The sequence below is a fragment of the Roseobacter sp. GAI101 genome, assembly GCF_000156335.1.
Lineage (GTDB): Bacteria > Pseudomonadota > Alphaproteobacteria > Rhodobacterales > Rhodobacteraceae > Sulfitobacter.
Genome location: NZ_DS999213.1, coordinates 1046114 through 1102789 on the forward strand (window position 1 = coordinate 1046114; position 56676 = coordinate 1102789).

The 56676-nt window shown below is 59.7% G+C and carries 53 protein-coding genes, 1 tRNA gene and 3 pseudogenes (1 of these 57 running past the window's edge); 22 read left to right on the forward strand and 35 right to left on the reverse strand.

The features are described from left to right. Positions 1–208, forward strand: a pseudogene (locus tag RGAI101_RS04925) (lytic transglycosylase domain-containing protein); the annotation flags it as partial. A gap of 162 nt (positions 209–370) precedes the next feature. Here RGAI101_RS04925 and tig read toward each other — a convergent pair. Then, the gene (tig, locus tag RGAI101_RS04930; RefSeq protein ID WP_008225758.1) at positions 371–1705 is read right to left on the reverse strand and encodes a trigger factor; all 1335 of its coding nucleotides are present in this window, start codon (positions 1703–1705) and stop codon (positions 371–373) included. Between the two features lie 146 nt (positions 1706–1851). Beyond that, positions 1852–2136 (reverse strand): DUF2312 domain-containing protein, encoded by a 285-nt coding sequence (locus RGAI101_RS04935; RefSeq protein WP_008227100.1) that lies wholly within the window; start codon positions 2134–2136, stop codon positions 1852–1854. Between the two features lie 107 nt (positions 2137–2243). On the opposite strand from RGAI101_RS04935, the gene RGAI101_RS04940 reads away from it, so the two are divergent. From RGAI101_RS04940 to RGAI101_RS04955, 4 genes and pseudogenes are all read left to right on the forward strand, one after another. Beyond that, a complete protein-coding gene (locus RGAI101_RS04940) occupies positions 2244–2483 on the forward strand; it encodes a hypothetical protein (RefSeq protein WP_008227871.1) in 240 nt (79 codons plus the stop codon). A gap of 110 nt (positions 2484–2593) precedes the next feature. Beyond that, a complete protein-coding gene (locus RGAI101_RS04945) occupies positions 2594–3025 on the forward strand; it encodes a YeeE/YedE family protein (protein ID WP_008228476.1) in 432 nt (143 codons plus the stop codon). Position 3026: 1 nt separating this feature from the next. Continuing rightward, entirely contained in the window at positions 3027–3446 is a 420-nt protein-coding gene (locus RGAI101_RS04950; RefSeq protein WP_008228831.1) for a DUF6691 family protein, read from the forward strand. Between the two features lie 22 nt (positions 3447–3468). Then, positions 3469–3890, forward strand: a pseudogene (locus tag RGAI101_RS04955) (TIGR01244 family sulfur transferase). 17 nt (positions 3891–3907) lie between these two features. Here the strand turns inward: RGAI101_RS04955 and RGAI101_RS04960 are convergent. The 5 genes from RGAI101_RS04960 to RGAI101_RS04980 form a co-directional block, all read right to left on the reverse strand. Beyond that, positions 3908–5149, reverse strand: coding sequence for a FliM/FliN family flagellar motor C-terminal domain-containing protein (locus RGAI101_RS04960; protein WP_008225180.1), 1242 nt, complete (start codon positions 5147–5149; stop codon positions 3908–3910). A 66-nt stretch (positions 5150–5215) separates the two neighbouring features. Further along, the gene (locus RGAI101_RS04965; protein ID WP_008228315.1) at positions 5216–7954 is read right to left on the reverse strand and encodes a sensor histidine kinase; all 2739 of its coding nucleotides are present in this window, start codon (positions 7952–7954) and stop codon (positions 5216–5218) included. After that, complete coding sequence (locus tag RGAI101_RS04970; RefSeq protein ID WP_037227441.1) at positions 7954–8226, reverse strand: hypothetical protein; 273 nt, start codon at positions 8224–8226, stop codon at positions 7954–7956. Before RGAI101_RS04970 ends, RGAI101_RS04965 begins: the two co-directional genes overlap by 1 nt. Next, positions 8223–8606, reverse strand: a complete 384-nt coding sequence (locus RGAI101_RS04975; RefSeq protein WP_008228823.1) for a response regulator transcription factor — start codon at positions 8604–8606, stop codon at positions 8223–8225. The genes RGAI101_RS04970 and RGAI101_RS04975 overlap by 4 nt, the downstream gene beginning before the upstream one ends. 110 nt (positions 8607–8716) lie before the next feature. Continuing rightward, on the reverse strand, positions 8717–10012 hold the full coding sequence (locus RGAI101_RS04980) for a helix-turn-helix domain-containing protein (RefSeq protein WP_008228445.1): 1296 nt from the start codon (positions 10010–10012) through the stop codon (positions 8717–8719). 229 nt (positions 10013–10241) lie between these two features. Between RGAI101_RS04980 and RGAI101_RS04985 the strand changes: the two genes are divergently transcribed. The 6 genes and pseudogenes from RGAI101_RS04985 to RGAI101_RS05005 all read left to right on the forward strand — a co-directional run bounded on the left by RGAI101_RS04985 (position 10242) and on the right by RGAI101_RS05005 (position 15545). Then, the gene (locus tag RGAI101_RS04985) at positions 10242–11606 is read left to right on the forward strand and encodes a substrate-binding protein (RefSeq protein WP_008226581.1); all 1365 of its coding nucleotides are present in this window, start codon (positions 10242–10244) and stop codon (positions 11604–11606) included. A gap of 109 nt (positions 11607–11715) precedes the next feature. Beyond that, positions 11716–12747, forward strand: coding sequence for a branched-chain amino acid ABC transporter permease (locus tag RGAI101_RS04990; RefSeq protein ID WP_037227443.1), 1032 nt, complete (start codon positions 11716–11718; stop codon positions 12745–12747). A gap of 3 nt (positions 12748–12750) precedes the next feature. Continuing rightward, positions 12751–13950, forward strand: coding sequence for a branched-chain amino acid ABC transporter permease (locus RGAI101_RS04995; protein WP_008228436.1), 1200 nt, complete (start codon positions 12751–12753; stop codon positions 13948–13950). Between the two features lie 114 nt (positions 13951–14064). Beyond that, positions 14065–14433 (forward strand): annotated as a pseudogene (locus RGAI101_RS22680) (ATP-binding cassette domain-containing protein); the annotation flags it as partial. A gap of 153 nt (positions 14434–14586) precedes the next feature. Then, complete coding sequence (locus tag RGAI101_RS22685) at positions 14587–14727, forward strand: hypothetical protein (protein WP_413820763.1); 141 nt, start codon at positions 14587–14589, stop codon at positions 14725–14727. 62 nt (positions 14728–14789) lie between these two features. Beyond that, complete coding sequence (locus tag RGAI101_RS05005) at positions 14790–15545, forward strand: ABC transporter ATP-binding protein (protein ID WP_008225350.1); 756 nt, start codon at positions 14790–14792, stop codon at positions 15543–15545. A gap of 56 nt (positions 15546–15601) precedes the next feature. Here the strand turns inward: RGAI101_RS05005 and RGAI101_RS05010 are convergent, their stop codons facing one another. Beyond that, entirely contained in the window at positions 15602–17095 is a 1494-nt protein-coding gene (locus tag RGAI101_RS05010) for a class I adenylate-forming enzyme family protein (protein WP_008226906.1), read from the reverse strand. A 145-nt stretch (positions 17096–17240) separates the two neighbouring features. Between RGAI101_RS05010 and accB the strand changes: the two genes are divergently transcribed. The 3 genes from accB to aat are packed head-to-tail and all read left to right on the forward strand — an operon-like array spanning position 17241 to position 19726. Beyond that, the gene (accB, locus tag RGAI101_RS05015; protein WP_008226425.1) at positions 17241–17735 is read left to right on the forward strand and encodes an acetyl-CoA carboxylase biotin carboxyl carrier protein; all 495 of its coding nucleotides are present in this window, start codon (positions 17241–17243) and stop codon (positions 17733–17735) included. 10 nt (positions 17736–17745) lie between these two features. Then, positions 17746–19098, forward strand: coding sequence for an acetyl-CoA carboxylase biotin carboxylase subunit (gene accC / locus RGAI101_RS05020; protein ID WP_008228056.1), 1353 nt, complete (start codon positions 17746–17748; stop codon positions 19096–19098). Beyond that, positions 19091–19726 (forward strand): leucyl/phenylalanyl-tRNA--protein transferase, encoded by a 636-nt coding sequence (aat, locus tag RGAI101_RS05025; protein WP_008225239.1) that lies wholly within the window; start codon positions 19091–19093, stop codon positions 19724–19726. Before accC ends, aat begins: the two co-directional genes overlap by 8 nt. Here aat and RGAI101_RS05030 read toward each other — a convergent pair. The 6 genes from RGAI101_RS05030 to RGAI101_RS05055 all read right to left on the reverse strand — a co-directional run bounded on the left by RGAI101_RS05030 (position 19690) and on the right by RGAI101_RS05055 (position 23697). After that, positions 19690–20043: a DUF2155 domain-containing protein gene (locus tag RGAI101_RS05030; protein WP_008225994.1), complete on the reverse strand. Its 354-nt coding sequence runs from the start codon at positions 20041–20043 to the stop codon at positions 19690–19692. The genes aat and RGAI101_RS05030 overlap by 37 nt on opposite strands. Continuing rightward, positions 20043–20492, reverse strand: coding sequence for an outer membrane lipid asymmetry maintenance protein MlaD (gene mlaD, locus RGAI101_RS05035; protein ID WP_008227026.1), 450 nt, complete (start codon positions 20490–20492; stop codon positions 20043–20045). The genes RGAI101_RS05030 and mlaD overlap by 1 nt, the downstream gene beginning before the upstream one ends. A 3-nt stretch (positions 20493–20495) precedes the next feature. After that, a complete protein-coding gene (locus tag RGAI101_RS05040; RefSeq protein WP_008229295.1) occupies positions 20496–20879 on the reverse strand; it encodes an NADH:ubiquinone oxidoreductase subunit NDUFA12 in 384 nt (127 codons plus the stop codon). Between the two features lie 260 nt (positions 20880–21139). Continuing rightward, positions 21140–21502, reverse strand: a complete 363-nt coding sequence (locus RGAI101_RS05045; protein ID WP_008227496.1) for a RidA family protein — start codon at positions 21500–21502, stop codon at positions 21140–21142. 151 nt (positions 21503–21653) lie between these two features. Continuing rightward, positions 21654–22919, reverse strand: a complete 1266-nt coding sequence (gene clpX / locus RGAI101_RS05050) for an ATP-dependent Clp protease ATP-binding subunit ClpX (RefSeq protein ID WP_008228584.1) — start codon at positions 22917–22919, stop codon at positions 21654–21656. 130 nt (positions 22920–23049) lie between these two features. After that, on the reverse strand, positions 23050–23697 hold the full coding sequence (locus RGAI101_RS05055) for an ATP-dependent Clp protease proteolytic subunit (RefSeq protein WP_008225307.1): 648 nt from the start codon (positions 23695–23697) through the stop codon (positions 23050–23052). Positions 23698–23835: 138 nt separating this feature from the next. Between RGAI101_RS05055 and RGAI101_RS05060 the strand changes: the two genes are divergently transcribed. Together RGAI101_RS05060 and RGAI101_RS05065 are read left to right on the forward strand one after the other, a co-directional pair. Beyond that, the gene (locus tag RGAI101_RS05060) at positions 23836–25047 is read left to right on the forward strand and encodes an FAD-binding domain-containing protein (protein WP_008226029.1); all 1212 of its coding nucleotides are present in this window, start codon (positions 23836–23838) and stop codon (positions 25045–25047) included. Between the two features lie 97 nt (positions 25048–25144). Beyond that, the gene (locus RGAI101_RS05065; protein WP_008226884.1) at positions 25145–27175 is read left to right on the forward strand and encodes a PhoX family protein; all 2031 of its coding nucleotides are present in this window, start codon (positions 25145–25147) and stop codon (positions 27173–27175) included. A 141-nt stretch (positions 27176–27316) separates the two neighbouring features. On the opposite strand, the gene RGAI101_RS05070 is transcribed toward RGAI101_RS05065, so the two are convergent. Then, a complete protein-coding gene (locus RGAI101_RS05070) occupies positions 27317–28294 on the reverse strand; it encodes a zinc ABC transporter substrate-binding protein (protein ID WP_008224996.1) in 978 nt (325 codons plus the stop codon). Between the two features lie 86 nt (positions 28295–28380). Between RGAI101_RS05070 and RGAI101_RS05075 the strand changes: the two genes are divergently transcribed. Genes RGAI101_RS05075 through RGAI101_RS05085 form a run of 3 tightly spaced genes read left to right on the forward strand, consistent with a single transcriptional unit; the run spans position 28381 to position 30385 of the window. Then, positions 28381–28863 (forward strand): transcriptional repressor, encoded by a 483-nt coding sequence (locus RGAI101_RS05075; protein ID WP_008228092.1) that lies wholly within the window; start codon positions 28381–28383, stop codon positions 28861–28863. After that, a complete protein-coding gene (locus RGAI101_RS05080) occupies positions 28860–29594 on the forward strand; it encodes a metal ABC transporter ATP-binding protein (protein WP_008225151.1) in 735 nt (244 codons plus the stop codon). The genes RGAI101_RS05075 and RGAI101_RS05080 overlap by 4 nt, the downstream gene beginning before the upstream one ends. After that, positions 29594–30385 carry an iron chelate uptake ABC transporter family permease subunit gene (locus tag RGAI101_RS05085; protein ID WP_008227699.1) on the forward strand — a complete coding sequence of 264 codons (792 nt, stop codon included), beginning with the start codon at positions 29594–29596 and terminating at the stop codon, positions 30383–30385. The genes RGAI101_RS05080 and RGAI101_RS05085 overlap by 1 nt, the downstream gene beginning before the upstream one ends. Here the strand turns inward: RGAI101_RS05085 and RGAI101_RS05090 are convergent. From RGAI101_RS05090 to RGAI101_RS05160, 15 genes are all read right to left on the reverse strand, one after another. Then, complete coding sequence (locus RGAI101_RS05090) at positions 30382–30783, reverse strand: RidA family protein (RefSeq protein ID WP_008225541.1); 402 nt, start codon at positions 30781–30783, stop codon at positions 30382–30384. The genes RGAI101_RS05085 and RGAI101_RS05090 overlap by 4 nt on opposite strands. A gap of 25 nt (positions 30784–30808) precedes the next feature. After that, complete coding sequence (locus RGAI101_RS05095) at positions 30809–31498, reverse strand: ABC transporter ATP-binding protein (RefSeq protein WP_008227792.1); 690 nt, start codon at positions 31496–31498, stop codon at positions 30809–30811. Beyond that, positions 31495–32250, reverse strand: coding sequence for an ABC transporter ATP-binding protein (locus tag RGAI101_RS05100; RefSeq protein WP_008228186.1), 756 nt, complete (start codon positions 32248–32250; stop codon positions 31495–31497). Before RGAI101_RS05100 ends, RGAI101_RS05095 begins: the two co-directional genes overlap by 4 nt. Further along, positions 32243–33226: a branched-chain amino acid ABC transporter permease gene (locus tag RGAI101_RS05105; RefSeq protein ID WP_008226748.1), complete on the reverse strand. Its 984-nt coding sequence runs from the start codon at positions 33224–33226 to the stop codon at positions 32243–32245. The genes RGAI101_RS05100 and RGAI101_RS05105 overlap by 8 nt, the downstream gene beginning before the upstream one ends. A 1-nt stretch (position 33227) precedes the next feature. After that, positions 33228–34145 carry a branched-chain amino acid ABC transporter permease gene (locus RGAI101_RS05110; RefSeq protein WP_008226488.1) on the reverse strand — a complete coding sequence of 306 codons (918 nt, stop codon included), beginning with the start codon at positions 34143–34145 and terminating at the stop codon, positions 33228–33230. Between the two features lie 79 nt (positions 34146–34224). After that, positions 34225–35370: an ABC transporter substrate-binding protein gene (locus RGAI101_RS05115; protein ID WP_008226857.1), complete on the reverse strand. Its 1146-nt coding sequence runs from the start codon at positions 35368–35370 to the stop codon at positions 34225–34227. Positions 35371–35463: 93 nt separating this feature from the next. Beyond that, a complete protein-coding gene (gene kynU / locus RGAI101_RS05120; RefSeq protein ID WP_008225137.1) occupies positions 35464–36654 on the reverse strand; it encodes a kynureninase in 1191 nt (396 codons plus the stop codon). Beyond that, complete coding sequence (locus RGAI101_RS05125) at positions 36655–37482, reverse strand: tryptophan 2,3-dioxygenase (protein WP_037227449.1); 828 nt, start codon at positions 37480–37482, stop codon at positions 36655–36657. Further along, a complete protein-coding gene (locus tag RGAI101_RS05130; protein ID WP_037227452.1) occupies positions 37479–39095 on the reverse strand; it encodes an AMP-binding protein in 1617 nt (538 codons plus the stop codon). Before RGAI101_RS05130 ends, RGAI101_RS05125 begins: the two co-directional genes overlap by 4 nt. A gap of 12 nt (positions 39096–39107) precedes the next feature. After that, positions 39108–40256, reverse strand: a complete 1149-nt coding sequence (locus tag RGAI101_RS05135; protein WP_037229049.1) for an acyl-CoA dehydrogenase family protein — start codon at positions 40254–40256, stop codon at positions 39108–39110. A gap of 76 nt (positions 40257–40332) precedes the next feature. Beyond that, positions 40333–41133, reverse strand: a complete 801-nt coding sequence (locus RGAI101_RS05140) for an enoyl-CoA hydratase family protein (RefSeq protein ID WP_037229052.1) — start codon at positions 41131–41133, stop codon at positions 40333–40335. Next, complete coding sequence (locus RGAI101_RS05145) at positions 41126–41596, reverse strand: MarR family winged helix-turn-helix transcriptional regulator (RefSeq protein WP_008226006.1); 471 nt, start codon at positions 41594–41596, stop codon at positions 41126–41128. The genes RGAI101_RS05140 and RGAI101_RS05145 overlap by 8 nt, the downstream gene beginning before the upstream one ends. Then, positions 41593–42324, reverse strand: a complete 732-nt coding sequence (locus tag RGAI101_RS05150) for an SDR family NAD(P)-dependent oxidoreductase (RefSeq protein ID WP_008227343.1) — start codon at positions 42322–42324, stop codon at positions 41593–41595. The genes RGAI101_RS05145 and RGAI101_RS05150 overlap by 4 nt, the downstream gene beginning before the upstream one ends. Next, entirely contained in the window at positions 42324–44618 is a 2295-nt protein-coding gene (locus tag RGAI101_RS05155) for a bifunctional salicylyl-CoA 5-hydroxylase/oxidoreductase (RefSeq protein WP_008228060.1), read from the reverse strand. Before RGAI101_RS05155 ends, RGAI101_RS05150 begins: the two co-directional genes overlap by 1 nt. A 465-nt stretch (positions 44619–45083) precedes the next feature. After that, positions 45084–45159, reverse strand: a tRNA-Thr gene (locus RGAI101_RS05160). 129 nt (positions 45160–45288) lie between these two features. Between RGAI101_RS05160 and RGAI101_RS05165 the strand changes: the two genes are divergently transcribed. The 3 genes from RGAI101_RS05165 to RGAI101_RS05175 all read left to right on the forward strand — a co-directional run bounded on the left by RGAI101_RS05165 (position 45289) and on the right by RGAI101_RS05175 (position 50577). Then, the gene (locus RGAI101_RS05165; RefSeq protein WP_008227515.1) at positions 45289–46164 is read left to right on the forward strand and encodes a hypothetical protein; all 876 of its coding nucleotides are present in this window, start codon (positions 45289–45291) and stop codon (positions 46162–46164) included. A gap of 93 nt (positions 46165–46257) precedes the next feature. Next, a complete protein-coding gene (locus RGAI101_RS05170; RefSeq protein WP_198133672.1) occupies positions 46258–49236 on the forward strand; it encodes a cyclic nucleotide-binding domain-containing protein in 2979 nt (992 codons plus the stop codon). A 129-nt stretch (positions 49237–49365) separates the two neighbouring features. Then, the gene (locus RGAI101_RS05175; RefSeq protein WP_008228941.1) at positions 49366–50577 is read left to right on the forward strand and encodes a DUF4331 family protein; all 1212 of its coding nucleotides are present in this window, start codon (positions 49366–49368) and stop codon (positions 50575–50577) included. On the opposite strand, the gene RGAI101_RS05180 is transcribed toward RGAI101_RS05175, so the two are convergent. The 5 genes in view from RGAI101_RS05180 to RGAI101_RS05200 are tightly spaced (at most 34 nt apart) and all read right to left on the reverse strand, a layout consistent with a single transcriptional unit that may run on beyond the window. Then, entirely contained in the window at positions 50578–51429 is an 852-nt protein-coding gene (locus RGAI101_RS05180; protein WP_083792006.1) for an adenylate/guanylate cyclase domain-containing protein, read from the reverse strand. A 12-nt stretch (positions 51430–51441) separates the two neighbouring features. Further along, positions 51442–52449 (reverse strand): FIST signal transduction protein, encoded by a 1008-nt coding sequence (locus tag RGAI101_RS05185; RefSeq protein ID WP_368072195.1) that lies wholly within the window; start codon positions 52447–52449, stop codon positions 51442–51444. After that, a complete protein-coding gene (locus tag RGAI101_RS05190) occupies positions 52344–52595 on the reverse strand; it encodes a hypothetical protein (RefSeq protein WP_037227455.1) in 252 nt (83 codons plus the stop codon). Before RGAI101_RS05190 ends, RGAI101_RS05185 begins: the two co-directional genes overlap by 106 nt. A gap of 34 nt (positions 52596–52629) precedes the next feature. Next, complete coding sequence (locus RGAI101_RS05195) at positions 52630–54678, reverse strand: S9 family peptidase (RefSeq protein ID WP_037229057.1); 2049 nt, start codon at positions 54676–54678, stop codon at positions 52630–52632. Between the two features lie 5 nt (positions 54679–54683). After that, on the reverse strand, positions 54684–56676 hold the 3' portion of the coding sequence (locus RGAI101_RS05200; protein WP_008227124.1) for a pyridoxal phosphate-dependent decarboxylase family protein. Its footprint extends 260 nt past the window's final position; only the last 1993 of its 2253 coding nucleotides appear in the window; the start codon falls outside the window, past its right edge; it ends in the stop codon at positions 54684–54686.

The window sequence follows — 56676 nt, forward strand, 5'->3', positions numbered from 1 at the left end:
GACGGCACGCGGCATGGGGTTCAGGGGCACCGCAGGCGATCTGCTGGATCCCGATATAAACCTGCAATACGGGGTCAAATATCTGCGCGGTGCATGGCTGCTGTCCGACGGAGACCACGCCACCGCGATCAACTGGTACGCACGTGGCTATTACTACGAAGCCAAGCGCCGCGGCATGCTGATCGAGACCGGATTGCGCGACGGCTAGTCGGAAAATTCAAATTTTCCGGATCGAAATTTCCAATTTTCCAGCGCGTAACGCGGGCGCACCCGATACCACCGCTTCGCTTGCCATCAACTTTGTTTCCCCAAAACGCAAAAGGGCCACCCAACCGGATGGCCCTTTCAAAATAGCGAAACTTAGAGGTCTTTACTCTTCGTCTTCCAGCGCCTCGACAGCCTTCTGCAAGTCTTCCTTGGACACTTCTTTTTCATTCAGTGTCGCCTGTTCAAACACATAGTCAACGACCTTGTCTTCGAACAAAGGAGCCCGCATTTGCTGCTGCATCTGCTGGTTTTGCTGAACGAATTCAAAGAACTGGCGTTCCTGACCGGGGTACTGGCGCGCCTGGTTCATGATCGCTTGGGTCATCTCGGCATCGGATACGGAAACCTCGGCCTTCTGGCCAAGCTCTGCCAACAGCAGACCAAGACGCACACGGCGCTCTGCCAGTGCCTTGTGCTCGTCCGTGGTTTCGATCTCGGGGTGATCGTGGCCCTGAACGTCAGGGTTTTCTTCGTGCCACAGCTGGTGTGCGATCTGGCCGGCTTCGGCTTCGACCAGCGACGGGGGCAGATCAAAGCTGACCAGCTTGTCCAGCGCGTCAAGCAGACCGCGCTTCATGACAGCGCGCGATGCGCCCGCATATTCGGCTTCAAGACGCTCAGCGATCTGCTTTTTCAGCGCTTCAAGGTCTTCGGCACCGAATTTCTTGGCCAGCTCGTCGTCGATCTTGGCGGCAACGGGCTTTTTAACCTCTTTGATCTTGCATTCAAAGACAGCTTCCTTGCCCGCCAGATGGGGGGCCTGGTAATCCTCAGGGAAAGACACGGTCACGTCTTTTTCTTCGTCGGCAACAACGCCTACCAGCTGGTCTTCGAAACCCGGGATGAAGGAGTTCGAACCAAGCACCAGCGGATAGTCTTCTGCTGCGCCGCCTTCGAACGCCTCGCCATCAACTTTGCCAAGGAAATCAAATACGATCTGGTCGCCGTCTTTGGATTTCACGCCGGCCTTGCGCGCTTTGAAATCCTGAGCCGTCTCGGCCAAGTTCGCCAAAGCTTCGTCAACGGCTGCATCATCCGCCTTGACGACCATCTTTTCCAGCGTGATCGAGGAAAGATCGACCTCGGGAATCTCAGGCAGCGCTTCGTAGGTCATGGTGACCTCGACATCATCGCCCTCTTTCCAGTCTTCGTTGGACATCTTCACGTCAGGCTGCATCGCAGGGCGATCGCCGGATTTCTCGAAATGCTCCTGCATGGCACCATCGATGCTTTCCTGCATCGCTTCGCCCATGATCTTGGGGCCGAACTGCTTTTTCAGCATCGCCATCGGCACTTTGCCTTTGCGGAAGCCCTTCATTTCGACTTCGGGCTGCGCTTCGGCCAGCTTTTCGTTGACCTTGGCCTCCAGCTCAGCTGCTGTCACAGTGATGGCATAGCCGCGTTTCAGACCTTCGTTCAGCGTCTCGTTGACCTGCATGTTAGCTCCATAGGGTAAGGCCGCGCAATTCAGGTGCGCGGGCGGAAAAATTTCCGCTCTTCTATTGGGGCCTGCGCCGGGGCGCAAGCGGATTTGGGGTGTCATGCCCGGGCGGGCCGTAAATTAACAGCGCGCACAACGGAAAATCACATACCCAAGGCTTCTTTGTACATCTCAAGGACGGCTTCTTCTTCGGCGATATCGTCCTTGTCGCGTTTGCGCAGCGCAATCACCTTGCGGATCACCTTGGTGTCGTAGCCGCGCGATTTCGCTTCGGCCATGACTTCCTTCTGCTGCTCGGCAAGATCTTTCTTTTCGGAATCAAGCCGCTCGATCCGTTCAATGAACTGGCGCAATTCATTGGCAGTGACGCGGTATGTCGCATCGCCAACGACGTCCGGAGATTCTGGGTTTGTAGCGCTATCGCTCATGGGGGGCATCCTGTGTCTGGAAAGGGTCAGCGCACTGACTAACGCCGCGCCTGCCCCCCCGCAAGCCACACTTGCCCCGTCGGCGCAATTCAGGTAGCCCGCGCATCATGGAAAATACATCGACATCACTGTTTGAAATTTTGATCTGGGCCGGTGCCGCCATTTCACTGATCGGTCTTGTCGGGCTGGTCTGGTGCATCGTCCGTGTGACCCGCGCCAAACGTGCAAAGCTGGGCGAAGACGAAATGCGCGCCGTGCTGCAACAAGTGCTGCCGCTGAACCTTGGCGCGCTGTTTCTGTCTGTGATCGGATTGATGATGGTCGTGGTCGGCATATTGCTCGGCTAGGCCCGCTTGCTGTGGCCGCAGTTTGTGATTGCTACACATTCAAAAAAGTATATATATCCTTTTGAATGATACGGGCTTTGCCCCCCGTATCCTAAAAGGAGTAGGTGCACATGATTGAAATGGACTGGATCTGGGGCCTGATCGGCGGCCTTACCATTGGCTGCGGCGGTGCCGTTTATCTTTTGGGGAACGGCCGCATCATGGGGGCCAGCGGAATCATCGGCGGCCTCGTAGATGGATCGGGACGCCATGAATGGGCCGATCGCATGGCCTTTCTGGCAGCACTGATCATCGCACCTGCGCTTGTCGTCTATTTTTCGGGTAGCATTGCCCAGACAAATCTGACGGGGAATATCGTCATGGTCGTGCTGGCGGGCCTTTTGGTCGGGCTTGGCACGCGGATCGGTAACGGGTGCACGTCGGGCCACGGGGTCTGCGGCATCTCGCGGCTTAGCCCGCGCGGCATCGTTGCAACTTTGGTCTATATCGCTGCAGGCGCGCTGATCGTCGTCGCCTTGCGCGCCATGTTCGGAGGGCTTTGAGATGCGGCACCTTTTATCAATCCTGTCCGGCGGCCTGTTCGGCATCGGTCTTTACCTCTCTGGCATGACGAACACTGACAAGGTTCAGGGTTTTCTGGATTTCTTCGGCAGCTGGGACCCGACGCTGGCCTTTGTCATGGGCGGCGCAATTCTGCCGATGGCCGGGGCCTGGGCCCTGACACGCGGCCGCAAACCTCTGATCGGCGGAGACTTTCCTGAGCGTCCCGAGGCCAAGTTCGACCGCAAGCTGATTGTCGGCGCGATCTTGTTCGGGATGGGCTGGGGCCTTGTCGGCCTGTGCCCCGGCCCTGCCCTTGCCTCGCTTGGCTTTGGCGGTGTCGGCGGGCTGGTTTTTCTGGCGGCGATGCTGCTTGGCATGTTGGCGGCCCCCAAGGCGCGGCTAATGCTGGACAGAGCCTAAGGGCCTAGGGTAGATCAAATCCATGGATATGCGTCACATCACCCCCCGCTTCTTTGCTGCCCCCCAGATCGACCCGGCCGACATGCCGGAGATCGCAAAGGCGGGCATCACCCTGATCTTGTGCAACCGCCCGGACGAGGAAGTGCCCCCCAGCCATCAGCACACAGCCATCCAAGCGGCGGCCGAGGCGGCAGGCATTAAATTTGCGTTCAGCCGCTGACGCATCAGACGATGACACCGGACATCATCGCCCGTAACCGCGAGATCGGCGTAGGACAGGATGAAACCGTCCTGGCCTATTGCGCATCAGGGACCCGGTCGACCATCGCCTGGGCCTTGGGCCAGGCAGGCACACAGCCTGCCGATGATCTTATCGCTGCGGCGCGGGCTGGCGGCTATGACATCAGCCACATGCGTGGAATCCTCAGCGCCAGCTACGCCTGACCAAAAACGACTAGGCCCTAGCCGATCTTGAACTGGCCGGGGCCGTCATCTTCTTCCTCAGACGCCATCCCGAATCCGTCTTCAAACCCCGGCAGATCAGACATGTCAGGCATCTCTGCCATTTCAGGGGTTTCCGACATGCCTTCCATCGCCGAAAAATCGGCCATCTGGGACATTTCGGGCAGGTCGGATATATCAGGCATCTGTGGCGCGTCGCTTTGCCAGTCGGACGCGTCTATGCCACCGCCATCATGTTCCAGAGCCGGCAGGTTTTCCGGGTCATAGATTGCTTCGAACGACGCGTCATAGGCCCCTTGTGCTGCCAATTCACCCACATCAGCCGCGCGGCGCTTCGGTGCATCACGGGTTTTCACGCGATGTTTCAGGCGCATGGCCCGCATGCCGTCAGATTGCCCCAGTGATCCGACACCCAAGATACGGCCATCTTTGGTCCTGACTTGCGCCGCGTCAAAGGAAACAGAGCCCAACGGCAATACCTGCCCCACATGCAATCCGCCTGCGTCGCGGATCGACATGGTGACCTGTGCAAGCGAGACCATTAATTCGGCCTTCAACTGCAGGACAGAGGCGCTGAGGGTTCTGGGCGCGACCGGATCGGCCGCTGCACTACCAGCGTCGGGGCTGGTGGGGGCCGCGACAGCATGACGAGGCGGCACAGGCAGACATAAAACAAGCTCCCCCTGCCGGGCCCCTTGCGCCATATCGACCGTCATCCGGATGATATGAAATTCGGGCGCGTCCAGCGACAGCATCAACAACCGCACATTATGTGACTTTGCGCCAAACCTGTATCCTGTCAGCACGGCGCGATCTTCGTCCGTTTCAACCAGTTTCGCGGCGCGTTCAAGCAATGCGTCAATCAGCGGGGCGGCCAATGCTGCATCAGTGCCGGTCATTGGCCGGACAAACCCAGCCGGCGCATCAAGCACCTTTCCCATTGTTTGTTGCTGTATCAGGCCGCCGACAAGGGCCGGATCGATCATCACGGCCCCGCACAGCCCACGGGGGCCATCCATCAGGATAAGCAGGTTTTCATCCTTGAGGATATCCCGGCACTCTTCATTGTCGACGGTGTGCTGCGTCACACCCATTGTGGCCAAGGGGAGCGAAAACAGATCATTGCCGACTTTGGACAGGGTCAACCGCAGCGCTTTGGGCACCGAAACAGTGCGGGACTGGTGCAATGCCTGTCCTGCCTGCGTCTTTCGCCGCATCGCTGATTGAAGTTGATCCGTCACCTGATACTCCGCCCGGGACCTGCCCCACTTGCCTTTGTTCTAAAGGCTTAATGGTTACCATGGTCTTTATGCAGATGCAGCGAAGCGGTTTAATTCCTGTAACTTGCCCGGTTGAGGGGTCGGCAGCGTCACCCGGAACCCGGTGCCGGGGCTGTCTGGCAGATATGAAATTTCGCCGCGCAGCCGGGTGATGATCTCGCGGCAGATGGCAAGGCCAAGCCCTGCCCCCTCGCCGCCCTGACCGGCCACACGGGTGAATTTCTCGAATATCAGATCACGGGCATCGGCGTCGATCCCCGCACCGTTATCGATAAAATCCACGGCAACCGTGCTGCCCGATGCGTGCACACGCACCGCCAGACAGGGCGCGTCGGACACGCAGTATTTCTGCGCATTGGTAATCAAATTGATAAAGACCTGCGAAAGCCGGTCCAAATCGGTCTCGAGCGCGACGTCTTCGCTGTCACGGTCCCGATCAATCTTGATTTCGCGGATGTTGGCGGCCTGACCCGTCGTAACGGCAAGGTCCAGCACATCGCGCAGCGATCCGCGCTGCTGGTTCAGCGTCACTTCGCCGTTCTCGAGCACCGAGAGGTCCAAAAGGTCGTCCAGCAGCCGCGTCAGGCGAATCGTCTCTGAATGGATGATCGACGCATAGCGGGTCTTTTCCTGCGGGCTCAGCGCCTCGGCGTCGCGCAAAATCTCGGAAAAGGACCGGATCGAGGTCATCGGCGTGCGCAATTCATGGCTGACCTGGCTGAGGAAACTGTCCTTTTGATGGGACAGTTGCGTGAGCTTGTCATTGGCGCGGCGCAGCTTTTCGGCGGTATCGGACAATTCACGTGATTTCACCTCGAGCTGGCTGGAATATTCCAGCATCTGCGCCGATTCGTCCGCAACAGCCAGCAGGTCCTGCACCGACACGGACGCCCCACCGACAAGTTGCGACACCATCGCATGGGCGGTCGCCGCTCCTACAGATGCCGCCAGTTCCCGCTCCAATGCCTGAACAAAGGCAGGGGTCGGTTCGGGCAGGCCTTCGGATTTTTCCTGAAGCTGCGCTTGCGCCCGAAAGAACGCCTGCGCCTCGGCGGCCCCCAATATGCGCTGCGCCATGATCATCAGGTCTTCGCTGGCAGCAACAGAGGCGGTCCAGCCCCGCGCAGGGCTTGAGTGGTCAAAAATATTGACGAACTGCGCCCCCTGTAGCCGTTCGACCGGGGACGGGAAGCTGAACAGCGATACAAGGATAAAGGCCAATGTGTTCAAAGACAGGCTCCAGACAACGGCGTGGACCGTGGGGTCCAGCCCGCCTACGCCGAACAGCGCCTGCGGTCGCAGCCAACCTATCCCGAAAAGCCCCTGCTCAAGCGTGGCGGCGGACAGCACGGCGTCGGGGCCAAAGCTGGGCAGGAGCATGGTAAAGACCCACAAACCAAAACCGATGCCCAACCCCCACAATGCGCCCATGCGCGTGGCACCGCGCCAGAATATGCCGCCCAGCAACACCGGCAGAAACTGCGCGACCCCCCCAAAGGAGATCGTCCCGATGGCCGCCAGCGCCCCGCTGCCACCGGAGGCGCGGTAATAGAAATAGCCCAGCGAAATGATGAACAGGATCGACACCCGCCGCGACAGGATGACGACATGGCGGACATCGCCCGACTGCTGGACGCTGGTCTGCCCCAACGCCAGCCAGATCGGCATCACGATGTGGTTGCTGACCATCGTCGACAATGCCAGCGTCGCCACGATCACCATTGACGTAGCAGAGGAGAACCCGCCCAGAAAGGCGAACATCGCAAGTGTGTTGTGTCCCTGGCTCAGCGGAAGGCTCAGCACGAACAGATCGGGGTTCGACCCTGCGGGCAGCAGATCAAGGCCCACAACAGCGATCGGCACAACGAAAAGGCTCATCATCATCAGGTATAGCGGAAAGGCCCAACTGGCGGTTTGCAGATGCCGTTCCTCGTCGTTTTCTACAACCATCACCTGAAACATGCGCGGCAGGCAGACAAAGGCCGCCGCCGCCAGAAAGGTCAGCGCGGCCCAACGGCCGCCGTCGACCTGCCACGTGCCAATGGCGGATTGGTCGATGCGGGTCATCGCCTCGGTCACGCCACCGGCAAGGCCCCAGACCACAAACACCCCGACTGCGATCAGCGCCAGCAGCTTCACGACGGCCTCGACCGCGATGGCGATGACGACCCCGTGGTGGCGTTCATTAACGTTCAGGTTGCGGGTGCCGAACAGGACGGTAAACAGCGCCAGCCCGATGGCGATCCAGAACGCCGCTTGGGCCGTATTGATCGGCTCTGCCCGACCGTCCAGCACACCGTTGGCCACGCCCGCGGGGGCGGCAAAAATCGACAGCGACAGGGTAACCGATTGCAATTGCAGCGCGATATAGGGCGTGACGCCGATCACGGCCATCACGGTAACGAGGATCGCCAGCAGGTTCGATTTACCGTAGCGCGACGAAATCAGGTCAGCGACCGATGTGACCCGATGCGACCGCCCGATCCGCACGAGGCGGCGCAGCAGCCACCACCACCCGATCATGACAAGGCTCGGCCCCAGATAGATCGTGACATATTCCAGTCCCGACCGCGCGGCGTATCCGACAGCTCCGTAAAACGTCCAGCCAGTGCAGTAGATCGACAGCGACAGGGTATAGACCAAAGGCGAGCGCAGCAGCCAATCGCCCCGCCCCCGGATCGCGGCGCGTTCGGCGGCAAAGGCAACAATGAACAGGCCGACCACATACAGCAAGCACACTGCGATCAGCTGGTTCAGGGACACCATCAGCTTTTGGCTTCCTGAACAATCTGGCGGGCCGTCCGCCGCCACAAAAAGAACGCCAGTGCAATCGCCCCCAGCCAGACGCCAAAGATATAGCGCACGGCGTGGGACATCGACACAGCGGCGACATCACCAGCATCTTGCACCGGCCACAGCAACGGCACCATCCAGAAGGCCAGGACCAACAGTGGCAACAGCCGGACCGCGTCCATCATCCGGCGAAACCGGTAGCTGCGCCGTTCCAGAAACAACGGGGATGCCTTGCGGCCGGTCATGCGGTCAGCGACCCCGGAGCGGTCAGTTCACGCACGGCATCCAGCATCTCAGCATTTGAAAACGGCTTGGTCATGAAACGGCTGACCCCGGCAAGTTCGGCCATTTCACGGTCGCGGGCATGGCCGCGCGCGGTCAGCATCAAGATGGGCATATCCGCAAACCCGGCATCGGCGCGCAGTTCCTTGAGAATTTCAAACCCGCTTTTGCCCGGCAGCATCACATCAAGCATCACCAGATCCGGTCTGGCCTTTCGGATCACCTCGACTGCGGCATTGCCATTGGCAAGCGTTTCGACCCGCCAGCCTTCGCGGCCCAGCAAGAACCTGATCGCCTCAGCGATGTTTGTCTCATCCTCGACGAGCACCACGTGCTTTGTCATCGGTCTCTCCCCTCCGCATTTGGCCACGGCCCCTTGTCCCGGGGTCTCGACTGGCCGAAAAACACGATGCACCGGATTTACGCCCCTGTCAAAAGCCTGATGCCGCCGGATCAAACGCCGTCATACAGGATCGATGGTTCGCGGCGGGCCGGACAGCCGTCGCGCGGGCAGACACGGCAGGTTGCACCAACGTCCAGTCTGGCGCTGGCGATTTCTCGTGCAGGCAGGATCAGCATCACCGCCTGCACCAGTGGCGGGGTGTTATAGCTGGACGGGCCCAGGGTTTCGCAGGTGGCGATACAGTCGAACTCCGACGATGCGCGGCCAAGCTGATGCAACCTTTCGCGCGCCACGACACCGGTTTGACCCAGAACCGAAAACAAGGGCCACAGCGGGCAACACGCCCCAAAGCGTGGCACCACGAACCCGTCGATGGACTTGCGGAAAATCACGGTACCGGAACGGTCGCACACCAGCAGCCCCGCCCCCAGTTCCGGCAGTGCCGCCATGCGGCGCAGAATGCGGGCAACGGGTTGATCCAATTGCATGGCAAGGGCGACAGGATCGGGACCCAAGGTATCAAGTGCGCCCCTGAGCGCCGAAATCGACAGCGCATTCGCGTCGCGCGCCACCTGTTGCAGAACATTTGCGGCGATGTGACGCCCTGCGACGCTTTGCAATTCGGGGGCGGCCTGGGTCAGCTTTTCAATCGCACCGGCATCAAGGCCCGCGACCTCGAGCGTGGCAAAGCTGAAACGGTGAGCTGCCAGAAACGCCTCGACCTCTTCCTGGGGGGAATTGGCGACCGATGATGCTTCGGGGTCGGCCTCAAGATACCCTACCAGGGCCTGGGCACTGTCTGCCAGACGGCGGCTGTCCTGGTCGATGTTGACATGGAAGCGGTCGCGCCATTCCGGTTCAAGCGTCTTTGTATCGGCAAGGATCGACGCGGTTGACCGGATCGCGGCGGCAGTCGTCAGCAATTCATGCATGGAGGCCGCAAGATGCGGATCATGGGCCAAGCGGTCGGTCAGGGTTTCCACCGTGCGTTCCAGCGTTGCGATACGGCGCTGCGCGCTGGCCAGCACATCGGCCCAGCCGGGAAACCGCCCCGCGAATTCATCGGCGCGACCGGCCTCGGGGCCGCTCAGGCCCGCGTCATCGGCAGCCTCGCGCAGGGACGCGATCAGCGCCGCCTCGGCCCCTTCGGTCAGCGCCGTCGGTTCGACCCCAAGCGCGTTTGCGATGTTCAGCAGCAGCTTGCCGCCGATTCTGCGCCGGTTGTGTTCGATCAGATTGAGATAGCTCGCGGATATCCCGATCTCTTTCGCGAGATCGGCCTGTTTCTGGCCAGCCATCACGCGCCGCTCGCGAATGCGGCTGCCGGTCAGCGCCTCACGCGACACGGGAACAACTTGTAGGTTTATGCCGCATTTTCAAAGACTTTCTGCGCTGCAATATCATGTAATTTACAGTAAAGTAAAAGTTATTGCGAATATATTTACAGAATAAGTGTTTTTATCAAGGGGCTTATTGCTTGGTTTTCACTTTTGCCATCTTATCCTGTTTGCACCTCTGTGCATCGCGTACCTGGAATATAACCATGACGCGGTTTCAACAATTGGGAGGAAATACATGTCATTTTCGAATTTGACACGTCGTGGTCTGATCAAGACCGGTGCCGTTGCAGGCGCAGGCCTAGCATTGCCGACGTATCTGAGCGCTGCGGCGCATTCCGGCTTTACCAACGCGCCGCAGGGCGACACGGTGACACTGGGTTTTAACGTTCCACAATCCGGCCCCTACGCGGACGAAGGCGCAGACGAACTGCGCGCCTTCGAACTGGCTGTCGAACACCTGAACGGCATGGGCGACGGCGGTATGCTGCAGACCTTCAGCTCGAAGGCGCTGGACGGTACGGGCATCATGGGCAAGAAGGTCCAGTTCGTCACCGGCGACACCCAGACAAAATCCGACGCTGCGCGCGCGTCTGCCAAGTCGATGATTGAAAAAGACGGTGCCGTGATGATTTCCGGCGGGTCGTCCTCCGGTGTGGCCGTGGCCGTGCAGGCGCTGTGCCAAGAGGCTGGCGTGATCTTCATGGCGGGTCTGACCCACTCCAACGACACGACGGGCAAGGACAAGCGGGCCAACGGGTTCCGTCACTTCTTCAACTCGTACATGTCCGGTGCGGCCCTCGCGCCTGTTCTGGCAAAAGCCTACGGCGCTGACCGCAAGGCCTATCACCTGACAGCGGATTACAACTGGGGCTACACTACAGAAGAGGCCGTGCGCTCTTCCACGGAAGCCTTGGGCTGGGAAACAGTCAACGCCGTCAAGACACCGCTGACACAGACCGATTTCTCGGCCTATATTGCGCCTGTTCTGCAATCCGGTGCCGATGTTCTGGTTCTGAACCACTACGGCGGGAACATGGTGAACTCCCTTACAAACGCCGTTCAGTTCGGCCTGCGCGACAAGATGGTCAACGGCAAGCAGTTCGAGATCGTCGTACCGCTTTACTCCGAGCTGATGGCACGCGGTGCCGGTGCGAACATCAAGGGGATCCTTGGGTCGCAGAACTGGGACTGGAAACTGGAAGACCAGCTTGGCGCGCGCTACTCGGGCACGAACGCTTTCGTTCAGTCCTTCGGTACCAAGTACGGCTTCCCGCCAAGCCAGGCAGCGCACACCTGCTATGTGCAGACCCTGCTGTATGCGGATGCTGTCACACGCGCCGGGTCGTTCAACCCCTGTGCGGTTGTCGAAGCGCTGCAAGGCTTCGAATTCGACGGCATGGGCAACGGTCCGACCTTGTACCGCGCCGACGATCACCAGTGCTTCAAGGACGTTGTCGTCGTGAAGGGCAAGGAAAACCCGGAAAACGAATTCGACCTTGTTGAAATTGTTGAAGTAACCCCGGCCGATCAGGTGACGTACGCACCCGATCACCAACAGTTCGCTGGCGGTAGCTTGGGCACCTGTAACCCGGGCGCGTAAACCACCACACCCTTTGCAGGGCGGGCCATCCGCCTGCCCTGCAAATTTCGGCCTGCAGACCCGCCGTCCTTTTCAGGGCGTGCGGCATGTGTGACAGATGGGACAGACCATGGACGCAATTCTCCTTCAAATTTTAAACGGCCTCGACAAAGGATCAGCCTATGCGCTGATTGCGTTGGGCCTGACGCTTATTTTCGGCACCTTGGGCGTGGTAAACTTTGCCCACGGTGCCCTGTTCATGATCGGGGCTTTCTGCGCCGTCACCTTCAGTAAGCTGCTGAACCTCAGCCACACTATCGTCGACGACAGCCGCAAGGACTTCCTGGGCAATCCGATGAAGATCGACGTGCCCTATCTGCATGAATTCTTCGGGCAGGCCGCCGGGGATGTGATCATTGATTGGGCGGTACCGCTTTCGATCCTGTTCGCGATCCCGGTCATGATCGGCATCGGCTTCGCAATGGAGCGCGGGTTGATCAAGCACTTCTACAAGCGTCCCCACGCGGACCAGATCCTCGTTACCTTCGGTCTGGCGATCGTAATGGCCGAACTGATCAAGTATTTCTACGGCGCAAACCCGATCCCGACCCCTGCCCCTGCGGCCTTTGCCGGATCGTTCGATTTTGGCGCGCTGATCGGGGCGGATCCCAACACGATCATCTATCCGTACTGGCGTCTGGTATATTTCTGCTTTGCAGCCGTAATTATCGGCGCGGTCTTTGCCTTCCTGCAATTCACCACCTTCGGGATGGTCGTGCGCGCTGGCATGGCGGATCGCGAAACTGTCGGCCTGTTGGGCATCAACATCGACAAGCGCTTTACCGTCATGTTCGGGATTGCCGCAGCCGTCGCCGGTGTGGCGGGCGTGATGTACGCGCCGATCAATTCGCCCAACTACAACATGGGCATGGATTTTCTGGTGCTCAGCTTCGTGGTGGTCGTGGTCGGCGGCATGGGGTCGCTGCCGGGTGCGGTTCTGGCCGGGTTCCTGCTGGGTATCCTGGAAAGCTTTGCGTCGATGGCGGTGGTGCTGGAATTCATTCCAGGCATCAACCAGATCATCATCTATCTCGTTGCGATCATCATTTTGTTGACGCGCCCCCGTGGCCTGATGGGCCGCAAAGGCGTGATGGAGGAGTAAGACATGCTCGGACTTTCGAAAAAGGACGCAGGTCTGCTGGCAATCGTCGCGTTCCTGTGCATCTTCGCCCCCTTCCTGCTGAACCCCTTCCCCGAAGGATCGGCGATGGCGCAATTCAACGCAGGTTACCCTGATTTGATGCAACGCCTTGTGATCTTTGGGATTTTCGCCATCGGCTTCAACATTCTGTTCGGCCTTACCGGCTATCTTAGCTTTGGGCATGCGGCGTTTCTGGGTGTGGGATCCTATGCCGCGATCTGGATGATGAAGCTGCTGACCATGAACGTGGTTCCGGCGATCTTTGTCTCGGTCCTGGTGGCCGGCCTGTTCTCTCTGCTGGTGGGATGGATTTCATTGCGCCGCTCGGGCATCTACTTCTCGATCCTGACGCTGGCCTTTGCGCAGATGTCTTATGCGCTGGCCTATTCGGTTTTGACACCGATCACCGGCGGTGAAACCGGCCTGCAACCGAAATACACCGACCCGCGTATTCTGGACGGGGCATTGCCTGCAGGACAATCGCCGCGCGCCAATCTGTTCGGCCTTGATATGAAGGCCACGACGGAATTGCGGCTCGGCGACTGGGTGTTCACTTTCAACGCGGGCTATTACATCGCCGCTGCGACCATGTTGCTGGCTTTCTACCTGTCCATTCGCATCTTCCGGTCGCCCCTTGGAATGATGTTGCGCGCGGTGAAATCGAACCAGCAGCGGATGAACTATACCGGTCTGAACTCCAAACCCTACACGCTGGCGGCCTTCGTGATCTCCGGCATGTATGCCGGGCTTGCTGGCGGGTTGCTGGTGGCGATGGACACGCAGGTTGGTGCTGAACGGATGTTCTGGACGGCGTCTGGCGAGGTCGTGTTGATGACGATCCTTGGCGGTGCAGGCACGTTGATTGGTCCGGTCTTGGGCGCGGGTTTCATCAAATACATGGAAAACATCGTCTCCAAGATCAACGAAACCGTTCTGGAACAGTGGTTTGCCTTCCTGCCGGACGGCCTGTCGGATGCCATGGTCGCAATCGTCTATCCCTTCGTGGGCAAGGGCTGGCACCTGACGCTGGGTCTGCTGTTCATGATGGTGGTGATTTTCCTGCCCGGCGGTCTGGTCGAAGGCGGTCAACGCATCGGCAGGCTTTTCCGGAGCAAGAAATCCGAGCCTGAAACGCCTGACGGCAAAACAACACCTGCAGAATAAGGAGCGGACACCATGGGTATTCTTGAAGTCAAAAATGTCGGTAAACGCTTTGGAGGTCTGCAAGCCCTCGGAAACGTGAACCTGAGCATTGCGGAAAATTCGGTCCATGCCATCATCGGGCCGAACGGGGCGGGCAAATCCACGCTGCTCAACGTGCTGGTCGGCAAACTGATCCCCGACACGGGGTCGGTGATGTTCGACGGGCAATCGGTGCTGGGGCGCAAACCCTATGAGATCAACCAGATGGGCATTTCCCGCGTGTTCCAGACGCCCGAGATTTTCGGCGATCTGAGCGTGCAGGAAAACATGATGATCCCGTGCTTTGCCAAACGGGACGGTGCCTTTGCCATGAACGGATATGGGTCGATCACCAGCCAACAGGACATGATCGACAAGGCCGAAGAAATGCTGGTGAACATGAAGCTGGCGGACAAACGCCACATGCACGCGGCCGCCATGTCACGGGGCGACAAGCGACGTCTCGAGATCGCGATGTGTCTGGCCCAGGATCCCCGCCTGCTGCTGCTGGACGAACCGACCGCGGGCATGGCGCGGGCGGATACGAACAACACCATCGACCTTCTCAAGCAGATCAAGGAAGAACGCGACATCACCATCGCGATCATCGAACATGACATGCATGTGGTATTCTCTCTGGCTGAACGGATCACCGTACTGGCCCAAGGCACGCCGCTGGTCGAAGACACCCCCGACAAAATCAAGGGCCACCCCAAGGTGCGCGAAGCATACCTGGGCGAATCGCAAGACGCCGCCTGACCGATTGCTGCATGCCGTAGGCCCGGATCGCCCCGTCCTACGCCCCTCGCAAGGATATCAAGATGAACACGAAACCCGATTTCTCGAAGAACGCAAACCACGCGGCCACCGCCCCCGCCTATCTGTCGGTTTGGGACATTCACGCGTATTATGGCGAAAGCTATATCGTCCAAGGCGTCAGCTTCAACGTCCATGAAGGCGAAATTCTCGCGCTGCTGGGCCGTAACGGGGCGGGCAAGACCTCGACCTTGCGGGCCATCGCCCAGATCGGTACGCCCGAATTGCGCAAGGGCGAGGTTTGGCTGGATCACAAGCCATTGCACAAGATGGCCAGCTACGAAGCCGCCGCAAATGGCCTGGCCCTCGTCCCCGAAGACCGCCGGATCATCGCGGGCCTTACGGTCGAGGAAAACCTGCAACTGGCGCAGATCGCGCCCCCTATCGGCTGGTCGCTTGACCGGATTTACGAGCTTTTCCCCCGTCTCAAGGAACGCCGCAAACAAGAAGGTGTAACCCTTTCGGGCGGCGAACAGCAGATGCTGGCGATCGCCCGTGCCCTGGCACGCGACATCAAGGTGCTGTTGCTGGATGAGCCCTACGAGGGGCTGGCCCCCGTCATCGTTGACGAGATCGAAAAAACGCTGACGCTGATCAAGTCGCAGGGCATCACGACAATTCTGGTCGAACAAAACGCCGTGCGTGCGCTGAAACTGGCGGACCGCGCCGTCATCATGGATACCGGCAGCGTCGTCTTTGACGGGTCCGCCGAGGAAGTGCTGAACAACGCGGAACTGCGGGCGGAATACCTCGCCATCTAAGCGCAGCGGCGGCAACGGGCACGGAGTCTTCGAATTTTCCGCTCGCCGCTGCGGCGCTATGATTTCAACAGCTCACGCAGTTCGGTCTTGAGGACCTTGCCATAGTTATTCTTTGGCAAGGCTTCCAACCGCACATAAGCCTTTGGGCGTTTGAAACGGGCGATCTGCGACAGGCACAACGCGTCCAGTTCGGCTTCGGGCGCGGTCCCAACGATGAATCCAATCACTTCTTCGCCCCAATCGGGGTGCGGGCGGCCTATGACCGATGCCTCAATCACCTGATCATGCTCAAGCAGCACTTCTTCTACCTCTCTGGGATAGACGTTCGAGCCGCCCGTGATGATCATATCTTTGCTCCGGTCGTGCAGCGTCAGATAGCCCTCGGCGTCCATCACCCCCACATCGCCCGTCATCAGCCAGCCATTGATCAAGGTCTTGGCCGTCGCCTCCGGATTGTTCCAATAGCCCGGCATCACCGTCTGGCCCCGCACCATGATTTCGCCCGCCTCCCCCACGGGAAGGGGGTGCCCTTGCGCATCGCCAATCTGCACCTCGACTGCCGACTGCGCCCGCCCGACGGATCCCAACCGCGCCCGCCAATCGGGATGGTTCCGGTCGCTCACGATCTGGCGCGGCATTGCCGTAATGCCCATCGGGCATTCGCCCTGTCCGTAAATCTGCGCAAAGACCGGACCGAAATGATCCACCGCATCAATGATATCAGCATTGTACATGGGCCCGCCCGCATAGACGATGGTGCGCAGCCCGTCCCCGTGACGCCCGCTGGCCCGCGCGTGATCCGTCACACGCTTGACCATCGTGGGCGCAGCAAACATGTGCACGCGCCCGAAATGCGCCGCCAGATCAAGGATTTCATCCGCCTCGAACCCACCCGAGGCGGGACAGACATGGCGCGCGCCCATCTGGACATGCATCAAGTTATAAAGCCCGGCACCATGACTAAGGGGGGCCGCATAAAGTGCTGCGTCATCCGGCGAAACAGGATCGACGTCGCTGTGGTAACAAAGCGCCATCGACAGCGCCATGCCGTGGGTGATGATCACCCCCTTGGGCTTGCCCGTCGTACCCGAGGTATAAAACAGCCACGCCAGATCTACGGAAGCGCGCGGAACCACCGCAGCCACCGGCTGCACCGTCAGGATGTCGCGATACAGGTCGGACGGGGCCACGATACAGCTGATGCCATCCCCAAGCCCCGTTTCCAGACCGGGGCTGCAAAATACGATCCGAGCATCGGAGTCCTCAAGGATGTAGGCCGTCTCGCGTGCGTGAAGCTTTGCGTTGATAGGCACCACCGCCGCGCCTGCATACCAGATGCCGTAGAAAATGATCAGATAGTCAGGCGTGTTCTTCATGAAAAGCGCGATCCGGTCCCCCGGCCCCACGCCCTGTCCGATCAGCCATGCCGCCACCGCACGGGCCTGCGCATCGAAGGTGCCATAATCCGCAACTTCTACCTGCCCTGCGAACAAGGCCGGCCTGCGCGGCCCCGCTTCGGCGCTGCGCGCCAGCCAAAGCGCCAGATTCATGGTAAACTCCCCCCGTTTGACGCCAGTTTGACAAGCAACCTTACCTTAGGCAACTGGTTGCTTTCCATGGCGGCCCCCATAGCCTATAAGACGGCAGATTTGGGCTACAGGCGCAGCCCCCCGCTTTTGACTGGTTGAGGAAAATATGACAAAAAACACCCATGACGCAGATGTGGCCTTTATCCGTGCCCTTGCCGAATTGCTGAACGAAAACGACCTGACAGAGCTGCAGGTCAAGCGGGATTATGCCGAAGACGATAGCCTGAATGTGCGCGTCAGCCGCAAACCACCACAGCAGATCGTCGCCCCGCAGCAGATGCAAGCGGCCCCGGCCCCGATGGCATCCCCTGCACCTGCCGCCATGGCAGCCCCCGAAATTTCGGAAAACAGCGACCCTGCCAGCGACCCCGGTGCGGTGATATCGCCGATGGTCGGCACGATCTACATGCAGGCAGAACCCGGTGCGCCGTCCTTTATCAGCGTCGGCACCCGCGTGGCCGAGGGCGATACCCTGTTGATCGTCGAAGCGATGAAAACCATGAACCACATCCCGGCCCCGCGTGCGGGCACGGTCAAACGCATCCTTGTGGATGATGGTGCTGCTGTCGAATTTGGTGCCCCCTTGGTGATCCTGGAATAAGGCGCTGAAAATGTTCAATAAAATCCTAATCGCCAACCGGGGAGAGATCGCATTGCGCGTGATCCGGGCCGCGCGCGAAATGGGCATCGGGTCGGTCGCGGTGCATTCCACCGCCGACAGCGACGCAATGCATGTGCGCATGGCGGACGAATCCGTTTGCATTGGCCCCCCGTCGTCGCAGCAATCCTATCTGTCGATCCCGTCGATCGTTGCCGCCTGCGAGATTACCGGCGCAGAAGCGATCCACCCGGGATACGGTTTCCTGTCCGAAAACGCGGGCTTTGTGCAGATCCTCGAGGATCACGGCCTGACGTTCATCGGCCCGACAGCCGCGCATATCCGCATCATGGGCGACAAGATCACCGCAAAGGACACGATGAAGGACCTCGGCGTGCCTTGCGTGCCCGGCTCTGACGGTGGTGTACCGACCTTGGAGGATGCCAAGCGCATCGGCGAGGAAATCGGCTATCCGGTCATCATCAAAGCCACGGCCGGCGGTGGCGGCAAGGGCATGAAAGTCGCGCAAACAGCGGCGGACATGGAACGCGCCTTCATGACCGCCCGTGCCGAAGGCAAATCAAACTTCGGCAATGACGAAGTCTATATCGAAAAATATCTGACCACGCCGCGCCACATCGAAATTCAGGTGTTCGGCGATGGCAAGGGACGTGCCGTGCATTTGGGCGAACGCGATTGTTCCCTGCAACGGCGTCACCAGAAAGTTTTCGAGGAAGCACCCGGCCCGTCCATCACGGCGGAAGAGCGTGCGCGCATCGGCAAGGTCTGCGCCGATGCGATGGCCAACATCAACTACATCGGTGCGGGCACGATCGAATTCCTTTACGAGAATGGAGAGTTCTACTTCATCGAGATGAACACCCGCCTTCAGGTCGAACACCCCGTCACCGAAGGCATCTTTGGCGTCGATCTGGTGCGCGAACAAATCCGCGTTGCTGCGGGCCATGATATGTCGTTCACCCAGGAAGACCTCAAGATCAACGGCCACGCGATCGAAGTGCGTATCAACGCCGAAAAACTGCCGACCTTCTCGCCCTGCCCCGGCAAGATCACCCAATACCATGCGCCTGGTGGTCTTGGTGTGCGGATGGACAGCGCGCTTTATGACGGCTATTCGATCCCGCCCTATTACGACAGCCTGATCGGCAAACTGATCGTACATGGCCGTGACCGTCCCGAAGCACTGGCGCGTCTGAACCGCGCCTTGGGCGAATTGATCGTCGATGGCGTGGATACGACCATCCCGCTGTTTCATGCGCTGTTGCAGGAAAAGGATGTCCTGACAGGGGATTACAACATCCACTGGCTTGAACATTGGCTGGAAACAAATCTGGGCAATGCCTGACCTGACACCGGAACTGCTGCTGCACGGCTACGCGATCGGGGTATTTCCCATGGCCGAACACCGCGACGACCCGGATATTTTCTGGGTCGATCCGCGGATGCGGGGCATTTTTCCGCTGGACGGTTTTCACATCTCCCGCAGTCTGGCGCGCACGATGCGCCGGACCGACTTTAGCATCACCGTCAACACGGCCTTCAGCGACGTCGTCGAGGGCTGTGCCGACCGCGCCGAGACGTGGATCAACGAACAGATCTTTGCGCTATATCTTGAATTACATGCACGTGGATCCGCCCATTCGCTTGAGGTTTGGGAAGGGTCCGATCTGGTCGGCGGCGTTTACGGCGTCACGCTGGGGGCGGCATTTTTCGGGGAAAGCATGTTTTCGCGGCGCAGCAATGCGTCGAAAATTGCGCTAGCCTGTCTGGTTGACCGGCTGCGCCGCGGTGGTTTCACCCTGTTCGATACGCAGTTCCTGACCGAACATCTGGCGTCCCTCGGGGCGATCGAAGTTCCCCGTGCGGCTTACCACGACCTGCTTGACGACGCTCAACAGCGCAGCGCCAGCTTCGTGGCACCTGCGCCTGCCACCCCTCAGGAAGTGGTGCAGCGGATGGCCCAGATATCGTAGCGTGGATGTTCCAGCGCAGAAAGCGCTGGCGAGGATGCGATCATCCAGCCCGAAAACAGTTTGTCATCGCGACCCGTCGTCTTGATCTCTAGTTCGACATAGGCGTCGCCAGCGGGATTGCCCTTTGGAAAGCGACAGTCCGTCATCAACACGTCCAGATTGCCAACATGGGCCGTCTGCCCCCGGAACATGACGATGTCCTGCGCGGCACCTGACACCTTGTCCAACGCACGCAACACCCCGCCGGGGGCGCTGGTGGCCTCCTCCGCATGCAGAGGCGATGAAAGAACAGCAAGCAAGATCAATAGTTTGCGCATCAGTTATCCCCTTGACCGGATACGAATTTCAACAAAAGCGAGATCAGGCTGACAGCACCTTGCGTGTCGCTGATCATATCGCCATTCGAAAAGTAGAACGGCGAACCGCCAGGCACGATTTCCATGTAATTCCCGCCCAACAACCCTTCGGAAGACACCACAAGCGCGCTATCGTCAGGAATTTCAATCCCGTCATCAATCGAAACCACCGTATCGGCACGGTACGTCGTCGGGTTCAGCGTAACATCGGTGACCTTGCCGATCTTGACCCCGGCAAGACGCAGGTCGGTGCCCACGTCGATGCCTTCAAGACTGCGAAAACTGGCCTGAAGCGCATATGTATCGCGCGCCCCCGTCAGGCCGGCGGCCTGCCCCGCATAAAGTGCAAACCCGATTGCAGCGGCCAGAACGACACCGCCCACCATGATTTCGGGCAGGTCTTCGCGCATGGCTTATTCCGGGCTCCAAGCCTCGTAATCGCCGCGATCTTTGGGATGTTCGCGGCGGATGGACCCGGCAGGCGCATAGGCCAGCGGGGTACCGGTCAGGTTTTCCTGATGCGGCTTTTCCCACGCTTTATGGACCAAAGGCTTGTCTTCGGGTGTCTCGTCCCATGTCCGGTGCAGCCAGCCGTGCCAATCAGGGCTGATCCGCGAGGCCTCTGCCTCGCCGTTGAAGATAACCCAGCGTTTGCTGTCATCGGCATTGCGATAATAGATATTGCCTTGGGCATCCTCGCCCACTTTGGTGCCCTTGCGCCAAGTAAACAGTTGCGTGTTCAGCGTCTGGCCGTTCCACCAGGTCGCGCTGCGCAAAAGAGAAGTGAGAATGCCCATGAAGGTCTCCTGAAGCTTTAGATTGTCTATGCCCCATCGGCGCGCCTACGTCCAGTAGCCGGTGGGCAGGTGCCCGCCGTTTTTGTGGGTCTGCCTGCGCAATGCCGCCAGAATCTACGGAAAATTGGCAATGTTCGACCAAGAATGTAAAATCTTCGACTTTCCGGATGGGTGACCCACATGGACGACTGATGCCTCGCCCTATGATTGGGTCTCATAGCAAGGGCACGCATCCTCGCGCGCCCTTTCTTGCGTCATGTTCAAGCAGCAGGTGCCAGGGCGGTCACTTCGATCTCAATCCGATATTTCGGGTCAATCAGGCCGGTTTCAATCATCGTGGCGGCGGGCGGATTGGCCCCGAATGCCTCTGACAGGATCGGCCAGCAGGGTTCGAATTCGGCGCGGTCCGGCAGATAATAGTTCACGCGGACGACGTCAGCCAGCGAGGCCCCCGCTTCCTTGAGCGCGGCGTCGATTGTGGCAAGGGCGGCGCTGCACTGTTCTGTGACGGTATCGCCCTGCCCGACGGTGCCGGCAACGTGGATGAAACCACCCGCAACGACCGCACGGCAATAGCCGATCTTCGCCTCGAACTCTCCACCGGAATAAATACGCTGTACCATCTGTTGTCCTTTCAGATCACTGTTTCGCCTGACAAATCCGTTGTCCCGCCAAGCGTCAAGTCAAAAGAGTTTCGGAAGGCCAAATGCCTGGCCTCCAACGAAAAAGGCGCGCCGTTTCTGGCGCGCCCGGTTCAGAATTCATGCGTTGGATTTAGCCGGCCGTCGCAGGTTCCTTGTCGGCCTCGGCGTGGATCATCAAAGGCGCGGCATCAGACATCACCGCCTCTTCGTTCACGACAACTTCGGTCACGGTGTCCATACCCGGCAGTTCGAACATCGTGTCCAGCAAGATGTCTTCAAGGATCGACCGCAAACCGCGCGCGCCCGTCTTGCGTTCAATCGCACGTTTTGCAATTGCGGCAAGCGCATCATCCGTGAAGGTCAGCTGCGTGTCTTCTATCTCGAACAGGCGCTGATATTGCTTCACAAGCGCGTTCTTGGGCTGCGTCAGGATAGTAACAAGCGCGTCTTCGTCCAGATCCTCGAGCGTGGCGAGAACTGGCAGACGACCCACAAATTCGGGGATCAGACCGAATTTCAACAGGTCTTCCGGCTCGAGATCGGTAAAGATCTCGCCGATGCCGCGGGCGTCCTTGTCACGCACGTCAGCGCCAAAGCCCATAGCCGAGCCTTTGCCCCGCGCTGCAATGATCCGGTCCAGACCGGCAAAAGCACCGCCGCAGATGAACAGGATGTTCGTCGTATCCACTTGCAGGAATTCCTGCTGCGGATGCTTGCGCCCACCCTGCGGGGGCACGGAGGCGACCGTGCCTTCCATCAGCTTCAGCAACGCCTGCTGAACGCCTTCGCCCGATACGTCACGGGTGATTGACGGGTTTTCGGACTTGCGCGTGATCTTGTCGACTTCGTCGATGTAGACGATGCCGCGCTGCGCACGTTCGACGTTATATTCGGACGATTGAAGCAGCTTGAGGATGATGTTTTCAACGTCCTCGCCGACATACCCCGCCTCGGTCAGGGTGGTCGCATCGGCCATCGTAAAGGGCACATCCAGAATGCGTGCCAACGTCTGCGCCAGCAACGTCTTGCCGCAGCCGGTCGGGCCGATCAGCAGAATGTTGGATTTCGCCAGCTCGATGTCGCCGCCCTTCTGGGCGTGGTTAAGCCGCTTGTAGTGGTTGTGCACCGCCACAGACAGGACCTTCTTGGCCATTGCCTGACCGATGACGTAGTCATCAAGGACATCACAAATGTCTTTCGGGGTCGGCACACCATCGGTGGCCTTCAACCCGGAGGCCTTGGTTTCCTCGCGGATGATGTCCATGCACAGCTCAACGCATTCATCACAGATGAAGACGGTCGGGCCCGCAATCAGCTTGCGCACCTCGTGCTGGCTTTTACCACAAAAGCTGCAGTAGAGAGTGTTTTTGCTGTCGCTGCTCGAAGTATTGGCCATTTCAACCCTTTCAGGTCTGTCGTTTGATCTTGCCCGCCACTTGGGCGTGCACTTAGGTCTTGTTCCCGGCCAGCTTAGGCCAGCGGTGCGCGGTCCACAATCGCAAAATCATTGACCGCGCACGCCTTGTTTACTTGTCTTTTTTGTCGGCGCTCGGGTCGTCCATCTTGCCGCGGTTTTCAACGATCTCGTCGATCAGGCCCCAGTCTTTTGCCTCTTCGGGGGACATGAAGTTGTCCCGCTCAAGGGCTGCTTCGACCTTTTCCAGCGACTGACCGGTGTGTTTCACATAAATCTCGTTCAGGCGCGTCTTGAGCTTTTGCGTTTCCTGTGCGTGAATCATGATGTCGGTCGCCTGCCCCTGGTACCCGCCGGACGGCTGGTGGACCATGACGCGGCTGTTGGGCAGCGAGAAACGCATGCCCTTTTCACCGGCTTGCAACAGCAACGACCCCATCGATGCGGCCTGTCCGATCACCAGCGTCGACACCTTTGGTTTGATGTACTGCATGGTGTCGTAGATCGACAGACCGGAGGTGACGACACCGCCGGGGCTGTTGATATACATCGAGATTTCCTTGGACGGGTTTTCCGCCTCAAGGTGCAGCAGCTGTGCGACGATCAGCGACGACATGCCATCATGCACCGGACCGGACAGGAAAATAATCCGTTCTTTCAGAAGTCGCGAAAAGATGTCGTAAGCGCGTTCGCCCCGGCTGGTCTGTTCGACCACCATTGGGACAAGCGTGTTCATGTATGTTTCATAGGGATCGTTCATAAAGCCTGCCTGATTGTGCCGTTCACGGGACCATACCCGCGAAACCCTTACCTACAGATTAGTCTCGCCCAACTTGGGGTTCAAGGGGGGCTGGCCTATCGAGTTGATCCTGCACGCCGGGGAACTAGATCGCGCCCTATGACAAATGCATTAACATTCTTTGAACCGACCCGCACCGCAGGCCTTGAACGGCTGCGGAATTTTGCCCCCGATGCCGGACGACACTATGGTGAAAGGCGCAATTACTTGGGCACGGCCAAGAACCCCGGCGCGGTTTCGGCCTTGTCGCCCTATCTTCGCACAGGGTTGGTATCGCAATCCGAAGTGCTGCGTACCGTTCTGGACCAGCACAGCGCAAAAGACGCAGATCGCTACATCGCCGAAGTGCTTTGGCGCAGCTACTGGCAAGGGTGGCTGGCCTTGCGCCCAAGCGTCTGGGACGCCTATCAGGCTGATCTGAAACGCCTGCACAACGCGGTGCAAACTCAATCCGGATTGCGTCAACGCTGGGAAAACGCCTGTCTGGGACAGACCGGAATAGCCCCGTTTGATGCTTGGGCAAATGAACTGGCCCACAGTGGTTATCTGCACAATCACGCCCGCATGTGGTTCGCGTCGATCTGGGTGCATACCCTTGAATTGCCGTGGCAATTGGGCGCAGATTTCTTTTTGCGGCACTTGCTGGATGGCTGTCCTGCCTCGAACACGCTGGGGTGGAAATGGGTCGCCGGCATCCAGACCATCGGCAAACCCTACCTCGCCACGCAGGAAAATATCGAAAAGTTTACCGAAGGCCGGTTTGCAAAGGTTCCCGGCCTTGCGACGCAGGCGGCACCCATCCCCGCGCCGCCGCACCCAGACAGGATGCCACTGTGGAACACGGGCCAGCCGGACCCTGCCCTGCACAGCGGGTTGATCCTGCACGAGGACAACCTGAACCCAACCCATGTCCTGGATGCTGCAGGACCGATCGCAGGCCATGTGACAGTGATGGCCACCGCCGATCAGACGCCTTGGCAGATGGCACCTCATGTGCAGGCGTTCAGGGGACAGGCCGCGCAAAACATGCAAAACCTGCTGGCCGACCGGATTGGTCCCGCTGGACCCGCGGTGACATCCGCACTCGCGCTGAAGCAATGGGCGCAAGATCATGGATTTGCGCAGCTTGTCACAGCGGACGCGCCGGTTGGCCCGACGAAAGCCCTGTTCGACGCCTATGACCGCCTGCCGGATGCGCCGCCCTTGGTCCGCATGCGCGCGCCCCTTGATGCCGACGCATGGCCGCTGGCCACCGCAGGTTTCTTCAAGTTCCGCAAACATATTCCTGCATTGCTCGCGCGCCTGTCATAGCTGCGGATGTCACAAAACTTTCATCAAGTGTGCACAAGACTGTGACAAACTTTGAGGATTTAGGGCATGATCGAATACACCAACTGCAGGAGCAGCCATGACCCGGCGCGACATCATCAACGACCCCATGATCGGAAACAAGGCCGAAGCCTACGAGGCCTTTGACGACATCCCCACGAACCCCAATCTCGGGCACACGATCGGTGATGTGATCAATGCCCGGTACGGCCGCCGCGACATCCTGCGGGGCATGCTGGGGGTCACTGCGACAACAACGCTGTTTGGCACCTCGGCGCTGATCGCGCCCAGCCAGGCACAGGCCGCAGCGCACGGCAGCCGCTATGCGTTCGACGAACTGACCTGGGGCAACGACGAGACGCATCACGTGGCCGACGGCTATGATGCCAATGTGTTGCTGCGTTGGGGTGACCCCATCACCGCAGATGCGCCTGAATTCGACGTTATGAACCAGACAGCCGCCGCACAGCTTAAGCAGTTCGGCTATAACAACGACTACGTCGGATTTGTGCCGCTGAACGAAGACGGCAGCCGTGGCCTGCTGTGTGTGAACCACGAATACACCAACGAAGAGGTCATGTTCCCCGGCCTTGGCCGTCAGGACAACGTTGAATTTTCCGGCATGACGCCCGAGCTGATCGACATTGAAATGGCCGCCCATGGCGGGTCGGTCGTTGAAATCGCCAAGGATGGGTCTGGCACGTGGCAGGTCGTGCGCGACGGCAAGATGAACCGCCGGATCACCCCGCTGGACACAGAAATGACGCTGGACGGCCCCGCCGCAGGGCACAAGCGTCTGCAAACCAATGACGATCCCACCGGCACCAAGGTCATCGGCACGCTGAACAACTGCGCCGGTGGCCTGACCCCTTGGGGCACATGGCTGATGGCCGAAGAAAACTTCCATGGCTATTACTGGACCGACAATCTGGATGCCGAAGGCAAGCCCGTGATTGATCCCGCCAGCAGCGAAGCCGCCTCGCAGAAACGCTATGGCGTGCCGGGGATGTGGTACGCCTGGGGCCAGAAATACGACCGCTTCAACATCGACAAAGAACCCCACGCGCCCAACAAGTTCGGCTGGGTGGTCGAAGTGGACCCGATGGACCCGACCTCGACCCCGGTGAAACACACCGCCCTTGGCCGTTTCCGCCATGAAGGGGCCGAAACAACCGTGTCCAGCGACGGCCGTCTGGTGGTCTACATGGGCGACGACAACCGCTTTGACTATCAGTATAAATACGTCTCCGGCGGCAAGGTGTCCGACGACCGCGCAGCCAATTCCAAACTGCTCAGCGACGGCACGCTCTATGTGGCGCGTTTCGACGAAGACGGCACTGTCGCCTGGCTGCCGCTGATCCACGGTGAAGGTCCATTGACCGCAGAAAACGGGTTCAACGACCAAGGCGACGTGATGATCGACACCCGCATGGCGGCGGATTTGCTGGGGGCCACCCCGATGGACCGCCCCGAAGACGCGCAACCGCGTGGCGATGGAACGGCCTACATCATGCTGACCAACAACACGAAGCGCAAAGACGATCAGCTGAACGCTGCGAACCCCCGTGCCAAAAGCAGTTTCGGCCACATCATCGAAATCAAGGAAGACGGCGGCAACCACGCCGCCACAAAAGGCACATGGTCGATCCTCGTCAAATGCGGCGATCCCGCGCTGGCCGAGGTGGGCGCGCAATGGAACCCCGAAACGTCGGAAAACGGCTGGTTCGGCAGCCCTGACAACTGCGCCATCGACGCCGACGGGCGCTTGTGGGTCAGCACCGATCAGGGCGGCAGCTGGGACAAGACCGGCAAATCCGACGGTCTTTATGCGGTCGAAACCGAAGGCGACGCCCGCGGCACGTCCAAGCTGTTCTTCCGCTGCCCCGTCGGCGGCGAAATGTGCGGCCCCTACTTTACCGATGACGGCGAGACATTGTTCGTCGCCGTGCAGCATCCGGGCACGGACGGGACCAAGAACCTTGCCGGGTTTGAACGCAACAGCACCTTCGAAGACCCTGCCACCCGCTGGCCAGACTTTGATCCGGCCATGCCACCGCGCCCTGCGGTCGTGGTGATCACAAAACAGGGCGGCGGAAAAATCGCCGTCTGATCAGGGTTTGGTCGTCGTTTGACCGTACCCCTCCATTATTGTCACGAAAGAAATTTTCAAAACGCGATGCGCCCAAAGATCACTCTTTGGGCGCAATTCGTTTGTATAATCTCTGTCAGGCGTGACGCTGCCAGACCGGCATCAGCCTTCTGACAGGCAGTCGACAAAGGATTGTGCAAGGCTTTGGATCAATTCGGGATAAAGCGTCGGCCCCAAGGTCAGCGATGCCCCCAACGGGTCAAGAGCCGCGGTTTTCAGCGTCCCTTCGCCATCCAGTGCCGCGACCAGACCGGGGTTGAACTGGGGTTCCGTAAAGATGCAGACCGCCTGCGTCTCGGCGATCACGTCGCGCAGTTCGCTCAGCCGTGCGGCACTGGGGGCGGCACCGTCGCTCAGAGAGATCGCGGCGCTGGCTTCGGTCCCGAAACGTCCTTCGAAATAGTGATAGGCATCGTGAAAGACGACAAAAGGCCGCCCTTGCAAAGGCTTTAGCTGCGTTTCGATCGTCGCGGTCAAACGCGCCAGATCTGTCTGCCCCTTGGCCGCATTGGCGCGGTAGGTGTCGGCATGATCGGGGTCAAGCCGGATCAAGGCGTCTGATATCGTGCCCAACCAGGCGGAGGCATTCACAGGATCAAGCCAGAGATGCGGATCAAATGCAGCAGGTGCATCGTGGTCATCATGTTCGGCCTCGTCGCCATGCGCCTCTGCCCCATGCGCATCAGTGCCATGATCGTCATGATCGTCATGCCCGTGATCATGCGCCTCGAACGCCACGCCGCTGCGGTTCTCCAGAACCTCGGTCCCGGCGCTGTCCTGCAATGTCAGATGGGTGGCGTTCGGGGCCAGCGTTTCAATCGGCTCGGCCAGCCACGGGGTCAGCACGGGTCCGACCCAGACCACCAGATCGGCCCCTGCCAATGCACGCGCCTCGGACGGGCGCATCGCATAGCTGTGGGGCGTGGCCCCCGGCGGAATCGTCAGATCAGGGCTGCCGACCCCTTCCATCACCAACGCGACCAGCGCATGGACCGGTGCGATATCGGTCGAGACCCGCGGGACATCGGCCCCCGCCGTCGAAGTCCACAGAAAAGTTGAGGCACAAAGAAGCCAACGCATAGAATTCACCAAGATTGTTATAATATAACTCTTGTTAGAGTGGATGTTATAACATATCAAGACGCAATAAGCATCGGAGGCCAAAAATGCCAACCATTGGATTTGAAACCCACGACCACCACGCCTGCGTCAGCGATGCGATGGCCAAAGCCGAAGCGCGCTGCGCCGCCTCTGACCTGCGGCTGACGCCTGTGCGCCGCCGGGTGCTGGAACTGCTGCTGGCCGAGCACCGCGCGCTTGGAGCCTATGACATTCTGGGTCACCTGTCCGCCGAAGGGTTGGGCACCCAGCCACCCGTCGCCTACCGCGCGCTTGATTTTCTGGTCAAAGCCGGGTTCGCCCACCGGGTCGAGGCGCTGAACGCCTATATCGCCTGCACCCATCTGGGGGCCGATCACGCGCCCGCCTTCCTGATCTGCCGCAACTGCCGGTCCGTCGCCGAAAGCAACACCGCGCTGACCCAAGGCCGCCTTGGCGATGCGGCCCGCGCCGCCGGTTTCCAGATCGAACATACCGTGGTCGAAGCACAGGGCCTGTGCCCCGCCTGCCAGACCGGAGACGCGGCATGAGCCTGATTGCGACCCACGACCTGCGGCTGGTGCTTGGCGGGCAAACCGTGCTGCACGGTGTGAACATTGCCATCGACAAGGGCGAGATCGTGACCATCGTCGGCCCCAACGGCTCGGGCAAATCCAGCCTGCTGCGGGCGCTGATCGGCGCGCTGAAACCCGCAGGCGGTACCATCACGCGCAGCCCTGGTCTGCGCATCGGCTATGTCCCGCAAAAGCTGCAGATCGACCCCAGTCTTCCCCTGACCGTGGAGGGTTTCTTGAATCTGCCCCGCCGCCAGAACCGCGCGGTGGTCGAAACCGCCCTGCACAAGGCAGGCGTGCCTGATCTGGCGAAACAGCAGATGTCATCCCTGTCCGGCGGCCAATTCCAGCGGGTGCTGCTGGCACGCGCCCTGCTGAACATGCCCGATATCCTGATCCTCGACGAGGCGACGCAGGGCCTTGACCAGCCCGGTGCCGCCGCGTTCTACCGTCAGATCGAAGACGTCCGCCGCGAGATGGGGTGCGCGGTGCTGATGGTCAGCCATGATCTGCATGTGGTCATGGCCGCCTCGGACCGCGTCTTGTGCCTGAACGGCCATGTCTGCTGCGAAGGCACCCCCGAGATTGTCGCCGATGCGCCGGAATACCGCGCGTTGTTTGGCACCGGCACGCAGGGGGCGCTGGCGCTGTACCGCCACGAACATACCCATTCACATGACCACGACCACCACCCTGGAGACCACTGATGCTGGATGATTTCGTGATGCGTGCCGCGCTGGCCGGGATCGGCGTGGCGCTGGCAGCGGCCCCTTTGGGGTGTTTTGTGGTCTGGCGGCGGATGGCCTATTTTGGCGACGCCACATCCCATGCCGCCTTGCTGGGGGTGGCCTTGGCGCTGTCGCTTGATCTGCCCGTTTTTGCGGGTGTTCTGGTGGTTGCCATGGCGATGGCTTTGATCGTCAGCGGGCTAAGCGGGCGCACGGTCAGCACGGATGCGCTGCTGGGGGTCATGGCGCATGGGGCGCTTGCGATCGGTCTGGTGGCCGTGTCGCTTCTGCCCAACCAGCGGGTCGACCTGAGTGCGTATCTTTTCGGGGAAATCCTTGCCGTGACCAAGGGCGACCTTGTCATCATCTGGGGCGGTGCCGCCGTGTCCATCGCGCTGCTTGTCTGGCGCTGGCAGGCGTTGCTGTCGGCGACGCTCAACCCTGATCTGGCCACCGCAAGCGGGGTGAATCCCCACCGCGAACAACTGATCCTGACGGTGGCGCTGGCCCTGACGGTGGCCGTCGCGTTAAAGGTCGTAGGCGCGCTGTTGATCGCCGCGTTGCTGATCATCCCCGCCGCCGCCGCGCGGCCGTTTTCGCGCACGCCGGAAACGATGGCGATGATGGCGGCAGGGATCGGCATGGTCTCAACGCTCGGCGGGCTTGCAGCCTCTTTCGCATTCGACACGCCGACAGGGCCCAGCATCGTTACCGTCGCCGCTGTGATCTTTGCGGTCTCGACCGGGCTGGCCCCTGCTTTGCGCCGTTAAGGCTTTGAAATCACGGCGGTTGCTTCGATCTCGACCTTTGCTTCATCCTCGATCAGGCCAGCGACGACAACCATCGCCATGGCCGGAAAATGCCGTCCCATGACCTCGCGGTAGGCGCGGCCCACATCTGCTTGGGCGGCGACATATTCGGCCTTGTCGGTCACATACCATGTCAGACGCATGATATCTTCGGGCACACCGCCTGCGGCCTCGACCACGGTGCGGATGTTCAACAGCGCCTGTTTCATCTGGCCGATGAAGTCATGCGCCTCGAATTTCTGATCCGCCGTCCAGCCGATCTGACCGCCGACGAACAGATGCCCGTCCGCGCTGAGCATGCCGTTGGCATAGCCCTTGGCCGGGGCCCATCCTTCGGGCTGGATTACTTTGTGAGACATGGGTTTTCCTTTTTCAGTCAGGCGCTTAGACGCCAAGATATTGATCGGCAACGCGGCGGTCGAGGGATTCCATCGGCCCCGACCAGACCGACCGTCCGCGTTCTAGAATGACGGCGCGGTCCGCGACCTGGCGCAGTTCGGCAAGTGACTTGTCAACCACCAGCAAGGACAGCCCGGCATCCCGTTTCAACGTGGCCACGGCGGCCCAGATTTCCTGTCGCACGACGGGGGCAAGCCCCTCGGTCGCCTCGTCTAGCAGCAAAAGCGTGGGGTTTGTCATCAGCGCGCGGCCGATTGCCAGCATCTGCTGTTCCCCCCCCGACAACGATCCTGCCATCTGGTCCGACCGTTCGCCAAGGCGCGGGAACAACACGCAAACGCGTTCGAAATCCCACGGACCGGGGCGTGCGGCGGCAATCAGGTTTTCATAAACGGTCAGCGGCCCAAAGCAGCGCCGCCCTTCGGGCACCAGCCCCAGCCCCGCCTGTGCAGCCTTGTGACTGGGCAGCGGGCCCAGATCGCGACCGTCGAACTGCACCGTTCCGGCGGAATGTTTCAGCATCCGGCAAATCACCTTGATGGTCGAGGATTTGCCCATCCCGTTGCGCCCCATCAGCGCGCAGACTTCGCCTGCCTCAAGCTCAAGATCGACGCCAAACAGCGCCTGCGTTGGTCCGTAAGAGGCTGTAACCCCTTGCAGTTTCAGAAAGCTCATGCCGCGTCCTCCGCACCCAGATAGGCTTCGCGGACGGTTGGATCGCGGCGTATTTCATCCGCAGTGCCCGTGGCGATCACGCGGCCATAGACCAGCACGCTGATCCGGTCGGCCAATGCGAAAACTGCATCCATGTCATGTTCCACCAGCAAGATCGGAGCCTGTGTGCGCAAGTCGTCCAGAAAACCCGTCAGCCGCTTTGACCCCGATGCGCCAAGTCCGGCCATCGGTTCGTCCATCAATAACACCTTCGGCTCAAGCGTCAGCGCCACGGCGACCTCAAGCAACCGGCGCTGTCCGTGGGACAGATCCGCAGTCCGTTTGGCGGCCTGATCCTGCAATCCGACGCGGACAAGTGCCGCCATCGCGCGATCCACCAGCGGGCGGTTCTTCATCACGGGCCGGAAAAATCGCATCACGCCGCCGTCATGCCCCAACGCCCCCAGAACCGCGTTTTGCAGCACGGTGTATTCCATCGCCAGCGACGATATCTGGAACGTGCGCCCCAGCCCTGCCCGTGCGCGTGCTACGGTCCCCAGCGGCGTGACATCACGGCCAGCGAATTCCACCGTCCCGCTGTTGGACCGTAGCCCGCCTGCGATCTGCTTGATCAGCGTGGATTTTCCTGCGCCATTCGGGCCGATCAGCGCGTGAATCTCCCCCGGCAACAGCGTCAGTGATACGTCATCGGTGGCCTTGAGCGCGCCAAAGCTTTTCTTGAGGTCGGACAGTTTCAAAAGTGGCTCAGTCATGGGCGACCTCGCGTCCGGCAAGGGTGCCGATCAATCCGCCGCGGGCAAACAGAACCACCAGCAGCAGAAGCAGCCCCAGATAGATGTGCCAAAAATCGCTGAGCCCGCCCAGGACATGTTCCAGCAAAATATAGAGCGCAGCACCCGCGACGGGGCCGAACAGGCGACCCACCCCGCCCAGGATCACGAAAACCATGATCTCTCCGCTGGTGTGCCAACTGAACATCGTGGGGCTGACAAAGCGGTTCAGGTCCGCGAACAATGCCCCCGCCAGTGCGGTAATCGCCCCCGAAATAACGAAGGCCACCAGACGCAGGCGAAACGGCGTGATCCCCACGGTCTCGACCCGCTCTGCATTCTGGCGCGCGGCGGACAGGGCCAGCCCGAAGGGGGATTTGGCCAGACGGCTCGCGATGAACAGCACGATCGCCAGAACGCCAAAGGCGATTGCAAAGAACTGGATCGGATCAAGCGTGTTGAGCCCCGGAAATTCGTTGCGGATATAGATCGAAAGCCCGTCCTCTCCGCCATAGGCCGGCCAGGAAATCGCGAAATAATAAAGCATCTGCCCGAAGGCCAGCGTGATCATGATGAAATAGACACCTGTAGTGCGCAGCGACAGTGCGCCGATGGCCAAGGCTGCCAAGCCGCCCGTCACGATCGCGACGCCCCAGATTACCAACATGGATTTGGTGCCCTCGATCAGAAACGGGCTTTCCATGATCGGGGTATAGCTTTGGGCGTGGCTGGCAAGAACACCCATGGCATAGCCGCCAAGCCCGAAGAACGCCGCATGGCCGAAGCTGACCAACCCGCCAAGCCCGAGGGCTATATTCAGGCCGACGCCTGCCAAGGCCAGAATTGCTGCCTTGGTCACGAGGGTGATGACAAAGGGTTCATCCAACATGAATGCCGCCAGTGCCGTCACCGGCAGCAACGCGAAAAGCACAATGTTCAGAAGGGTTTCGCGGGCCATATTACGTCCCTCCAAACAGGCCTGAGGGTTTGAACAGCAAGACCCCCGCCATCAAAATGTAAATCGCCATAGAGGCCACGGCGGAGCCGACCGCATTGGCCGAAGAAGGTTCCATGAAGGTGGCGAAAAGCGGTGGCAGCAGCACCCCGCCCAGCGTATCGGTCAACCCCACGAGGATCGAGCCGACAAGCGCGCCCTTGATGGATCCGATACCGCCGATCACGATCACCACAAAGGCAAGGATCAACACCGGTTCGCCCATGCCCACCTGCACCGACTGGATCGCGCCGACCAGCGCCCCGGCCAGCCCCGCAAGGGCGGCACCAAGGGCAAATACCAACGTATAAAGCTTTGAGATATCGACCCCAAGTGCCGCGATCATCTCGCGGTCAGCCTCGCCCGCGCGGATCTGGACGCCGATGCGGGTCCTGGCGATCAACAGGAACAGTCCTGCGGCAACCAGCAAGCCCGCGCCGATGATCACCAGACGATAGAGCGGATAATAAATGCCGCCGGGCAACAGGATCGGGCCGGAAAGGGCAGCGGGAATATCAAGGAACAGCGGGAAAGAGCCGAAGATATACCGCGTGCCTTCGGAAAAGATCAGGATCAGCGCAAAGGTCGCAAGGACCTGGTCCAGATGGTCGCGATCATAAAGGCGGCGGATCACCAGCAGTTCGATCAGCGCGCCAGCAGCGGCGGCCGCAGCAAGGGCCGCGATCAACGCAAGGACAAACGACCCGGTAAAGCCGGCAACGGCGGCGGCAGCAAAGGCCCCGACCATATAAAGCGATCCATGCGCAAGATTGATCAGCCCCATAACGCCAAAGATCAGCGTCAGACCAGCAGCCATCAAGAACAGCATGACACCGAACTGCAAACCGTTCAGCACCTGTTCAATCAGCAATAACAACGACATATAAGACGTTCCTCAAGTACCATCCGGTAAGAAAATCAGGGTGCGCTGCGCCGGAAAAATACCGGCGCAGCGCGTTCGACTACATTTTGCAGTCAGCGCCGTAGACGTCCTGATGGGCTGACGCAGCCACGCCGATGACCTTGTTTGTCACGACGTCACCCTCTTTGACGACCTCGCGCATGTAGATGTCCTGAATCGGATGGTGGTTGGGCGCAAAGGAGAAATCCCCCCGGACCGAGGCGAAATCCGCCTCTTCCATGGCCGCCTGGAAGGCTGCGGCGTCTTTCACATCGGCCTTACCCATGGCGCTTTGCAACAGCAACGCCGTGTCATACCCTTGGGCGGCATAAAGCGACGGCAGACGGCCAAACTCGGCCTGAAAATCCGCGACGAACTTCACGTTGGCCTCGTTGTCCAGATCTTTGGACCAATGGGATGTATTCTTGACACCCAAAGCCGCGTCGCCGATCGCACCCAGAATGCCCTGATCAAAGCTGAACGCCGGACCCATTACATTCTTGTCCACACCGGAACCGGCATATTGTTTCATGAACGAAATCCCCATGCCGCCGGGCAGGAAGAAATAGACCGTATCGGCATCGGATGCGCGCATCTGCGCAATCTCGGCGGCATAGTCTGTCTGGCCCAGTTTGGTGTAAACCTCTTCGACCACTTCCCCGGTATAGGTACGTTTAAAGCCCGCGATCATGTCCTGACCTGCGGGATAGTTGGGGGCCATAAGGAAGACCTTCTTGATGTCATTCTCGCTGGCCCAGGAACCTGCCGCCTCGTTAAAGGCGTCGTTCTGCCAGGCCACGTTGAAATACAGAGGGCTACAGCCCTTCCCGGCCAATGCGGATGGGCCAGCGTTTGGCGACAGGTAGAATTTGCCCTGCGCCGTCGCGGCGGGCACCACTGCCATGGCAAGGTTCGACCAGATGATGCCCGTCAGCACGTCGACCTTTTCGGACTGGATCAACTTGTCGGCCAGTTGCACGGCGATGTCAGGCTTGCGCTGGTCGTCTTCGATCACCAGTTCCAGGTTTTCGTTGCCCTTCGCCGCCAGCATAAAGCCGTCGCGCACGTCGATCCCAAGGCCCGCGCCGCCACCCGACAGCGTGGTGATCATACCGACCTTGACCTTGCCACCATGGGCGTCGGCATAAGCCATCCCGGCGCTCAGCGCAGCAATTGAAGCGGCTGCAATCAATGATTTCAGTTTCATAACTCTCTCCCTTGAAGTGTTGAGCCTCTTTAAGCGGGCTCGTTTGGTCGTCTTACAGTGACGTTTGTGGGCTGGCCGTCAAGCATTGCGGGCTTAAGTAACCCGCGATTTTACCTTATATTTATCGTTGTCCCACAGATTGTTGTTCATCACGTCGGCGATGATTGCGACCGCCGCCGTGACATCGGCACTATCGATGTAAAGCGGCGTAAAGCCAAAGCGCATGATGTCTGGCGCGCGGAAATCACCGATCACGCCGCGATCAATGACCGCCTGCATTGCGGCATAGCCATGTTCAAACCGCCACGATACTTGCGATCCGCGCATGGTCGCGTCGCGTGGGCTGGCCAAAGTCAATGCGGGCACATCGCGTTCGATTTCCGCGATGAATTGCTCTTGAAGCGCGATGGACGCGGCGCGCAGTTCATTCATGTCAACGTCGGCCCAAAGCTCCATCGCGACCTCGAGCGCGGTCAGCTGGATCACCGGTGGGGTCCCCACCCGCATCCGTTCAATGCCGTTTCCCGGAGCGTAATTGAGATCAAATTCAAAGGGTTGGCGGTGTCCAAGCCATCCCGCCAGCGCGGGTTCGACACTGTCTGCCAGATCAGGACGCACATAGATGAAACCGGGCGCGCCGGGGCCACCGTTAAGGTATTTATAGGTACAACCAACCGCAAACTCAGCATTCGATCCGGCCATATCCACCGGCAAAGCCCCCGCCGAATGGGCCAGATCCCAGACCATCACGGCCCCTTTATCATGGACCAGCTTGGTCATCGCCTTCATGTCATGCATCCGGCCCGTGCGATAATCGACCTCCGTCAGCATTACGACGGCGATGTCTTCGCTGATCGCATCCGCGACGTCTTCGGGCGCGACGGTGCGCAGTTCGTAGCCCTGTTCAAGCAGCTTCACCAGCCCTTCGGCCATGTACAGATCAGAGGGGAAATTGCCCGTATCGCTCAGGATCACGCGGCGGTCCTTGCGCAGCTTCAGCCCCGATGACAGCGCCTGAAAAACCTTGATCGACAGCGTATCGCCCATCACGACGGACCCGTCCGGCGCGCCAATGATGCGCGCGACCATATTGCCGACACGGGAAGGCTGTTCCATCCAGTTGGCCTTGTTCCAGCCCCGGATCAGCATCTCGCCCCACTCATCGGCCATCATGGACTGCACCCGTGCAGGAACGGCACGCGGCAACGGTCCCAACGAATTCCCATCCAGATAGATCACACCTTCGGGCAGAAAGAACGCTTCTTTATTCAGTATATCAGCCACTTACAGGGCTCCTCTTACGTGCCAAAGTTCCGGGAAAAGTTCCACTTCGAGCATCTTGCGCAGATAGGCGACGCCATTGGTACCCCCTGTCCCGCGTTTGAAACCGATGATCCGTTCAACGGTCGTAACATGGTTGAAACGCCAGCGCCGAAAGTAGTCCTCAAGATCAACCAGCTTTTCTGCCAGCTCGTAGAGCGCCCAGTATTTCGAAGGGTTTTCATAGACCTGCTGCCACAGGTCTTGCACCGCAGGTTGCGCATCCCAGTTGGTCGATCCGGGATCGCCCGCAAGGGGCGGATGACCAAAACCCTTGCACAGATGCGCGATCGCGACCTGATACAGGCTGGGTTGTGCCAATTCGTCTTGCAATGCCTTCAATGCGTCAGGTTTATGCTTGTGCACCTGCATCAATGCGCCGTTCCGGTTGCCCAGCAGATATTCCACCAACCGGTATTGATGCGACTGGAATCCGCTGGAATTGCCCAGCGACGGCCTGAACGCGGTATATTCACTTGGGGTCATCGTACGCAGAACGTCCCACGCGCTGTTAAGCTGTTCAAAAATCCGCGCCACACGGGACAGCATCTTGAAGGCCGATGCCAGATCATCGGCCAGCATCACCCGCCGCGCGGCCTGAAGTTCGTGAATGGCCAGCCGCATCCACAGTTCGGAGGTCTGGTGCTGCACGATGAACAACATCTCGTCATGGGCATCACTAAGCGGATGTTGCGACGACAAGATCGCATCCAACCCCAGATAGTCGCCATAGGACATGTCCTTGGCAAAATCCATTTTCGCCCCTTTCGAGGCTTCCTCAAAACTGCTCATGTCTTTTCCCGCAATGCAAAGCGCTGGATTTTTCCGGTGGGCGTCTTGGGCAGCGCATCGATGAACCTGATGTCCCTGGGGTATTTGAACGGCGCTATTTCCGCTTTAACATGATCCTGCAACAGCTTGATTGTGCTGGCATCTTTCGGTGTATCAATTGCAAGCACAACATGCGCCTGCACGATGGAACCGCGCTGTTCGTCCGGCTTTGCAACCACCGCACACTCCACCACGAACGGATGCGACAACAACGCTGCCTCAACCTCGGGCCCGGCGATGTTATACCCTGCCGAAATGATCATGTCGTCATTGCGCGCGGCGAAATGGAGATAGCCATCCTCGTCCATACTGAAACTGTCGCCAGTGATGTTCCACCCGTCCTTGACGTACACGCCCTGCCGGTCATCGGCCAGATAGCGGCAGCCTGTCGGCCCCCGAACGGCCAACCGCCCCACCTCTCCACGGGACACTTCGGCCCCGTCTTCGCCAATGACCTTGGCCTGATATCCGCTGACCGGTTTGCCCGTACAGGCCGCCCTGTGATCGTCAAACCGGTTTGAGATAAAGATGTGCAACATTTCAGTCGCCCCGATCCCGTCCAGCATCGGCTTGCCGGTCTTTTCCTTCCAGTCGTGGTACACAGGCGCTGGCAAAGTCTCGCCGGCGCTGACCGCCGCACGCAGACTGGACAGGTCCGCCCCCTGGTCCATTGCCGCCAACATCGCGCGATAGGCCGTCGGGGCTGTAAAGCACACAGTCGCTTTGTATTTCTCAATGATTTCAATCATATTCGGGGGCGACGCATTCTCAAGCAGGGTCGCGGCCGCACCGAAACGCAAGGGGAAAATCGCCAGTCCCCCAAGGCCGAAGGTAAACGCCAACGGGGGTGATCCGACAAAAACATCGCTTGGCGTGACCTGCAAAACTTCGCGGGCATAGCCGTCGGCGATGATCAGCAGATCGCGATGGAAATGCATGGTCGCCTTGGGGCTGCCCGTCGTGCCCGAGGTGAACCCAAGCAGAGCCACGTCATCCACTGCCGTGTCAACAGATTGGAACTGAACGGGTTTTTCCAGCGCCAGACGGTCCAGTTCGGCGTCATGGTTGCTGGTGCCGTCAAACCCAACCACCGACTTCAGGTATCGAGAGCCCTTGGCGCAGGCCGTCATCTCGTCCATCAGGCGGGTGTCGCACAGCGCATGGCTGATCTCGGCCTTGTCGACAATGGCCGTCAACTCTCCGGCGCGCAGCATGGGCATCGTGTTGACCACGACAGCACCCGCCTTGGTCGCCGCCAACCAACACGCCACCATCGCCGGATTGTTCGCCGACCGGATCAACACCCGGTTTCCGGGCTTGAGCCCAAGGTTTTCGACCATCGCGCGGGCCAGCTTGTTGGTCCAGTCGGTCAGTTCCTTATAGGTCCGGCGGCGGCCATTTCCGATAAGCGCTGTGGCGTCGCCGAAACCATTTTCCACCATCTTATCAGTAAGTTCCACGCCGACATTCAACCGGTCAGGATAGTCAAACCCCTCCAGCAGCAGGTTAGGCCAGCGGTCCGCTGCCGGAAGGTTATCGCGTGTAAAGCTGTCCAAATGTCCTGACGGTTGCATATCCACCTCTCCTTACATCGCACCCAAAGTCTGGCGCGCAATCACGACCCGCTGCACGTCGGACGCACCCTCGTAGATCCGCAAGGCACGGATTTCACGGTACAGGCTTTCAACCGCCATGCCATTCCGCACCCCGTCGCCGCCAAACAGCTGGACAGCCTTGTCGATCACGATCTGCGCATGGTCCGTGGCGAACAGCTTGGCCATCGCCGCCTCGCGGGTGACCCGTGGTGCACCCTGATCCTTCAGCCAGGCAGCGCGGTAGATCAGCAAAGCCGATGCATCCACATCCACCGCCATATCCGCAATATGCCCCTGCACCATCTGCAAGTCAGCCAGGGGTTTGCCCTGCACCTCGCGGGTAGAAACCCGTTTCAGCGCCTCGTCCAACGCCCGGCGGGCAAAGCCCAATGCCGCGGCGGCCACCGTAGACCGGAACACATCCAGCACCGACATCGCAATGGCAAAGCCTTGCCCCTGTGCGCCCAACATTGCAGACGCAGGCACGCGGCAATCGGTAAAGCGCAAGGTCGCCAAGGGATGCGGTGCGATGACTTGCAGACGGTCCGCTATCTCGAACCCCGGCAAGCCAGCTGGCAAGATAAAGGCCGACAACCCGCGCGCGCCTGGTGCCTCACCGGTCCGTGCAAACAATGTATAAACATCCGCGATCCCACCGTTGGAGATCCAGGTCTTCTCGCCGTTCAATACATAATCATCGCCATCCCGTTCGGCGGTCATCGTGGAATTCGCCACATCAGACCCCGACTGCGGTTCGGTCAGCGCAAAGGCAGAAATCGCCGCACCGGACCGCGTCTTGGGCAACCACGCCTCTTGCTGTTCGGGTGTGCCGAACAAGCTGATCGCGCCGGTCCCAAGACCTTGCATGGCAAAGGAAAAATCAGCCAATCCATCATGACGCGCCAGCGTTTCGCGGATCAGGCACAAGCTGCGCACATCCAGCGTATCGTCCCCCTGCGCACCGGAATACCGCAGCCACCCGCCGTCCCCCAACATCGCCACCAGGGACCGGCACGCCGCATCCGTATCGCCATGATCCACGTTGGCCAACGCCCCCGCCGCCCAGGCGTCCAGGTCATCCGCCAAGGCCCGATGCCGATCTTCGAAAAACGGCCAGTCCAGAAAACTGCGATCAGACATGGTCATGCTCCTCCAACTTCATTTTGCCAGATAAACTCCCGCCGGAGGCATCCGCCCTCACCCCGAACACCACCGCTCAATTCCCTTCGAACACAGGGCGCTGCTTGGCGACAAAAGCGTTGTAGGCGCGCTCGAAATCGCCGGTCTGCATGCAGATCGCCTGTGCCTGCGCTTCGGCCTCGATCGCCTGCTCGATCGACATGGACCATTCCTGCGCCAGCATCGTCTTGGTCATCATATGCGCGAAATTCGGGCCGGACTGGATTTGCTGCGCCAGTTTCAGCGCATCTGCCTCCAGCGCGTCGCCCGCCACAAGCCGGTTGAAGAAGCCCCAGCGTTCGCCCTCGTCCGCGGACATGGAGCGGCCGGTATACAACAACTCTGCGGCGCGGGTCTGGCCGATCACGCGCGGCAGGATCGCGCAGGCCCCCATGTCGCAGCCCGCAAGGCCCACACGGGTGAACAAAAACGCTGTCTTCGCCTCTGGTGTGGCCAGGCGCAGGTCGGATGCCATGGCAATGATCGCGCCGGCACCGACGCAGATACCGTCCACGGCAGCGATCACCGGTTTGCCGCAGTTCACGATGGCCTTGACCAGATCGCCGGTCATGCGGGTAAAGCGCAGCATGTCCTTCATGTTCATGCGGGTCAGCGGCCCGATGATGTCATGCACATCCCCGCCCGAGCTGAAATTCCCGCCGTTCGACCCGAAGATCACCACATCCACGTCATCGGCATAGACCAGATCACGGAACCAGTCGCGCAGTTCGGCATAGCTGTCAAAGGTCAGCGGGTTCTTGCGGTCGGGGCGGTTCAGGCGGACCGTGGCGATACCGTCCTTGATCTCGCACAGAAAGTGTTTCACATCGCTACGCATGGCTTGGGTCATTGGTTTTTTCCTTATTTTCAGCAACTTGGGCCACAGAAATCAGTTGTGCGGCCATGGCGCGGGCATCCGCCGCGCTGATTCCGGTAAGCATGTCGTTGATCCAGCCCTCATGGGCCTCGGCTTGGACGGCGAATTCAACATTGCCTGCGGGGGTCAGCCGCAGGGTCATCGCGCGGCGGTCGCCCGGCACAGGAACCCGTTCGACCAGACCTTCTTCGGCCAGACGGTCGGCGATTCCTGTGACATTGCCATTCGACACCCGCAGCACCCCTGAAAGCTGGCTCATCTTCAGCCCCTCGGGGTGGCGCGACAGGGCGGCCATCACGTCAAACCGTGGCAAGGTGGTCTTGAAGTCGACCCGCAGTTTGTCGCGCAAATGGGCATCGACGTGCCGCGTCAGCCGCAACAGCCGCAGCCACAGGCGCAAGCGGTCTTTCGACGGCGTGCTCAAATCTCTCCTCCCGACAGGGTCAGGGTATGACCGTTCACCGACGCGGCAGCATCAGAAAGCAGGTAAAGCGCGGCGGCCGCGACCTCGTCGGTGCCGACAAAGCGGTTCTGCGGGCTCGCGCGTTTCAGGATCGCGCGGGCCTCCTCAGCAGTCTTGCCCGTCGTCGCGGTGATGTTTTCAACGGATTTCTCCAACAAGGGCGTGTCGATAAAGCCCGGACAGATTGCGTTCACGGTGATCCTGGTACGGGCCAGTTCCAACGCCAGCGCGCGGGTCAGGCCGACGACCCCGTGTTTCGCCGCGACATAGCCAGCAACGTAAGGATAGCCCTTGAGCCCCGCCGTCGAGGCGACAACGATCAAACGCCCGGCCTTCTCGGCCTTCATCCCCGCGACAGCGGCCTGCCAGACGTTGAAGACTCCGGTGACATTGACTGCCATCATATCGGTCAGATCAGCGGCGCTCATCTTTTCGAAGGGTGCGGAATGGGCCGCACCCGCATTGGCGATCACCCCTGTGACGGGGCCGTGTTCCGCGACAGCAGCCTTGAATGCCGCAGCCACCGCATCTGCATCGGTGACATCGCACACCTGATACGGCAGACCTTGGTCCTTCAGCGGCCCCTCGCGGCGGCCCATAATCGTCACTGAAGCGCCCGTTGCCGCAACGGCCTGCGCGATTTCCGCGCCCACGCCCGTGCCGCCGCCGGTGATCACCACATGGGCCATCAGACACGCCCCTCCTGTTCGGCCAGCCGGTCGGCATTGCGCCACGCCTGATCGCGCCCGGCCTCGTAGGGCTTGGGCCAGACGGATTGGCGGTCGCCCAGTGCGGCACCTTGATGCAGCGTCCAATAGGGATCGGCCAGATGCGCCCGGGCAAGGCAAACCAGATCTGCACGTCCCGCCATGAGGATCGAATTCACGTGATCCGCCTCGAATATGTTGCCCACGGCCATCGTCTTGATCCCGCCATCGTTGCGGATACGGTCCGAGAACGGCGTTTGAAACATGCGACCGTACACCGGCTTGGCCTGGGTCGAGGTTTGACCGGCAGAAACGTCGATGATATCCGCCCCGGCCGCGTCAAACAGTGCAGCAATTTCAACGGCCTCTTCGGGGGTTACCCCATCATCGCCCGCCCAGTCATTGGCCGAGATTCGCACGGCCATCGGTTTGGCTGCGGGCCAGACGTCTCGCATTGCGGCGAAGACTTCCAAAGGATACCGCATGCGGTTTTCCAAAGATCCGCCGTATTCATCATCGCGCGTGTTCGACAGCGGAGAGATAAACGACGAGATCAGATACCCATGCGCCGCATGCAGTTCGATCATGTCAAACCCCGCACGGTCCGCCATTTCAGCGGCAGCGACGAACTGCGCCTTGACCGCATCCATATCGTCACGGGTCATCGCCTTCGGGGTCGCGTTTTCATCCGACCACGGGATCGCCGAGGCTGACAGCAGCGGCCAGTTGCCCGATGGCAAAGGCGCATCCATCTTTTCCCAGCCGACTTGGGTGGACCCTTTGCGGCCCGCGTGACCGATCTGGCAACAGATTTTCGCAGGTGTTTCCGCATGGATGAAATCGGTCAGCCGGGTCCAGGCCGCTTCGTGTTCGGGTGCATAAAGCCCCGGACAGCCCGGCGTGATCCGGCCATCCGCCGACACACATGTCATTTCAGTATAGACCAGCCCTGCACCCCCCTTGGCGCGTTCGCCGTAATGGATCAGATGCCAGTCGGTGGGCGCGCCATCAACCGCCTTGTATTGCGCCATCGGCGACACCACGATGCGGTTTTCCAGCGTCATGTCGCGCAGTTGAAACGGTGCGAACATCGGCGCGCGGGCAGGCAGATTGCTGCCGGCACCCGCTTGGTCCATAAACCAGGCCTCTGCCCCGCCCAGCCATTCGGGATCGCGGCTGCGCAGGTTCTCGTGGCTGATGCGTTGGGACCGTGTCAGCATCGAATAGTTCAATTGCACCGGATCAAGCTCAAGATAGCGCTCGACGTCCTCGAACCACTCGACCGAATTGCGCGCTGCAGATTGCAGGCGCAACACCTCGAGCCGCCGCGCGGCCTCGTATTTTTCGAAGGCCGACCCCAGATCGGCATCATCCGACACATGCTTTGCCAGCGATATTGCCGATTCCAAAGCCAGCTTGGTGCCCGATCCAATCGAAAAATGCGCAGTGGCCGACGCATCGCCCAGCAGGACCACATTCTCGTGGCTCCATTTCTCGCATAGGACACGGGGGAACTTGATCCAGGCAGAGCCGCGGATGTGGTTCGCATTGGTCATCAGCTTGTGACCATCCAGATGATCCTTGAAGATCTCCTCGCATACCGCGATTGATTCCTGCTGCGTCATCTCGCCGAAACCGTAGGCGTCAAAGGTCTTCTGCGAACATTCAACGATAAACGTCGCGGTGTCGGGGTCGAATTGATAGGCGTGGACCCACACCCAGCCCTTGTCGGTCTTTTCGAAGATAAAGGTAAAGGCGTCGTCGAATTTCTGATGCGTGCCCATCCAGACAAAGGGGCAACGGCGCACATCGATATCGGGCTTGAAGGTATCGGCAAACTCCAGGCGGGTCTTTGAATTCAACCCGTCGCAGGCGACGACCAGATCATAGTCTTTCATATAGTCCGACGCCGCTTTGACGTCGGTTTCGAACTGCAGATCAACCCCAAGGGCACGGGCGCGATCCTGCAGGATCAGCAGCAGTTTCTTGCGGCCAATCCCGCAGAACCCATGCCCTGACGATGTGATCACCTGCCCCTTGTGATGCAGTGCAATGTCGTCCCAATAGGCGAAATTGCGGCGAATCTCGGCCGCGCTGGCTGGATCGTTCTGTTCAAGGTTATCCAGCGTTTCATCCGACAGAACCACGCCCCAGCCAAAGGTATCGTCGGGCTTGTTGCGTTCCAGCACGGTCACCTCGGCGTCCAGTTGGCGCAATTTCAACGAGATGGCAAAATACAGCCCCGCAGGTCCACCACCCAAACATATCGCACGCATCGCACCCTCCTGATCTGGTTGAACCAACGCTAGGCCGAGTCGAATTTTTCTTCAAGTAAAAATATTTCATACCTAAACTATACGGAGGATGTCGGGCCTCAGGCTAAAGGAGCGATCCTTTGTTCACCGCAAGTCACTGGAAAGCGGGCCCGAGAACCGTCACAAGATTTTCTCACCTCTCAAGAGGCCCCCGGCCAAGCCTTTGACAGCTCCGCCCTAGAGACACCGGAACGTCAATGAAACCCGCGGATAATTCCCCAGAATGTAAGGCGGTTTTGTTTCTTCGTACCGCTCTGTTGAAATGGAACCAGGCCGGTTGCGTACTTACTGAAACGATATCTCGCCATGACCGCTCAAGGCCCTAACGCCAAGACAATAACAGACATCTGCTCCGCATGTTGCGTCACCGCACACGCGAACAAACAGCCCTACCGACATGCACTTTCAGCGAATTTTAAGGTTTAGTGGTGCCCCCACACGGACTCGAACCGCGGACCTATTGATTACAAATCAATTGCTCTACCAGCTGAGCTATAGGGGCATTGAGCGTTCGTTTAGAAGATTGTTTCGGGGCGTGCAAGAGGGGAAATTGAAGAAATTTTGCAGTTTTACAGATCGCGCAAGAAAGGCTATTGCCTGTCGGACATTTGAAAGAGTTGAGCTGAAATTCATGCAGTTGGTTTTGCACACGGGTGCCCACTATACAGAAGAAGAACGTTTGCTCAAAAGCCTGCTGGCGAACAAGGCGATGTTGGCGAAGCACGGCACATTTGTGCCCGGCCCCAGCACCTATCGCGGACTTTTTCGCGATACCTTGAACGCGATGTACAAATCATCCGTTTCCGCTGGGGCACGGGACGTGCTGTTGGATGCTGTTCTGGACGATTCCCAGGCGAACAAGGCGATCTTGTCGGATGCGAATTTCTTTCGCACCCCCGCCACTGCGATGATCGAGGGGATGCTCTACCCCGCAGCCCCGGTGCGGATGATGCGGATGGTGCAATTGTTCCCCGAGGACGAGCTGCAGATTTTCATGGCGATCCGCAATCCGGCAACTTTGCTGCCCATTCTTTACGAGGTTTCGGGCGATAATTCCGACGCGCATTTCTGGGGCACCAAGGATCCGCTGGACATACGCTGGTCGGATACGCTGGGTCTGCTACGCGACTCGGCCCCTGAAATTTCGGTCACTGTCTGGTGCAACGAAGACGCGCCGCTGATCTGGGGCACCATCCTGCGCGAAATGACCGGCATTCCGGCAAATCAACCGATTGCGGGTGAATTCGATCTGCTGGAAACCATCATGAGCAAAGAGGGCATGAAGCGCTTCTTGTCCTATCTTGATGCCCACCCGGAGATTTCAGGGCCGCAACAGCAGCGCGTGATCTCGGCGTTTCTGGACAAGTTCGCCATCGAGGAAGCGCTTGAGGAAGAGCTGGACATGCCGGACTGGACCGACGAGCTGGTCGAAGAGATGACAGAGAACTACGATCAAGACGTGCTGCGCATCCAGCAAATTCCCGGCATACGATTTTTGCAGCCTTAAAAACTGACGAAACGCGCATAACCGCCCGGCCCGCACGGCAATTTTCTGTGAGCGTGACGAATTTCGTGTCATACTGAATGTATGGAACGATCTTTGTTTTCCTTCATCTGGCGACATTCAAAGCGTGACCAGATTGTTCTGGCTGTGGTCACGCTGATGCTGTTTCCACTGCTTTACGTCACCCTTGAATTACCAAAGCGGATCATCAACGACGCCATCGGTGCGGCCAGCAACCGGGTCACCGTGTTCGGTGTCGAGCTAGCGCAGACGACGTTCCTTCTGATCCTGTGTTTCGGCTTTCTGGGCTTCGTCATCCTGTATGGCGTGATGAAAATGCGCGTGAATACGATGAAAGGCGTGCTGGCCGAACGTCTGCTGCGGCGCTTTCGCTTTGCGCTGATCGGGCGGATCTTGCGGTTTCCACGGGCCTATCAACAGCAGACTTCCGAAGGGGAGCTTGTTGCAGCCCTGACCGCCGAGGCCGAACCATTGGGCGGCATCATGGGGGACGCGATTGCAACCCCCTTGCTGCAGGCCGGACAGATGTTGACGATACTGCTGTTCCTGTTCCTGCAGAATTTCTGGTTCGGGGTGGCCGCAATGGCGATGTTTCCCGTGCAGGTCTGGCTGATTCCACAGATGCAAAAGCGGATCAACGTGTTGAACCGCAGCCGGGTGCGACAGGTCCGCAGTCTGGCCGCCGAAGTGGGCGAGATTACAACCGGTGCCGCAACCTTGCGCCAGCATGGCGGCTGGACCGCCCGCATGGCGACGGTCAGCGCCCGCCTGGGGCGACTGTTCAACACCCGCTTCGACATCTATCGCAAGAAATTCTTCATGAAGTTCGTCAACAATCTACTGACCCAGATCACGCCGTTCTTCTTTTTTCTGGTTGGTGGCCTTTTGGTGATCAACGGCAGCCTGACGATTGGCGCGCTTGTGGCATCGCTGGCGGCATTCAAGGATCTGTCTGCCCCGTGGAAAGAGTTGCTGACCTATTACACCACCGTCCAAGAGGTCTCGCAGCGCTATCATATGATCGTGGAACGGTTCGATCCACCGGACATGCTGGCTGATTTTCTGGCCGAATCCCCCTATGACGTCGCAGAACAGCCCATGGCCGGGACAGTTTCGCTTTCGAACGTCATCGTGCAGGACGACATGGGCCGCCAGTTGCTCAGCGGTGCCAGCCTCGAGGTCGCCGCGGGCGACTGGCTTTGCATCGCCGCCCCGGAGGACGAAGACCGCGCCATGCTGGCTGAACTGTTGTTGCGCGACATTGCGCCAGCGTCCGGTCAGGTCAAGATCGGCGGGCATGATCTGACGACCATTGGCCAACACCACATCGCCCGCATGATCGGCCACGCCAATGCCACGCCCTACATTTTTCGCGGCACGGTGGGCGACAATGTCATGGTGCCGCTGACCATGGCCCCCGCGCTGCATCTGTCAGAGGCGGATCTGCACGAGGCGCAGCGCAGCGGCAACATGCTGGGGTTGACGGCCCCGCCCCATCCGACCGATGCGCAGCTGGCAAGCGCGCGCCATGACTGGCAGCTTCTGGTGTCGGCCATCGGCGCGCAAAAATCGCTTCTTTCAAAGGCATTGGACCGGTTTCTGGCACATCCCGAAGACAGCATTTTGCAAGATCAACTGACCGCTTTGCGCAGTACCATTCCGGCGCAGATAGATGGGTTGAACCTGAAAGATGCCATCGATTCCTTTTCCGATGATATCTATTTTGATGACCTTACACTGGCCGAAAACCTGCTCATGGCCCTCAAGGCCAAGGAGGACTGGATCGGCCCGCGATCAACCCAGAAACTGCGCGATCTACTAGTCGCCCTGGATCTGCTTGATCTTGTGATCGACCAGTCCCTGACCTTGGCAAAGACCCTTGTCGAATCCTTTGACAGCGACACGACGGGCAGCGTCCTGTTTCGCAGGCTTGGCATTCCCGGCGACATCCTGCCCCAATTGCAAAAGGTCATTGAGCAAACCAAAATCACCGGCGAAACGCTGAAATTCGCCGATGAAACCCTGCTGCTGTCGTTGCAATTCAATGTCCCTGCCCGCGCCTTTGACCGTGCTTTCACCAAAAAGGTCAAAAACGCCATCATCGCGGCGCGTCCCAAGGTCAAAACCCTTGCTGATCCTTCTCTGGCCAATCGCTATCTGCCGTTGCAGGCCGACCATTGGAACGAACGCCTGAATGTCCTGGAGAACCTGGTCTTTGGCAAGGTCACCCCCGAGGGCCGTCAGAATATGGAACAGATCCGCGATCAGGTGGTCGACGCCTTGGTGGCCGGTGTCGCCGAAGACGCGCTGTTTGATCTGATCCAGCGCTTGCCGACGGGGCTGCGCGGGGCGAACCTGTCCGCGCAGATCGCCGAACACATCAGCCTTGCGCAGGTGGTCGTGAAACGCCCCGGCATCGTGATCCTCGACCGGGCGATGGCAAGCTTTCCGGACCCTGTGCGCCACGCCAGCTTTGCCCTGCTACGCAAGATCCTCCCCGATGCCACGATACTCCAGCTGGAAGCGGCGCTCCCCGAAGATGGCCCTCACGACAACCAGCTTGAGCTGCGCCAGGGCCGGTTGATCGCCGTAGGGCAAGACACCGATCATGCGCCGGACAGCAGCGAAACGTCTGATCTGCATAAAAAGCGGTCCGCACTGCGCAAGGCACCGCTGTTTCGCGAACTCAGCCGGTCGCAGCTGCGCCTTTTGGCGTTCAGCGCCCGCTGGGTCGATATCGAGCCCGGCCAGATCGTTTTCCGCAAGAACGACCTGCCCGACGGGGCCTATCTGATCTATTCCGGCGCGATCGAATTATATGACGAAGATGAAACCGGAACCGTGACCTTCAGTGTCATACCGCCACCGGGGACTTTGGTGGGTGAAGTTGGCCTGATCCGCAACGACCCGCGCCGCCTGAGCATGCGCGCCCAAAGCCCCGTGACCCTGCTGCGCATTGACCCCGAAGATTTCCTGAGCATCATAGAAAGCGACGCGCGCACCGCCTTCAAGCTGATCCAGTACCTCGTCGGCTATATCGGCACGGGGAAATAACAACCAGAACGCCGCCAGATCGCATTTCGCCAGTTCCTGGGGACCACCTCCCTATATGCAACTGCATGCAAGATTGTTAGGTTAAGATATGTTGAACGGCTGTCATATTATTTGAAAAGAGATGATCCCATGAAACCTTCACACCATTCTTTGAAATCAATTCTGTTATCGACAGCACTGGCAGCCCTTGCGGCCCCTGTGCTGGCCTCGGACCACCGGGATGCGCCCGATACCATTGCGGCACCGCAATCGGACATTGGCGACGTGTTCTTGTTCAAGGGCGCTGAAACCGGCGGGCTGGCCATGGCGATGACGCTGAACCCGCTGGCCGGGTCGGGCCTGGAGGGCACATCGGACCCGTCCGAAATCACCCTGTCCCCCGATCTGATCTACATCTTCAACTTTGATGAAGATGTAGATGCGATTGCGGATCTGGCTTACAAGATCAAGGTCGGTGCCGGCGATGGGGGGCAGCAACAACCTGTCGAACTGCGCGTCGCCACCGGTGCCGACGCGCGGGATGGCATGTGGACCGGCACGCCCCATGGCAGTGGCCTCACGACCGCGCTGAACGCGCCGCTGCAGGTCGTAAAGGGAAAGATGGACGAATTGCTGTTCATCGGGCCCCGCCGCGACCCGTTCTTCTTTGACTTTCTGACGGTCGATGCCCCTGTTGCCCTGGCCATCACCGAAGCACTTGCAGGCGGCGATCACCTGCCCGCCGAAGCTTCCTCGCAGAAGGCTTTTGGAGAGACCGACATGACCCTGATCGTGCTCGAAGTGCCCGGATTGCAGGACAAAAAGCTCAATTACTGGGTCACCGTGGCGGATGGCAAAGGCAAAACCGTCGACCGCGTTGGCCGAGCGGGCATTCAGGGCATCTATCTGGTCGATGCGCCCGCAGGGTATAACCCCGAATACTACGTCCCGCGCAACAGTGCAAAATACCCCACGATCGGGGACCTGAACCGCGCCTACAACGCATCTACCCCCGATCAGGACAGCGCCAACTATAGCGAACAATTCACCTACCGCTTCCAGCAGCTTGAGGTGGTCAAAGCGGACGTTGCAAAGAAGGTGGCGTTCTACCTGCCCGATATGCTGCTTTGGGATCCGTCACAGCCCGAAGGGTATCCCAACGGGCGCAACCTGCGCGAAGATGCCATTTACTGGACGCTGGAAGACCTGAACCCGTTCCTGCAGCCCGGCGACGGCGTCGTCTTGCCCAAGACCAGCGTACAGCCCCTGAGCGACCGGTTTCCCTATGTCGCCCCATCGACCCATCAAGATTACACGGATGGGAATACCAAGGAACCCACGGTTCCGATCTATATGGAGTGATCAGGACGTCTTGAGCCGGAAGGCCTGCAGCGTGCCTTTGCCCTTGGCCTGAATATCGCCATGCTGTTCGACCCGCTGCGGCTGGTCGAACAGGTCCGCAGAAACGGCGGACAGCAGGATCGTGTTGGGCGCGCAGGCGCTGACCATGCGCGAGGCTGTGTTCACCGTGTCGCCCCAGATATCAAAGCTCAGCCTTTTGGTTCCCACCACTCCGGTCGAAATCGGCCCGGTGTGGATGCCGATGCGCACCGCCCATCCGGCGAACTCATCCGCTACGGTCTGTTCCAGACGGCCGCTGACATAGTCCATGATCTCCACCGCTGCCGCACAGGTGGCAGCCACGTGATCAATATCGCCTGAATCGTTCAAATCCCCCGCGACGGTCATATACGCGTCGCCGATTGTCTTCACCTTTTCGACGCCGTGTTTGGCGGCAATTTCATCAAATGCGCCGTAATAGCGGTCCAGCATGCCAACCAGGACGACTGGATCCATCGCTTCGGTGCTTTTGGTAAAATCGACGAAATCCGTGAACATCACCGTGGCCGATTCCACCTGTCGCGGGCGTACCTTGCCGTTGATTTTCAGCTCTTCCGCAATGGATTCCGGCATGATCGAACGGAGCAGTTGCTCCGTTCGTCCCTGTTCGATCTCGAGCGAGGCATAGAGATGTTCGATCTTGGCCTTCGCCGCCTCGATGTCTGAGATCACGCGGCGCTGGAATGCCTGTGACCCATCCATCAACTCCTCCAGTTCGGTCCGACGGAATTCCGACTTGGCAAGACGCTTCTCCAACCGCCGAAGCAGCTTTTCAGGGTCAATAGCCCTCCCCGGAGAAGTTTGCCTGGTCATGCGCTACATGTGTCACGATGCCGCTGCCGATCCAAGCAAAACTGCAAGGAAGGCATTGGTATGCTGCAAGGATTTTCCCTTGTTGCCGACGGGGCCAATCTCTCCGTAGGTATAGAAACCTGCGGTCGGAAAGGCATCACCGACGATTGTCTCGAAGCTCTCGTATTCTTCCTTGGTGCGGGTGCCCAAGGCTGCCCGCCGTCCCGCGCACGAGAAAAACAATGCCGCATCGGGTTTCTTATTGGGAAAGCCCTTGAAGGCAGATTCGACGGCGGTCCGGGCAGCCACGACGATTTCGTCGCGCGATGCTGTCGCAATCTGCACCTCTTTGTCGACCTCGATTGGATTCACAAAGGTCACCGCACCCGTTTCTTCATTAAAGAAATGCGGCGAGGACAGCAAAAAGCCTTCGCGTTCGGGGCTGTGGACGGCCAGCGGAAAGTGGACCGATTGCGCCTGGACATATTCTTTGTACAGGTTGATCGCGGGGTTTCCGTCAATCTCGTGAATCGTCGACCCTTCGGATTTGGTAACTTTGTGGCGGTTGCCCAAGGGGACATACCCCGTTGCCACGCCACAGGAATAGACCAGCGGGCCGGACATGATCAGCACCACCACCGAGTCAGAGACGACATCGCCGTTGCAGAACTGCTTGGTCCCCTGAAACCGCATCTGATCGCCGGAAGCCCCGCCGACAATGGGGAATTCTTCGCCCAAGGCAGCCCGCAGGCCGCTGACGATTTCACTGATGTTGGGGCCGATCCCCTCAGGCATGGCAACGCAGAGCGCGGAGTCCTTGTCGGTCTTGCTTTTGGCGTCCGCAACAGCGGCCGCTGTCGCGGCCCTGGGGTCGGCAGACGCGCCGCGCCCCAGACCCACGGTAAAGTCGATATCGTCGGATCCGAACAGCGTGATCACGACGCTGTCTTCAAGGAACCCCTCGGGGCCGGCAACTTCACCATCGGTCGTGCAGCCAGCCAGTTCAACACCCGGCAGGCTTCGGAAAAGGCTTTGACCAATGCGGCCACGTCCACATCGATACCGACAAACGCCAGCCCCGCTTTGGGTTTGACACCGTCCATACCTTCGAGGGCGATTTCAAGCGCTTCTTCGACAGCTTCGACCGTATCCGTCTCTTCACTCGCTCCAGTTGCAATTTTCAGCATTCTCATCCCCCTAGTTGAACGCATAATAGCCTGATTATGCAGGCCAATTTTCGATAGCAGGCTGCGCCAGATGCCCCGCCGGTGTAAAGCCCATAATCGCTCCGTAAAACGAAAGTTCCTCTTCAAGCGACTGGATCAAATGGGCTTTCTGCTTGAACCCATGGCCTTCGCCGGGGAAGAACTCCCATGCGACGGGCATTTTGCGGTCCATCAGGCTGTCGATCAGAACATGGGCTTGCGGCGGCGGCACGACCGGATCATCTTCGCCCTGAAAAATGATCAGCGGGCAGTTGATCTGACCGGCATGAAACAATGGCGAGCGGCCTTTGAACACCTTTTGCGCATCGGGCCACGGGCCGACCAGCAAGGCGGCGTAATATGCCTCGAGCTTGTCAGTGTCTTGCGCGATCATCTGCAAATCCGAAATGCCGTAATAGCTGGCCCCGGCCGACAGGATGTCGGTAAAGGTCGCCAGCGCCAATGTGGTATAGCCGCCCGACGATCCGCCACGCGACGCGATGCGGTAGCGGTCCACCTTGTCGGCGGCCACCAGATGTTCGGCCCCTGCGACGCAGTCGGCCACATCGACCACACCCCACCCGCCATAAATGCGCTGCCGGTAACTGCGGCCGAAGCCGGTGCTGCCGCGGTAATTGGTGTCCAGCACCGCAAACCCGCGCGAGGTGAAAAATGCGATGTCCACCGACAGCGCGCTTGAGGCTGCGGCACTTGGCCCGCCATGGATCACGATAATCAGCGGCGGGCGCTCGTTCGTGGGGTTAGTATACTCGGGGTTATAGGGGGCATGATAGAACGCATGGCTGGTTTCGGTGCCGCCCTTGCCGTCATCCACCTGAAACGAGATTGTTTCGGGCGCTTTGAAACAGGCCTTTGCTGCGTCGCTCAACCCCGGATTGGCGCGGCGCAGCACTGTCGTTTCGTGTGTTTCTAGATCAAGCCGGATCAGTTCCGCAGGGCCATTGAAGGTGCCGCCAAAGAACACCGCAAAGCCGTTGCCCACCCGCAGGTGCGTGATGCTGGTATAGGGCAGATCAACTGCGCTCAGTGCCCCCGACGTCACATCGACCAGCGCCAGCGCCCAGACCCCGTCCCGGGAATATGCCGCAAGAACCTCAGTTTCCGAGATGAAGCCATAGCTTGACACCCCAAGCCGCCACAGCGGCGAGGTAAACTCAGCCGCCTCCGCGGTCACAGCGACCAGATCATCGCCGTCGACCCGGTGGATGTTCCACCAGCGCGTGCCGTCAATCTCCGACCGGTCACTTACGCAATAAAGCTGGCCGTCGGGGGACCACAAGGGTTCGGCAATCGCCTCGTCCGAGTAGCGCATCGCGTTTTGCAGCACCGGATTCAGGCCCGGATCAATCTTGGTTGCAGGTGCGCCGCCGATCGTGCGGATGCCGGTGGCATTGCCCTGCGCGTCCAGATCGGCGACCTGCAAGCGGGTGCCTTCCCACGGCATCGAAGGATAATCCCACGTCAGCCACGCAAGCTGTTTGCCATCAGGCGACAAACGCGGTGCGGCGTAGAAATCACCGCCCGACGCGACGGTGATCGGCAAGGCGCTGCCTTGCATATCAAGCGCCACAAGAGTTTGCTGCGCCTGCCCGTGCAGCAGCACATCGCTGCGTTCCTGCACGGCAAAGATGACGCCCCGTTCCGGGTCCGGCACCATATCGGCAAAATGAACCGGCTGGCGCGGTGTGATGGGTTTGGGGAAATGACCGGGCGTTTGGGCATAGACGCGCTGGTCTTTGGTCTGCGGAAAGTCCGAAGTCGCAAAGTTGGTGAACCAGACCGTGCCATCCTTGGCCGCCATCGCCCCGCCGCCGTAGGAATTCACCAGCGTGCGCGCCGAGAACCCGGCCGGTGTGATGTCTTGCGGGCCATCGGGTGCCATGCGCACGACAACCGACCTGCCTTTTTCATCCGGGCGGCTTTCGACCCAGAAGATATCATCGCCATCCAGGGCAAGCTGTTCGAACTTGACCGTTCCCGCCGCAAGGTCTTCTGCGGCGATGGGCGAAACCCACGATCCGAAGGCTGCTGTCGTGACACCCATGTCGATCACGCCCCCTTCCACGGTCTCAGGTTGTTTGCGTCCACGATCAGCTTGGTCTGTTCCAGCGCCGTTTTCTTCAGCCCCTCCAGCACGATCGGCAACCAGTTGCCCTTGTCGGTCGCCGTGACCCATGGATCCTGCGTGGTGGAGACAAGAAAGTTGATCCCTGCCCCGTTTGTCGGAGCCAGAGACAGCCGCGCACCGAAGGCATCAACGAAGCACTGGCCGTAATCGCCGACTTCGAAAGACGAAGAGGTCACGAACATCGGATTCGTCGGCACGGTACCGGATGAAAACGTGCCGATGCTCAGCGCGCGGAAGATGGCGGTGTTGAAGTCGTTGGCCAGCTTCACATCGGTGTTCCATCCGTCAGCGCTGCGGAAGTTCAGCGCATAGGTCACGATGTTCTGGTCCGACCCCATCTCGCGAAAAACTTCTTGGGCTTCGGGGTTCGACATGAAGTATTCCAGCAGATCATCGTTTTCACGCGGCACGATCTCGTTGCGGATCAGCGCCAGCTGGGCGGCAACTTCAGCGTCGGATTTGCCCTGCTTCTGCGCGGGAAGGCGCTGGAACGGCACCACCTTGAAGCATTCGTTTTCGCCGGCCAGATCCAGAAGCTGGCCGTAAAACCGTTTGGAGTTGAAGATACACTTGCCTAGCAGCTTGCCGTACCCGGACTTGTCTGGCCGGATCAATGCATGTGACAGGTATACGCCCGCCGCCGCCGCACCGGGTTTGGAGCCTTCGATACCGTAGACGCCCACGTTGGGATCGACACCCCCGTGATACACAACAGGAGCCGTAAAGGCGATCAGCTCGCGCATCGCCCCGTTTCGGTAGCACAGCGCCCCGGCGGGATACGGGATAAAGCCCGCCTTGTGCGGATCGACGGTTTGCGTGTCGGCATGGCGCAGCGCCTGATATTGCCGCGTGACGTAATCGCTCATCACCATGGCGGGCGTATGTTCGACGGCACCGTCTTCGATTTCCGGTTCGGGAAAGCGCGGTTCGCGCAGGATTGAGGCAAAGTAACCGCCCCACGCGCCATCCACATGCACGGAAAACTCCATCCCCTTGGCGCGGTATTCTTCGCGCAAGGCAATGATATCGGCCAACGGGTCAACCGAACTTTCCTCGGTCGTGCCCATGACGGCCACGACTTCCAGGACCGGGCGGCGGTCCTGATAGCATCTTTCGATATTCTCGCGCAGATGGTCGATCTTCATGCGGCCATCCAGATCGACATGGGTGCTGATGACGTGGTTCGCGCCCAGTCCCAGCAGGGCAGCGCCCTTGGGCCATGAATAGTGGCGCGTGCTGGGGGCCATCAAGACAGGAAGTTGCGACAGATCCTGCAAATAGGTGCGGTGCATTTCAGCCAGCCCGATGTTTTGCACGGAATACTTGTCCAACATCGCCTTGATCGTATCGGCCGAGATACCGCATTTCTTTTCGATATTGGGCGTCAGGTTGATCACCTCGTCGATGCCAAGGTTCATCAGCCCCCAATTGTCCAGCTCGACCAGCTTGGCGCTGCCGCCCTGCACCAGATTGACGACGAAATCCTTGGCTGCCGCCATCTCGGGCTCAAGCCGGATCGCATTTGCCAGCGACACGGGAAGATAGCTGAGGTTGCGCGCGGCCCACATGCTTTCGGCGTTGGCGATCGACCCGTCACAGGTGATATGCCCCCACGGTACAATCGTATCGGTACCGGAGGTTTCCGTTTCGGGCACGGTGTAACCCAGCATCCGGCACAGATCCTTGCCGACTTCGATCTCGAGCATTGTCGTGACGGGGGATGCTTCGGCGGCGACGTTGTTCTGGTTGTACAGCATCGCGGCGAAATAGCCGACGAACCCCGGCATCGTGCAGTCCCAATACATGTGGGATTGGTTGCGATAGCTCGACAGCGGGATCGACCCGTGCAGCGCGTCCAGCATCTGGTCCAGATTGGCCTCAAGACTGTTGATGGTGGATTTATAGTCTTGCGTG

Excerpts from the sequence above, each read along its gene's own strand:
- tig (WP_008225758.1), bottom strand. The coding sequence starts at position 1,705 with ATGCAGGTCAACGAGACGCTGAACGAAGGTCTGAAACGCGGCTATGCC.
- RGAI101_RS04935 (WP_008227100.1), bottom strand. The coding sequence starts at position 2,136 with ATGAGCGATAGCGCTACAAACCCAGAATCTCCGGACGTCGTTGGCGAT.
- RGAI101_RS04940 (WP_008227871.1), top strand. The coding sequence starts at position 2,244 with ATGGAAAATACATCGACATCACTGTTTGAAATTTTGATCTGGGCCGGT.
- RGAI101_RS04945 (WP_008228476.1), top strand. The coding sequence starts at position 2,594 with ATGATTGAAATGGACTGGATCTGGGGCCTGATCGGCGGCCTTACCATT.
- RGAI101_RS04950 (WP_008228831.1), top strand. The coding sequence starts at position 3,027 with ATGCGGCACCTTTTATCAATCCTGTCCGGCGGCCTGTTCGGCATCGGT.
- RGAI101_RS04965 (WP_008228315.1), bottom strand. The coding sequence starts at position 7,954 with ATGGTGTCCCTGAACCAGCTGATCGCAGTGTGCTTGCTGTATGTGGTC.
- RGAI101_RS04970 (WP_037227441.1), bottom strand. The coding sequence starts at position 8,226 with ATGACCGGCCGCAAGGCATCCCCGTTGTTTCTGGAACGGCGCAGCTAC.
- RGAI101_RS04975 (WP_008228823.1), bottom strand. The coding sequence starts at position 8,606 with ATGACAAAGCACGTGGTGCTCGTCGAGGATGAGACAAACATCGCTGAG.
- RGAI101_RS04985 (WP_008226581.1), top strand. The coding sequence starts at position 10,242 with ATGTCATTTTCGAATTTGACACGTCGTGGTCTGATCAAGACCGGTGCC.
- RGAI101_RS04990 (WP_037227443.1), top strand. The coding sequence starts at position 11,716 with ATGGACGCAATTCTCCTTCAAATTTTAAACGGCCTCGACAAAGGATCA.
- RGAI101_RS04995 (WP_008228436.1), top strand. The coding sequence starts at position 12,751 with ATGCTCGGACTTTCGAAAAAGGACGCAGGTCTGCTGGCAATCGTCGCG.
- RGAI101_RS22685 (WP_413820763.1), top strand. The coding sequence starts at position 14,587 with ATGCATGTGGTATTCTCTCTGGCTGAACGGATCACCGTACTGGCCCAA.
- RGAI101_RS05005 (WP_008225350.1), top strand. The coding sequence starts at position 14,790 with ATGAACACGAAACCCGATTTCTCGAAGAACGCAAACCACGCGGCCACC.
- RGAI101_RS05010 (WP_008226906.1), bottom strand. The coding sequence starts at position 17,095 with ATGAATCTGGCGCTTTGGCTGGCGCGCAGCGCCGAAGCGGGGCCGCGC.
- accB (WP_008226425.1), top strand. The coding sequence starts at position 17,241 with ATGACAAAAAACACCCATGACGCAGATGTGGCCTTTATCCGTGCCCTT.
- accC (WP_008228056.1), top strand. The coding sequence starts at position 17,746 with ATGTTCAATAAAATCCTAATCGCCAACCGGGGAGAGATCGCATTGCGC.
- aat (WP_008225239.1), top strand. The coding sequence starts at position 19,091 with ATGCCTGACCTGACACCGGAACTGCTGCTGCACGGCTACGCGATCGGG.
- RGAI101_RS05030 (WP_008225994.1), bottom strand. The coding sequence starts at position 20,043 with ATGCGCAAACTATTGATCTTGCTTGCTGTTCTTTCATCGCCTCTGCAT.
- mlaD (WP_008227026.1), bottom strand. The coding sequence starts at position 20,492 with ATGCGCGAAGACCTGCCCGAAATCATGGTGGGCGGTGTCGTTCTGGCC.
- RGAI101_RS05040 (WP_008229295.1), bottom strand. The coding sequence starts at position 20,879 with ATGGGCATTCTCACTTCTCTTTTGCGCAGCGCGACCTGGTGGAACGGC.
- RGAI101_RS05045 (WP_008227496.1), bottom strand. The coding sequence starts at position 21,502 with ATGGTACAGCGTATTTATTCCGGTGGAGAGTTCGAGGCGAAGATCGGC.
- clpX (WP_008228584.1), bottom strand. The coding sequence starts at position 22,919 with ATGGCCAATACTTCGAGCAGCGACAGCAAAAACACTCTCTACTGCAGC.
- RGAI101_RS05055 (WP_008225307.1), bottom strand. The coding sequence starts at position 23,697 with ATGAACGATCCCTATGAAACATACATGAACACGCTTGTCCCAATGGTG.
- RGAI101_RS05060 (WP_008226029.1), top strand. The coding sequence starts at position 23,836 with ATGACAAATGCATTAACATTCTTTGAACCGACCCGCACCGCAGGCCTT.
- RGAI101_RS05065 (WP_008226884.1), top strand. The coding sequence starts at position 25,145 with ATGACCCGGCGCGACATCATCAACGACCCCATGATCGGAAACAAGGCC.
- RGAI101_RS05070 (WP_008224996.1), bottom strand. The coding sequence starts at position 28,294 with ATGCGTTGGCTTCTTTGTGCCTCAACTTTTCTGTGGACTTCGACGGCG.
- RGAI101_RS05075 (WP_008228092.1), top strand. The coding sequence starts at position 28,381 with ATGCCAACCATTGGATTTGAAACCCACGACCACCACGCCTGCGTCAGC.
- RGAI101_RS05080 (WP_008225151.1), top strand. The coding sequence starts at position 28,860 with ATGAGCCTGATTGCGACCCACGACCTGCGGCTGGTGCTTGGCGGGCAA.
- RGAI101_RS05085 (WP_008227699.1), top strand. The coding sequence starts at position 29,594 with ATGCTGGATGATTTCGTGATGCGTGCCGCGCTGGCCGGGATCGGCGTG.
- RGAI101_RS05090 (WP_008225541.1), bottom strand. The coding sequence starts at position 30,783 with ATGTCTCACAAAGTAATCCAGCCCGAAGGATGGGCCCCGGCCAAGGGC.
- RGAI101_RS05095 (WP_008227792.1), bottom strand. The coding sequence starts at position 31,498 with ATGAGCTTTCTGAAACTGCAAGGGGTTACAGCCTCTTACGGACCAACG.
- RGAI101_RS05100 (WP_008228186.1), bottom strand. The coding sequence starts at position 32,250 with ATGACTGAGCCACTTTTGAAACTGTCCGACCTCAAGAAAAGCTTTGGC.
- RGAI101_RS05105 (WP_008226748.1), bottom strand. The coding sequence starts at position 33,226 with ATGGCCCGCGAAACCCTTCTGAACATTGTGCTTTTCGCGTTGCTGCCG.
- RGAI101_RS05110 (WP_008226488.1), bottom strand. The coding sequence starts at position 34,145 with ATGTCGTTGTTATTGCTGATTGAACAGGTGCTGAACGGTTTGCAGTTC.
- RGAI101_RS05115 (WP_008226857.1), bottom strand. The coding sequence starts at position 35,370 with ATGAAACTGAAATCATTGATTGCAGCCGCTTCAATTGCTGCGCTGAGC.
- RGAI101_RS05125 (WP_037227449.1), bottom strand. The coding sequence starts at position 37,482 with ATGAGCAGTTTTGAGGAAGCCTCGAAAGGGGCGAAAATGGATTTTGCC.
- RGAI101_RS05130 (WP_037227452.1), bottom strand. The coding sequence starts at position 39,095 with ATGCAACCGTCAGGACATTTGGACAGCTTTACACGCGATAACCTTCCG.
- RGAI101_RS05135 (WP_037229049.1), bottom strand. The coding sequence starts at position 40,256 with ATGTCTGATCGCAGTTTTCTGGACTGGCCGTTTTTCGAAGATCGGCAT.
- RGAI101_RS05140 (WP_037229052.1), bottom strand. The coding sequence starts at position 41,133 with ATGCGTAGCGATGTGAAACACTTTCTGTGCGAGATCAAGGACGGTATC.
- RGAI101_RS05150 (WP_008227343.1), bottom strand. The coding sequence starts at position 42,324 with ATGGCCCATGTGGTGATCACCGGCGGCGGCACGGGCGTGGGCGCGGAA.
- RGAI101_RS05155 (WP_008228060.1), bottom strand. The coding sequence starts at position 44,618 with ATGCGTGCGATATGTTTGGGTGGTGGACCTGCGGGGCTGTATTTTGCC.
- RGAI101_RS05165 (WP_008227515.1), top strand. The coding sequence starts at position 45,289 with ATGCAGTTGGTTTTGCACACGGGTGCCCACTATACAGAAGAAGAACGT.
- RGAI101_RS05175 (WP_008228941.1), top strand. The coding sequence starts at position 49,366 with ATGAAACCTTCACACCATTCTTTGAAATCAATTCTGTTATCGACAGCA.
- RGAI101_RS05180 (WP_083792006.1), bottom strand. The coding sequence starts at position 51,429 with ATGACCAGGCAAACTTCTCCGGGGAGGGCTATTGACCCTGAAAAGCTG.
- RGAI101_RS05190 (WP_037227455.1), bottom strand. The coding sequence starts at position 52,595 with ATGCTGAAAATTGCAACTGGAGCGAGTGAAGAGACGGATACGGTCGAA.
- RGAI101_RS05195 (WP_037229057.1), bottom strand. The coding sequence starts at position 54,678 with ATGGGTGTCACGACAGCAGCCTTCGGATCGTGGGTTTCGCCCATCGCC.